55 protein-coding genes and 1 tRNA gene (1 of these 56 running past the window's edge) are annotated in these 57,671 nt (G+C 49.4%); 26 read left to right on the forward strand and 30 right to left on the reverse strand.

Translation table 11 applies throughout. From position 1 onward, the window contains the following. Positions 1–192 precede the first annotated feature (192 nt). Positions 193–681, forward strand: coding sequence for an RNA recognition motif domain-containing protein (locus tag LHL18_RS18935; RefSeq protein WP_226768258.1), 489 nt, complete (start codon positions 193–195; stop codon positions 679–681). A gap of 136 nt (positions 682–817) precedes the next feature. Beyond that, a complete protein-coding gene (trmA, locus tag LHL18_RS18940) occupies positions 818–1,906 on the forward strand; it encodes a tRNA (uridine(54)-C5)-methyltransferase TrmA (RefSeq protein WP_226768259.1) in 1,089 nt (362 codons plus the stop codon). Here trmA and fabR read toward each other — a convergent pair. Continuing rightward, positions 1,903–2,511, reverse strand: a complete 609-nt coding sequence (fabR, locus tag LHL18_RS18945; protein ID WP_134058430.1) for an HTH-type transcriptional repressor FabR — start codon at positions 2,509–2,511, stop codon at positions 1,903–1,905. The genes trmA and fabR overlap by 4 nt on opposite strands. Positions 2,512–2,610: 99 nt before the next feature. Between fabR and LHL18_RS18950 the strand changes: the two genes are divergently transcribed. The 3 genes from LHL18_RS18950 to LHL18_RS18960 all read left to right on the forward strand — a co-directional run bounded on the left by LHL18_RS18950 (position 2,611) and on the right by LHL18_RS18960 (position 6,730). Beyond that, complete coding sequence (locus LHL18_RS18950) at positions 2,611–3,729, forward strand: acyl-CoA desaturase (protein WP_134058432.1); 1,119 nt, start codon at positions 2,611–2,613, stop codon at positions 3,727–3,729. Positions 3,730–3,815: 86 nt separating this feature from the next. Continuing rightward, a complete protein-coding gene (gene sthA / locus LHL18_RS18955) occupies positions 3,816–5,240 on the forward strand; it encodes a Si-specific NAD(P)(+) transhydrogenase (RefSeq protein ID WP_226768260.1) in 1,425 nt (474 codons plus the stop codon). 128 nt (positions 5,241–5,368) lie between these two features. Beyond that, positions 5,369–6,730 carry a TonB family protein gene (locus LHL18_RS18960; RefSeq protein WP_134058438.1) on the forward strand — a complete coding sequence of 454 codons (1,362 nt, stop codon included), beginning with the start codon at positions 5,369–5,371 and terminating at the stop codon, positions 6,728–6,730. Between the two features lie 34 nt (positions 6,731–6,764). Here the strand turns inward: LHL18_RS18960 and hemE are convergent, their stop codons facing one another. Continuing rightward, the gene (hemE, locus tag LHL18_RS18965; protein WP_226768261.1) at positions 6,765–7,844 is read right to left on the reverse strand and encodes a uroporphyrinogen decarboxylase; all 1,080 of its coding nucleotides are present in this window, start codon (positions 7,842–7,844) and stop codon (positions 6,765–6,767) included. A 285-nt stretch (positions 7,845–8,129) separates the two neighbouring features. Next, complete coding sequence (gene nudC / locus LHL18_RS18970) at positions 8,130–8,924, reverse strand: NAD(+) diphosphatase (RefSeq protein WP_226768262.1); 795 nt, start codon at positions 8,922–8,924, stop codon at positions 8,130–8,132. 147 nt (positions 8,925–9,071) lie between these two features. Between nudC and rsd the strand changes: the two genes are divergently transcribed. Next, positions 9,072–9,557 carry a sigma D regulator gene (gene rsd, locus LHL18_RS18975; RefSeq protein WP_226768263.1) on the forward strand — a complete coding sequence of 162 codons (486 nt, stop codon included), beginning with the start codon at positions 9,072–9,074 and terminating at the stop codon, positions 9,555–9,557. A gap of 54 nt (positions 9,558–9,611) precedes the next feature. On the opposite strand, the gene fkpA is transcribed toward rsd, so the two are convergent. Next, positions 9,612–10,352 (reverse strand): FKBP-type peptidyl-prolyl cis-trans isomerase, encoded by a 741-nt coding sequence (gene fkpA / locus LHL18_RS18980; protein ID WP_134058450.1) that lies wholly within the window; start codon positions 10,350–10,352, stop codon positions 9,612–9,614. A gap of 105 nt (positions 10,353–10,457) precedes the next feature. Here fkpA and LHL18_RS18985 point away from each other — a divergent pair, with 105 nt between their 5' ends. Together LHL18_RS18985 and LHL18_RS18990 are read left to right on the forward strand one after the other, a co-directional pair. After that, positions 10,458–11,438 (forward strand): WD40 repeat domain-containing protein, encoded by a 981-nt coding sequence (locus tag LHL18_RS18985; RefSeq protein WP_226768264.1) that lies wholly within the window; start codon positions 10,458–10,460, stop codon positions 11,436–11,438. Next, positions 11,425–11,652: a SlyX family protein gene (locus LHL18_RS18990; RefSeq protein ID WP_134058456.1), complete on the forward strand. Its 228-nt coding sequence runs from the start codon at positions 11,425–11,427 to the stop codon at positions 11,650–11,652. Before LHL18_RS18985 ends, LHL18_RS18990 begins: the two co-directional genes overlap by 14 nt. Here the strand turns inward: LHL18_RS18990 and LHL18_RS18995 are convergent. Next, positions 11,649–11,855 carry a YheV family putative zinc ribbon protein gene (locus tag LHL18_RS18995; protein WP_226768265.1) on the reverse strand — a complete coding sequence of 69 codons (207 nt, stop codon included), beginning with the start codon at positions 11,853–11,855 and terminating at the stop codon, positions 11,649–11,651. The two genes, LHL18_RS18990 and LHL18_RS18995, sit on opposite strands and share 4 nt — an antisense overlap. Before the next feature lie 104 nt (positions 11,856–11,959). Here LHL18_RS18995 and LHL18_RS19000 point away from each other — a divergent pair, with 104 nt between their 5' ends. From LHL18_RS19000 to LHL18_RS19010, 3 genes are all read left to right on the forward strand, one after another. Further along, complete coding sequence (locus tag LHL18_RS19000) at positions 11,960–13,867, forward strand: ABC transporter ATP-binding protein (protein ID WP_226768266.1); 1,908 nt, start codon at positions 11,960–11,962, stop codon at positions 13,865–13,867. Beyond that, positions 13,860–14,336 (forward strand): TIGR02444 family protein, encoded by a 477-nt coding sequence (locus LHL18_RS19005; protein ID WP_226768267.1) that lies wholly within the window; start codon positions 13,860–13,862, stop codon positions 14,334–14,336. The genes LHL18_RS19000 and LHL18_RS19005 overlap by 8 nt, the downstream gene beginning before the upstream one ends. A gap of 88 nt (positions 14,337–14,424) precedes the next feature. Beyond that, a complete protein-coding gene (locus tag LHL18_RS19010; RefSeq protein ID WP_134058468.1) occupies positions 14,425–14,565 on the forward strand; it encodes a DUF3149 domain-containing protein in 141 nt (46 codons plus the stop codon). A gap of 9 nt (positions 14,566–14,574) precedes the next feature. Here the strand turns inward: LHL18_RS19010 and fdxA are convergent, their stop codons facing one another. Beyond that, the gene (gene fdxA, locus LHL18_RS19015) at positions 14,575–14,901 is read right to left on the reverse strand and encodes a ferredoxin FdxA (RefSeq protein ID WP_226768303.1); all 327 of its coding nucleotides are present in this window, start codon (positions 14,899–14,901) and stop codon (positions 14,575–14,577) included. 147 nt (positions 14,902–15,048) lie between these two features. On the opposite strand from fdxA, the gene LHL18_RS19020 reads away from it, so the two are divergent. After that, positions 15,049–16,662, forward strand: coding sequence for an NAD(P)/FAD-dependent oxidoreductase (locus LHL18_RS19020; RefSeq protein WP_226768268.1), 1,614 nt, complete (start codon positions 15,049–15,051; stop codon positions 16,660–16,662). Positions 16,663–16,678: 16 nt separating this feature from the next. On the opposite strand, the gene LHL18_RS19025 is transcribed toward LHL18_RS19020, so the two are convergent. The 4 genes from LHL18_RS19025 to LHL18_RS19040 all read right to left on the reverse strand — a co-directional run bounded on the left by LHL18_RS19025 (position 16,679) and on the right by LHL18_RS19040 (position 22,282). After that, positions 16,679–18,691 carry an amidohydrolase family protein gene (locus LHL18_RS19025; RefSeq protein ID WP_226768269.1) on the reverse strand — a complete coding sequence of 671 codons (2,013 nt, stop codon included), beginning with the start codon at positions 18,689–18,691 and terminating at the stop codon, positions 16,679–16,681. A 72-nt stretch (positions 18,692–18,763) separates the two neighbouring features. Further along, positions 18,764–20,146 (reverse strand): sensor domain-containing protein, encoded by a 1,383-nt coding sequence (locus tag LHL18_RS19030; protein WP_226768270.1) that lies wholly within the window; start codon positions 20,144–20,146, stop codon positions 18,764–18,766. Positions 20,147–20,240: 94 nt separating this feature from the next. After that, on the reverse strand, positions 20,241–21,791 hold the full coding sequence (locus LHL18_RS19035) for a GMC family oxidoreductase (RefSeq protein ID WP_226768271.1): 1,551 nt from the start codon (positions 21,789–21,791) through the stop codon (positions 20,241–20,243). Continuing rightward, positions 21,791–22,282, reverse strand: coding sequence for a hypothetical protein (locus LHL18_RS19040; RefSeq protein WP_226768272.1), 492 nt, complete (start codon positions 22,280–22,282; stop codon positions 21,791–21,793). The genes LHL18_RS19035 and LHL18_RS19040 overlap by 1 nt, the downstream gene beginning before the upstream one ends. Before the next feature lie 53 nt (positions 22,283–22,335). Between LHL18_RS19040 and LHL18_RS19045 the strand changes: the two genes are divergently transcribed. From LHL18_RS19045 to LHL18_RS19055, 3 genes are all read left to right on the forward strand, one after another. After that, entirely contained in the window at positions 22,336–23,337 is a 1,002-nt protein-coding gene (locus tag LHL18_RS19045) for a hydrolase (RefSeq protein WP_226768273.1), read from the forward strand. Continuing rightward, entirely contained in the window at positions 23,334–23,576 is a 243-nt protein-coding gene (locus tag LHL18_RS19050) for a YheU family protein (protein ID WP_134058489.1), read from the forward strand. Before LHL18_RS19045 ends, LHL18_RS19050 begins: the two co-directional genes overlap by 4 nt. Positions 23,577–23,689: 113 nt before the next feature. Further along, positions 23,690–25,531, forward strand: coding sequence for a choice-of-anchor I family protein (locus LHL18_RS19055; protein ID WP_226768274.1), 1,842 nt, complete (start codon positions 23,690–23,692; stop codon positions 25,529–25,531). A 45-nt stretch (positions 25,532–25,576) separates the two neighbouring features. Here LHL18_RS19055 and LHL18_RS19060 read toward each other — a convergent pair whose 3' ends face one another. From LHL18_RS19060 to nudE, 4 genes are all read right to left on the reverse strand, one after another. Next, the gene (locus LHL18_RS19060; RefSeq protein ID WP_226768275.1) at positions 25,577–27,196 is read right to left on the reverse strand and encodes a methyl-accepting chemotaxis protein; all 1,620 of its coding nucleotides are present in this window, start codon (positions 27,194–27,196) and stop codon (positions 25,577–25,579) included. Positions 27,197–27,419: 223 nt separating this feature from the next. Beyond that, positions 27,420–29,021: a phosphoenolpyruvate carboxykinase (ATP) gene (pckA, locus tag LHL18_RS19065; protein WP_226768276.1), complete on the reverse strand. Its 1,602-nt coding sequence runs from the start codon at positions 29,019–29,021 to the stop codon at positions 27,420–27,422. 251 nt (positions 29,022–29,272) lie between these two features. Then, the gene (cysQ, locus tag LHL18_RS19070) at positions 29,273–30,103 is read right to left on the reverse strand and encodes a 3'(2'),5'-bisphosphate nucleotidase CysQ (protein WP_226768277.1); all 831 of its coding nucleotides are present in this window, start codon (positions 30,101–30,103) and stop codon (positions 29,273–29,275) included. After that, a complete protein-coding gene (gene nudE, locus LHL18_RS19075) occupies positions 30,081–30,680 on the reverse strand; it encodes an ADP compounds hydrolase NudE (protein ID WP_226768278.1) in 600 nt (199 codons plus the stop codon). Before nudE ends, cysQ begins: the two co-directional genes overlap by 23 nt. Before the next feature lie 58 nt (positions 30,681–30,738). Here nudE and yrfG point away from each other — a divergent pair, with 58 nt between their 5' ends. Beyond that, positions 30,739–31,419 carry a GMP/IMP nucleotidase gene (gene yrfG, locus LHL18_RS19080; RefSeq protein ID WP_226768279.1) on the forward strand — a complete coding sequence of 227 codons (681 nt, stop codon included), beginning with the start codon at positions 30,739–30,741 and terminating at the stop codon, positions 31,417–31,419. Between the two features lie 8 nt (positions 31,420–31,427). Here the strand turns inward: yrfG and LHL18_RS19085 are convergent, their stop codons facing one another. Genes LHL18_RS19085 through gspC form a run of 12 tightly spaced genes read right to left on the reverse strand, consistent with a single transcriptional unit; the run spans position 31,428 to position 42,684 of the window. After that, positions 31,428–32,171 carry a type II secretion system protein N gene (locus LHL18_RS19085; RefSeq protein ID WP_226768280.1) on the reverse strand — a complete coding sequence of 248 codons (744 nt, stop codon included), beginning with the start codon at positions 32,169–32,171 and terminating at the stop codon, positions 31,428–31,430. A gap of 9 nt (positions 32,172–32,180) precedes the next feature. Further along, positions 32,181–32,651, reverse strand: a complete 471-nt coding sequence (gene gspM, locus LHL18_RS19090; protein ID WP_226768281.1) for a type II secretion system protein GspM — start codon at positions 32,649–32,651, stop codon at positions 32,181–32,183. Then, positions 32,648–33,835, reverse strand: coding sequence for a type II secretion system protein GspL (gspL, locus tag LHL18_RS19095; protein ID WP_226768282.1), 1,188 nt, complete (start codon positions 33,833–33,835; stop codon positions 32,648–32,650). The genes gspM and gspL overlap by 4 nt, the downstream gene beginning before the upstream one ends. Next, the gene (gene gspK, locus LHL18_RS19100) at positions 33,832–34,824 is read right to left on the reverse strand and encodes a type II secretion system minor pseudopilin GspK (RefSeq protein ID WP_226768283.1); all 993 of its coding nucleotides are present in this window, start codon (positions 34,822–34,824) and stop codon (positions 33,832–33,834) included. Before gspK ends, gspL begins: the two co-directional genes overlap by 4 nt. Continuing rightward, positions 34,821–35,444, reverse strand: a complete 624-nt coding sequence (gene gspJ / locus LHL18_RS19105) for a type II secretion system minor pseudopilin GspJ (protein ID WP_226768284.1) — start codon at positions 35,442–35,444, stop codon at positions 34,821–34,823. The genes gspK and gspJ overlap by 4 nt, the downstream gene beginning before the upstream one ends. Next, positions 35,437–35,805: a type II secretion system minor pseudopilin GspI gene (gene gspI, locus LHL18_RS19110; RefSeq protein WP_226768285.1), complete on the reverse strand. Its 369-nt coding sequence runs from the start codon at positions 35,803–35,805 to the stop codon at positions 35,437–35,439. Before gspI ends, gspJ begins: the two co-directional genes overlap by 8 nt. Beyond that, positions 35,802–36,380, reverse strand: a complete 579-nt coding sequence (gspH, locus tag LHL18_RS19115; protein ID WP_226768286.1) for a type II secretion system minor pseudopilin GspH — start codon at positions 36,378–36,380, stop codon at positions 35,802–35,804. Before gspH ends, gspI begins: the two co-directional genes overlap by 4 nt. 17 nt (positions 36,381–36,397) lie before the next feature. After that, positions 36,398–36,850 carry a type II secretion system major pseudopilin GspG gene (gene gspG / locus LHL18_RS19120; RefSeq protein ID WP_134058528.1) on the reverse strand — a complete coding sequence of 151 codons (453 nt, stop codon included), beginning with the start codon at positions 36,848–36,850 and terminating at the stop codon, positions 36,398–36,400. Between the two features lies 1 nt (position 36,851). Continuing rightward, the gene (gene gspF, locus LHL18_RS19125; RefSeq protein WP_134058531.1) at positions 36,852–38,075 is read right to left on the reverse strand and encodes a type II secretion system inner membrane protein GspF; all 1,224 of its coding nucleotides are present in this window, start codon (positions 38,073–38,075) and stop codon (positions 36,852–36,854) included. After that, on the reverse strand, positions 38,075–39,583 hold the full coding sequence (gene gspE / locus LHL18_RS19130; RefSeq protein WP_134058533.1) for a type II secretion system ATPase GspE: 1,509 nt from the start codon (positions 39,581–39,583) through the stop codon (positions 38,075–38,077). The genes gspF and gspE overlap by 1 nt, the downstream gene beginning before the upstream one ends. After that, complete coding sequence (gene gspD / locus LHL18_RS19135) at positions 39,583–41,709, reverse strand: type II secretion system secretin GspD (RefSeq protein WP_226768287.1); 2,127 nt, start codon at positions 41,707–41,709, stop codon at positions 39,583–39,585. The genes gspE and gspD overlap by 1 nt, the downstream gene beginning before the upstream one ends. Before the next feature lie 27 nt (positions 41,710–41,736). Then, positions 41,737–42,684 carry a type II secretion system protein GspC gene (gspC, locus tag LHL18_RS19140; RefSeq protein ID WP_226768288.1) on the reverse strand — a complete coding sequence of 316 codons (948 nt, stop codon included), beginning with the start codon at positions 42,682–42,684 and terminating at the stop codon, positions 41,737–41,739. Positions 42,685–42,858: 174 nt separating this feature from the next. On the opposite strand from gspC, the gene hslR reads away from it, so the two are divergent. The 5 genes from hslR (at position 42,859) to LHL18_RS19165 (ending at position 46,479) form a co-directional block, all read left to right on the forward strand. Next, entirely contained in the window at positions 42,859–43,272 is a 414-nt protein-coding gene (hslR, locus tag LHL18_RS19145; protein WP_226768289.1) for a ribosome-associated heat shock protein Hsp15, read from the forward strand. Positions 43,273–43,281: 9 nt separating this feature from the next. Continuing rightward, positions 43,282–44,130, forward strand: a complete 849-nt coding sequence (hslO, locus tag LHL18_RS19150) for an Hsp33 family molecular chaperone HslO (protein ID WP_226768290.1) — start codon at positions 43,282–43,284, stop codon at positions 44,128–44,130. A gap of 214 nt (positions 44,131–44,344) precedes the next feature. Then, on the forward strand, positions 44,345–44,521 hold the full coding sequence (locus LHL18_RS19155; protein WP_134058548.1) for a DUF1328 domain-containing protein: 177 nt from the start codon (positions 44,345–44,347) through the stop codon (positions 44,519–44,521). A 29-nt stretch (positions 44,522–44,550) separates the two neighbouring features. Next, positions 44,551–44,745, forward strand: a complete 195-nt coding sequence (locus LHL18_RS19160; RefSeq protein WP_134058551.1) for a hypothetical protein — start codon at positions 44,551–44,553, stop codon at positions 44,743–44,745. Between the two features lie 87 nt (positions 44,746–44,832). Beyond that, the gene (locus tag LHL18_RS19165) at positions 44,833–46,479 is read left to right on the forward strand and encodes a diacylglycerol kinase family protein (RefSeq protein ID WP_226768291.1); all 1,647 of its coding nucleotides are present in this window, start codon (positions 44,833–44,835) and stop codon (positions 46,477–46,479) included. A 6-nt stretch (positions 46,480–46,485) separates the two neighbouring features. On the opposite strand, the gene LHL18_RS19170 is transcribed toward LHL18_RS19165, so the two are convergent. After that, complete coding sequence (locus LHL18_RS19170) at positions 46,486–47,832, reverse strand: sigma-54 interaction domain-containing protein (RefSeq protein WP_226768292.1); 1,347 nt, start codon at positions 47,830–47,832, stop codon at positions 46,486–46,488. Positions 47,833–48,024: 192 nt separating this feature from the next. Here LHL18_RS19170 and LHL18_RS19175 point away from each other — a divergent pair, with 192 nt between their 5' ends. The 4 genes from LHL18_RS19175 to sbcC all read left to right on the forward strand — a co-directional run bounded on the left by LHL18_RS19175 (position 48,025) and on the right by sbcC (position 53,476). Then, a complete protein-coding gene (locus LHL18_RS19175; protein WP_226768293.1) occupies positions 48,025–48,543 on the forward strand; it encodes a hypothetical protein in 519 nt (172 codons plus the stop codon). 78 nt (positions 48,544–48,621) lie between these two features. Next, positions 48,622–49,167, forward strand: a complete 546-nt coding sequence (locus LHL18_RS19180) for a BON domain-containing protein (protein WP_134058563.1) — start codon at positions 48,622–48,624, stop codon at positions 49,165–49,167. 113 nt (positions 49,168–49,280) lie between these two features. Beyond that, positions 49,281–50,495, forward strand: coding sequence for an exonuclease subunit SbcD (gene sbcD / locus LHL18_RS19185; RefSeq protein WP_226768294.1), 1,215 nt, complete (start codon positions 49,281–49,283; stop codon positions 50,493–50,495). Next, positions 50,492–53,476, forward strand: coding sequence for an exonuclease subunit SbcC (gene sbcC, locus LHL18_RS19190; protein WP_226768295.1), 2,985 nt, complete (start codon positions 50,492–50,494; stop codon positions 53,474–53,476). Before sbcD ends, sbcC begins: the two co-directional genes overlap by 4 nt. Here sbcC and LHL18_RS19195 read toward each other — a convergent pair whose 3' ends face one another. The 3 genes from LHL18_RS19195 to LHL18_RS19205 form a co-directional block, all read right to left on the reverse strand. Continuing rightward, complete coding sequence (locus LHL18_RS19195) at positions 53,477–55,768, reverse strand: sensor domain-containing protein (RefSeq protein WP_226768296.1); 2,292 nt, start codon at positions 55,766–55,768, stop codon at positions 53,477–53,479. 130 nt (positions 55,769–55,898) lie between these two features. Then, positions 55,899–56,645: a DUF481 domain-containing protein gene (locus LHL18_RS19200; protein ID WP_134058575.1), complete on the reverse strand. Its 747-nt coding sequence runs from the start codon at positions 56,643–56,645 to the stop codon at positions 55,899–55,901. 2 nt (positions 56,646–56,647) lie between these two features. Next, positions 56,648–57,472, reverse strand: coding sequence for a mechanosensitive ion channel family protein (locus tag LHL18_RS19205; protein WP_134058578.1), 825 nt, complete (start codon positions 57,470–57,472; stop codon positions 56,648–56,650). Between the two features lie 158 nt (positions 57,473–57,630). On the opposite strand from LHL18_RS19205, the gene LHL18_RS19210 reads away from it, so the two are divergent. After that, a tRNA-His gene (locus LHL18_RS19210) sits at positions 57,631–57,671 on the forward strand (it continues 35 nt past the right edge of the window).

Below are 57,671 nucleotides of genomic sequence, written 5' to 3' on the forward strand. Positions count from 1 at the left end.
ACCTAAAGTGCGATTAATTCAGTTTTTAGGTTCGTTTGCTTACTAAACCAGCTTTCTGTGCACTTTTAGCTCAAAGCTCTATGAAGAGGACTACTGTTAGTGGTTGCGGTTTATCTGCTAACCGCTAAGATAAGGCTGCTTTATCTGATTAAAGCATTCCGATAAATATAATTAAGTGCTTAGGATATTATTATGTTACCCACTTTTCGTGCTTCTTTGCCATATACACTAGCTTTAGCTGTGTTGGTTTATTTAAGCTTTGCTTTTCTTCCTGTGCTGGGGCTTGGTCAGGAAATCTTCGTTGTTATTGGTGTACTTCTCGCAGGCATTCTGATTCCGGTCTTATTAGATGTTAAAGGTGGCACCACAGACCCGGTGCTACAGACCAGTAAGGCTGTAGACTATCAAGGTGAGACCACAACGTTGTATGTTGGCAATTTGCCCTATCGTGCAAATGAAGACGCAGTAAAAGAGTTATTCCAGCGTTTTGGTATTGTTATTAATGTTCGATTGATGAAAGACAGACAAACAGGCCGCCGCCGCGGCTTCGGCTTCGTTGAAGTAGCAGCAAAAGACGGTAGCAAAATGATTCAAAAGCTTAACGACTTTAATTTCCAGGAGCGCACATTAAAAGTTCGCGAAGCGAAAGAGCGGCAGGATAACGACGATAGCGAAGAATAGTATCGCCGTAACGTCAAGTTGATAAAGAGAGGCCATGCCTCTCTTTTTTGTTTGAGACTCATCATTAAGACGATTGGCTGTTGGCTCGGGTGTTACTCTGGCATAAAATAGCCGTTTTAGTTTAGTCGAGTGTCCGATGAGCGTAGGTCAGGTTTTCCCAGAGCAGTATTCCCAACAACTGTCTGATAAAAGTAATACAGTGCAGCAATTGCTGAGTGAATTCAAAGCACCACCCATCGAGATATTTGCATCTGAGCCCCAACATTACAGATTAAGAGCTGAATTTCGTATCTGGCACAACGGCGATGACATTTATCACGCCATGTTTGATCCGCAAACACGGGACAAGGTCAGGATTGATTACTTTCCGGTAGCTTGCCGCACTATAGCTGACTTTATGCCGGTACTATTAAACAATATCCAATTTAATCATGAGCTGCGTTACAAGTTATATCAGGTAGATTATTTAGCGACACTTTCCGGTGAGCTACTGGTCTCCCTTATATATAAGCGGCCTTTGACAAATAGCTGGCTGGATCAGGCTAAAGCGCTGACCGAAGCTTTAGCTCCCCACTATAAAGTAAAGTTCATCGGCCGCTCGCGTAAACAGAAGCTGATGGTAACTAATGATTATGTCACTGAGCAGTTTGAGCTGGACGGCCAACAACTAAAATACCAGCAAGTTGAGGGGAGCTTTACCCAGCCCAATGGTGAAGTTAACCGAAAAATGCTCGGCTGGGCAAAGGCTGTATCACAACAGCTATCCGGTGATTTGCTTGAATTGTATTGTGGAAATGGTAACTTTTCTATTGCTTTAGCGCCTTGCTTCGGCCAAGTCGTTGCCACGGAGATCTCACGAACCTCAATTAAATCTGCCCAGTACAATATTACACTGAACAATGTCACCAACCTTCAGGTGCTGCAGATGCCAGCCGAAGATGTATCGGCAGCATTACAAGATGGCAGCAAATTAAAGCAGCTTGATTTGAAGGATATGCAGCTTGATACCGTGTTAGTTGACCCACCACGCGCAGGGCTGGATGATGGCACGGTTGAGCTGGTCAGCCGGTTTAACGATATTCTTTATATTTCCTGTAATCCCGACACCCTGGCTCAAAATCTACAGGCACTCATGCAAAGTCATTACATTGTGAAGCTTGCGGTTTTTGATCAGTTTCCTTACACCCACCATATTGAAACCGGTGTGTGGCTGCGAAAACGTTAATCTTTATGTTTGCGGCCATAACTGGCCGCCCCATGGGCTAACCACCTTAACTGCGTAATAGTTCGGCTGGTCAGATAAGCATATTGATCTGAAGGCGCGTCTAGTGCATCTGCCCCGGTGTGAAATACCAAGGTCACCATAGCTTCTGCCTGTGCTCTGGCCAGCTCATCCGGACAGGTAGTTTCTTTGCGTAGATACTCTGCCAGCTCAGCAACAAAATGCTGTATTTCACGAGCCACTGCACTTCGAAATGCAGCTGAAGTACCCGAACGCTCCCGCAGCAATAACCGGAACACATTGCTATGGCCAGTAACAAACTCCATAAAGGTTTCTATTGACGTGCGGATGACGCTACCATTTTTCTCAATGCGTTGTCTGGCTTGGCGCATCAACTGCCGTAACATTAAGCCCGCTTCGTCGACAAGGGTCAGGCCCAACTCGTCCATATCGGCAAAATGGCGATAAAATGATGTTGGGGCGATACCGGCCTCACGCGCTACCTCACGTAAGCTCAGGCTGGCAAAACTCTTGTCGGCGCTAAGTTGAGAAAAAGCGGCATTAATAATGGCCCTTCTGGTACGCTCTTTTTGCTCTGCTCTTGACACAGAAATCCTTTTATTCACCGAAAAGCTCTATCATATACCTTGACCGGCGGTTTGTGACCAGTAAAATGAGCGAACAGTTGTAAGCTAAAGCGACCATTTATGAAACAAGCTCCGATCATCTGGACCAATGTCCTGCTGTTTTCAATCACTACTCTGGTCGCACTCATTGGCGTCCCCTGGTATGCCCTGACGGTAGGTTTTGGCTGGTCAGAACTTATTGCCACTATTGTTTGCCTGGGATACTGCGGCATGTCGATTACTGCAGGTTATCACCGGCTATGGGCTCACAAAACTTACGAAGCACATCCTTTGCTGCAGTGGATTTATGCCATTGGCGGCGCATTTGCACTGCAAAATAGTGCGCTGCACTGGTCGGCAGACCACCGTGTGCATCATCGTCATGTCGATAACAACGACAAAGATCCGTACTCTGCAGGCCGCGGTTTCTGGTACAGCCACATAGGCTGGATGTTGCGCGACTACCCGGGTGTTGAAAAACCGGACTACAACAATGCGCGCGACCTGCAGAAGAACCCTATTGTAATGTGGCAACATCGCAATTATCTGTGGCTTACTGTCTTAACTAACTTCGGCATTCCTTTACTGTTGGGGTTATTCACCGGGAACGTGTTGGGTATGCTGCTCTCTGCCGGCGTATTACGCTTGGTTCTTAGCCATCACTTTACGTTTTTTATCAATTCTCTTGCGCATATATGGGGAAAGCAGCCTTACACCGACCAGAACTCTGCCCGTGACAATGGCTTACTGGCGTTACTGACGTATGGCGAGGGATATCACAACTTTCATCATATTTTTGAGTCTGATTATCGCAATGGTATTAAGTGGTACCAGTTTGATCCGACCAAATGGTTTATCAAAGCAGCGTCATGGTTAGGCCTCACCAGTAATCTTCGTACTGTGCCGGAAGAGCGAATTGAACAAGCTAAGGCGAAGATGCAATTACTGCGCGCCAGAGAGCAAGTGAAACTGCGCCCCAACGCTGAACAGTTGCTGCAGTTACTTGAGCACGAATATGAAATCTTGTCTGCCAGAATGCAGGACTATTATCAGTTGAAAAAGCAGATACTGTTACAGCGTAAAGAACAGCTGATGGCGCAGTATCAGGCGGTTGATTTTAAGCATCGTTATCTCGAGTTTAAGCAGCATTTGCAGCAACAACAACAGCACTGGCAACGCTTAGTCACCGCTTTTAGCTAACAGAAAAAGAGACTCCGGTCTCTTTTTTTGTGCCCGATACCTGATATGCTCAGATATAAATCAATGAAAACAGCGAGATTGATAGCGTGAGTGGAAAAAATACGTCGCCAAAGAAAGCCCACTTTGATTTTGATGCCATTGTTATCGGCACCGGCCCTGGAGGCGAAGGTGCAGCCATGTATCTGGCTAAAAGCGGCCTTAAAGTTGCCGCCATAGAACGCTATCAGTCTGTGGGAGGCGGCTGCACTCACTGGGGCACAATTCCATCCAAAGCTTTACGTCATTCCGTCAGCCGACTGATTGAATTTAATGAGAACCCGCTGTTTCAGTTGGATGAGCAACATACCAAGCTGACATTTTCACAAATTTTAAAGCACGCTGCCGGTGTGATCCGCAAACAAGTCAGGCTAAGGAGCGGCTTTTATGACCGCAACCAGGTCAGAATGTACCAGGGAGAAGCGCGTTTTATCGACAAGCATCACTTAAGTATCCGCAGTGATGACGGCAGTTGCTTTGAATTAAGTGCAAAGACGATCGTTATCGCTACAGGTTCACGGCCATATCGTCCTGCTGAAGTCGACTTTAACCATAACCGGATCTATGACTCAGATACTATCCTGTCACTACAGCATGACCCCAAACATATTATTATTTATGGCGCTGGTGTTATCGGATGCGAATATGCGTCTATCTTCCGCGGCCTGGGTGTGCGCGTTGATTTAGTCAACACCAGGGACCGACTGTTATCTTTTATGGATACCGAAATATCCGATTCTTTAAGTTACCATTTTTGGAACTCTGGCATGACAATCCGTCATGGTGAAGAGTTTGATCGGATTGAAGGCAAAGAAGATGGCGTAGTGCTGCATTTAAAATCAGGCAAAAAAATGAAAGCTGATTGCTTTTTATTTGCCAATGGCCGAACTGGCAATACCGACATGTTGAACCTGTCCGTGATAGGGCTGGAAGCAGACAGCCGCGGCCTGGTAAAAGTGAACAGCCATTATCAGACCAGCGTGAACAACATCTACGCAGTAGGCGATGTTATTGGTTACCCGAGTCTTGCCAGCGCAGCATACGACCAGGGCAGATTAGCTGGTGAAGCTATTGTCAAAGGTAACCTCGACGGCCACCTGATAGCGGATATTCCAGCCGGCATCTATACCATTCCGGAGATGAGTTCTGTTGGCAAAACAGAGCAGGAGTTGACTGCGGCAAAAATTCCATACGAAGTTGGCAGGGCTCAGTTTAAGCATCTGGCACGGGCGCAAATTGCCAATACCAATGTCGGTAGCCTCAAATTGCTATTTCATCGGGATACGTTAGAGATCCTCGGTATTCACTGTTTTGGAGAACGGGCTGCCGAGATTGTTCATATAGGACAGGCCATTATGATGCAGAAGAACGGTGGTAATACGCTTGAGTACTTTGTTCATACAACTTTTAATTATCCAACGATGGCAGAAGCCTACCGGGTAGCGGCTCTGAATGGACTAAATAGATTATTCTAAGCTAATTTATTGAATTTGAATAAAATAATGACGACTGTAGAGCTGTAACATTTATTTTTGTTTTGCCTGATATTTCGTTGTAAACTCAATTACATAATAATTAAATAATTAGTTTTGGTGGGGTTTATATGGTACAGCTTAAGTACGCATTAGCACTGCTGTGTTTACTATCTTGGCAGGCACATGCAGACTTTCCGACAGCAAAAGCATTATTTGAAAAGCAGGAATATGCGCTGGCAAAACCTCAACTCGAAACACTGGCTGAATTAGGGCATCTTGAAGCACAATTTCTGTTGTCCCGGATGTACGCTGAAGGCTTAGGTGTTGACCCGGATATGAACCTTGCTTACGCCTGGACACTGATCGCCAAGGAACGTAATCACCCAAAAGCAGAAGAACAGTACCGGGAACTGCGCACTAAATTACAGTCAAGGCGCGAAGGTAAAGAAGTGTTTACCAGCCTTAATGATCAGTTTGGCAAAGCTGCGTTGGAAGGCAATCTGTACCCGACCGCTAACCGCTATGTCCAGGCCAACTCACGTGTAAAACCTATTAGTCAGTCAGAACCTGAATACCCCGGATACTTTGAACGGGCAGGTGTTGCTGCATGGGCCGTGGTGCATTATGACATCACAGAAGATGGCAAAACAGATAACGTCAACGTCGTTGCATCTTTCCCGGTTGACTCGATCAACGAATATGTCATTAAAGCCGTGCAGAACTGGCGTTTTGAGCCACCCAAAGATTTGTACGGCACGCCGGTTAGAATGGAAATGCAGGCGCATACCTTCCGCATTAAGGCCTATGGCACAACGAAGACACGGAAATTTGAGCGCGAAAATCAGGAGTACCTGGATGCCATTCTGGCCGCGGCAAAAGCAGAATCAGCAAAGTATCAGTACCTTTATGCATTATTGGCAGAAAACCGCATCATTTCAGGTGCAGATGCATTGCCTTGGTACCTGCAGTCAGCTATTAACGGTTATGCACCGGCACAATACAGGTTAGCGCAGTGTCTTGTTACCGGTAATGGTTGCAACCGCGATCAAAATAAAGCTGTAAACTGGTTAGCGATATCAGCAGACAGTGGTGACCCTAAGGCAGCTTATCTGCTTGCACAGGAGTTACTAGACAGCAACAACGTAAACTATAATCCTCACAAAGCCGCTGGTTATCTCGAAGTTGCGGCATTGCAAGAGTATATGCCTGCGATAGCGGAATATGCCGCTTTACTAGCGATGTCAGATGACCCAACGTTGCGAGACCCGAACAAAGCCATCCGTCTGGCTGAGCAAGGAAGAGCAATTGATGCGAATAACCCGAATTTGTTGTCTACTCTGGGTGTTGCTTTTATTGAGCTGGGACAGCAAGGAAGAGGAGAATCTATGCTGCGCCAGGCATTAGAAGAGGCACGCAGCCGTAACTGGACAATACAGAACTTTGAAGATTTGCTGGCAGACTATCAGACTGCCTCAGCTGGCAATAACTGAGATGAAAACCCCGGCATTGCCGGGGTTTTTCTTTTTACTCAGCGATGTCTGCGCTCATATGATAAGTACGGCTAAAAGAATGCACTGCATCAATAAATACGCTTACCCGCTCAGGATCTACATCAGGGGTAATGCCATGGCCAAGATTAAACACATGACCACTGCCTTGACCAAAGCCATCCAGAATCATCTGAACTTCCTGACGGATACGCTCAGGAGAGCCAAGCAGAATTGCCGGGTCCATATTACCTTGTAGGGCAACCTTATCACCTACCCTCGCTTTGGCATCAGCGATATTAATAGTCCAGTCCAGCCCTAACGCATCACAGCCAGTGTTTGCAATCGCTTCCAGCCACAAGCCACCATTCTTGGTAAACAAGGTTACCGGCACCTTACGCCCGTCAGCTTCACGTGTTAAACCATTGACGATTTGCTGCATATACCCAAGCGAAAACTCCTGATAATCCCGCGGCGTTAGTACCCCACCCCAGGTATCAAAAATCATTACAGATTGTGCACCTGCCGCAATCTGTGCATTTAAATACAGCACCACGCTCTGGGCGAGTTTATCCAGCAACAGATGCAGTGCTTCTGGCTCACTGAACATCATTTTTTTAATGGTACCGAACGTTTTACTACTTCCACCTTCAACCATATAGGTTGCCAGTGTCCACGGGCTGCCTGAAAATCCAATCAATGGCACGCTGCCATCCAGTTCACGGCGGATGGTACGAACTGCATCCATCACATAACGCAGTTCTTGTTCAGGATCTGGGATCGGTAGGTTTGCAATCTCCAGAAAGTCACGCACCGGGCGCTGAAACTTAGGACCTTCGCCTTCACCAAAATACAGCCCTAACCCCATTGCATCAGGGACCGTCAGAATATCACTGAACAAAATGGCAGCATCCAGCGCATAGCGACGCAGAGGCTGCAGCGTCACCTCACATGCTAATTCAGGGTTCTTGCATAACGACATAAAATCGCCGGCCTGGGCTCTGGTTGCACGATACTCTGGCAAATAACGGCCAGCCTGACGCATCATCCATACCGGTGTTCTGTCTACCGGTTGTTTTAATAAAGCTCTGAGGTATCGATCATTTTTTAATTGCATATCTAGCCCGCCATTCACAGAATTGCGGCTATTTTATCACTGCGCAGGCGTGACGCCTATTTTTTCCCTGTAAATGCTTGGTTCATGTTTTTTGTGATAGGTGCTTGTCATCCGCAAATTGTTTTGCTATAACAGTTCTGCGCTAGTGAAGAATAACAAGTAAGAAGCCCGTTCCAACGGGACCTCGCAAAAATTTAGTTAAGCCACTTTATGTGGCTTTTTTATTTTCTGCTGTTCATGCCACAATTTCCTGCTGGCAAAAATCCCCGCTATGCAGAAGATGCTCTATTTTCCTGTCATTTGCTGTATTTGCGCAATGATTTGGCCAGACAATGTCTCTATCGGAGGTACTTGCGGTAGCTCTTTTAATGAATACCACCCTGCTTCCTCAATTTCCTGTGGCTGGCAGACGATGTCACCACCGGCATAATCTGCAATAAAGCCGGTCATAAGCGAATGCGGGAAAGGCCAGGGCTGGCTACCGACATAGCGCAAATTAGTAATATCAATACCCACTTCCTCTTTGACTTCACGCACAGCAGCCTGCTCTAATGTCTCTGCTGACTCTACAAAACCAGCCAGAATAGAGTAAAAACCGGGTCGATGGCGGCTGGAGCGGGCAAGCAAAATCTTATCATTGTGAAAAATGCCCACCAGTACGCACGGCGCTATGCGCGGATAACAGCGATGCCCGCATTTATTGCACAGCATTGCCAGCTCCCAGTTCACCAGATTCATAGCGCTGCCGCACTGCCCACAAAAGCGGTGAGTCTGCAAAAATAAGGCAACCTGCACTGCGCGTGCTGCCAGCTCAAAAATACTTTCGCCTGCACTGAGTAACTCACGCGGTGACACCCAGTGCTCATCGTCTGTTATCTGGTCGTGGTTAATCAGTAGATAAGCATTGACGTCGTTGTCCTGTCCCAGGAGGCAGACCTGCTCTGGTTCAGCAGACAATGTTAGCTCCCGGTATTCGCCAACCGGCACCTGCCCGGCTTTATTCAGCCAAATCCGCCCCCGGTTGACAACAAACCAGCAACCATAAGATTGCGCTTCTACATTGAGACTATGTTTGATCATCTGTTGCCCTCTGCGGTACTCTGTAATCCGATGCTATGATAATGCTGTTCACTGGGCTGACCAATAAAAAAACGGTTGATCTTTACCGCAAAATTCATTTAATTAGACACTATTCGCAGCGTAGTTGCTGTACTTAAGGAGAAGGCAATGTACACCCGTTTGCAAAAAGCGCGTCAAAAATGGGGTGGTTCATTAACTGCCATCGATAACTGGCTGGATGAACGGCAGCAGCTTATCGTCAGTTATTGTAAACTGGCATCTCTGCCGCCCTTTGATGATAAGCGCACAACATTGCCAGCCCAGTCTGCGGTTCAGGAGTTTTGCCAGTTACTGGTCGACTATTTATCAGCAGGCCACTTCGAAGTTTATGAACGTATTGTCTCTGAATGTGCAGTAAATGGCACTGACAGCCGTAAACTTGCCGATAGCCTTTATCCAAAAATTGCAATCTCAACCGACTTAGCACTGAATTTTAATGACCTGTATGCCGATCATCTGAGCACCCGTCATAGCGGTGCCTTTGACCGGGAATTGTCCGAGTTGGGACAAGCCCTGGAAGAGCGCTTTGCGTATGAAGATGAGCTTATCCATACCTTGTACGAGAAACACACTGACAATAGCCTGTCTGCGTAAACAGCACAGATAAAAAAAGCGGCATCCAGCCGCTTTTTTTATTGCTGTCGCTAATTATTTTTCTTCAGCTTCTGCAGGGATAATATCCAGTAACTCTACTTCAAATACCAATACGCTGTTTGGCTTGATAACGCCCATGTCGCGCTCGCCGTAAGCCAGTTCAGACGGAATAGTAAACTTGTACTTTGAACCCACGTTCATCAGTTGTACACCTTCGGTCCAGCCCGGAATCACGCGGTTCAGAGGGAATTGCGCTGGCTCACCACGGTCAACAGAGCTGTCGAACTTGGTGCCATCAACTAAAGTGCCGGTATAGTGTACTTTTACAGTATCAGTAGCTTTAGGTTTGGCACCCTCTGCAGCTTGTAACACTTCATACTGTAAGCCAGATTCTGTCACTTTTACGCCCTCTTTCTTGGCGTTTTCTTCCAGATAGGCTTTACCGGCCGCAACAGCCTGAGCAGCTTCTGCTTCAGCAATAGCGGTTTGCTTTTCGCGGAACTGCTCTTCCAGTGCCGTCATCATGGTTTGTACTTCTTCTTCGGTTAGCGCAGTTTTGTCTGCCACCGCATCCTGCACGCCACGTAAAATTAATGCGCTATCTAACGACAAGCCCATTTTGCTGTATTCATCAAGCGTGCTGTCCAGATACCGGCCAACTGATACGCCTAAGCTGTAAGATTGCTTTGCTTCATCGGTATCCAGTGCGGCAGGCTTCTGCTCAGCTTCTTTTTGGCAGGCGGTAAGGGTAATAACAGCCACTGCGACCAGTGACATTTTGGTGACTAAGCGCATTCGGTTCTCCAAGATTTACGCAGCCAGGCTGCAAAAGTATGTTTTAATAGTGTCCAATGAACTGACCTATACTAACGGTTTGTGCGGATGAGGTTAACACCCGACATGAAATATCCTGTGTTTTTTCTGCTTTTACTGCTCAGTGGCTGCGAAAAACTAACAACTTCACCACCGGTAGAACAATTGCCGCATGTTGCGCAAGGCAGTTATGCTGCAGCCTTATCAGACGATGCCAGCTATAGTGCGGTGTCGTCTATTCAGGATGGTGTTGCATTATGGGACTTGCAAAATAATGCCCTGAAGTATCAATGGAAGCATCTCGACAACGCGGAAAACCTGGTATTTAGCCTGGCGATTAGCCATAACAACAGTCATGTGTTAACTGCAGATCAGAACACTTATGCGCTATGGGATATAGCAAGTGGCAAAAACGTCGGTTTTTGGCAGATTGACGCCGCCACGGTGCGGGATGTTGCAGTGTCAGATAATGGCGCCCATTTACTGATTGGCAAAAGTGATGGCGGCGTGCAGCATATTACATTGGCCAGTGGCCGCCGGCTGGAGTTTTTAGGCCATACAGAGCGTATTAACAGTGTTGCGATGTCCCCTAATGGTCGTTATGCACTGACCGGAGGTAACGATTACAAAGCACACTTATGGGACACGCAAAGCGCCCAGATTATATACAGCTTTAGCCACCCTAGCCGGGTAACCAAAGTAGCGCTTGATCCGCAAGGCCGGTACGCCTTTACTGCCGACAGTCAGGACTTAGCCCAAATCTGGGATATCCAAACCGGTCAGTTAGTCAGCAAGTTGCAATTTACCGCCCGTCAGCAAGTGTTTAGTGCTGTGCGTTTCAGTAGCGATGGCAAGTATCTGGCGACCGGTGCCCCGACCCGCAAGCTGGCTCTATGGGATATACAAACTGGTCGAGAGCTGCAAAGCTGGCAGGTGTCTGTTCGTGCAGATAGCAGACCACCCAGCGCCGTGGTGCATGCCGTGGCTTTTTTAGACAACAATCAACTTATCAGCGAAAGCTCCAGTGGCATTGCCGAAGTATGGGAGATAAAACATGACAGTAAATGAGCAAGAGCTGCAGTTGCACATTGTTGAATTGGAAAGCAAGCTGGCTTTTCAGGAAGACACCGTTAACAGTCTGAGCAATGAACTGCTGGAACACCAAAAGAAAATAGACCGTCTGCAACAGCAAGTTATGTTACTGGCGGAAAAGCTGCGTAACTTACCGGATGAGCAAGGTATTTTGCGGCCGGAAGAAGAGCCGCCACCACCGCACTATTAATCGGGCTTAAAAACCCCTATTACCTGCTCAGCAGCGCGGCTGGCTTTAGCTATCTGCGCTTCCGGTTGTACCATTTGATGGCCGCATGCTACGCACTCTACTTTTTCAACGTTATTTTCCAGAAACAGCATCATCGTATCCGTCGCCTTACATTTAGGGCAACTGGCACCGGCAATAAAACGTTTCTTTTTACGTGTTGTCATTTGGTTTCCCGTCTGTTTGCTGCGGCAATTTTACACGCCAAGCCTTGGTTTGTTGGCTTTATACGGGTAAATTAGCAGCCCAATTCAGTTACACAGGTAAAAACATGATCCAGCTGCAACAGGTCGAACTGCGCCGTGGTATTCAGTGTTTATTTCAGGGTGCCGATCTTACCGTATTTCCGGGGCAAAAGGTGGGAATTGTCGGTGCCAACGGTTGTGGTAAATCCAGCCTGTTTGCCCTGCTGCAAAATAAACTGCACGCCGATGCCGGTAATGTCAGTATTCCGGCCAGCTGGCAAATTGCTACCGTAGCACAGGAAACTCCAGCACTGGACTGCAGTGCTATGGACTATGTACTGCAGGGCGATGAGCAGCTTTATCCATTACTGCTAAAAGTTCGTACTGGCTGCAGCGAATCAGACTTAGCCGCAGTACATTTACAAATAGAGGCTCTGGACGGTTACCGGGCAGAAGCCAAAGCCGGTGTACTACTGGATGGTCTGGGTTTCAGCGGTGAAGCCCAGCAGCAAGCGGTAAAGTCATTCTCCGGTGGCTGGCGGATGCGGCTGAACCTGGCACGCGCACTGATGCAACGCGCTGAACTGTTGCTACTGGACGAGCCCACCAACCACCTGGATCTGGACGCCGTTTTGTGGCTGGAAAAGTATCTGAGTAATTACCAGGGTACGTTGCTGCTTATCAGCCATGACCGCGATTTTCTGGATGCGGTAACAGACAATATTGTGCATATCGAACGCCAGACCCTGACATTGTACAAAGGTAACTACAGCCAGTTCGAGCGTCAGCGTGCAGAGCAATTAGCACAGCAACAATCTAATTTTGAAAAGCAACAGCGTCAGGTTGCGCACTTGCAGAAGTTTATCGACCGCTTTAAGGCACAAGCCACTAAAGCCCGGCAGGCGCAAAGCCGGATCAAAGCGCTGGAGCGCATGACTATATTGGCACCAGCACATGTCGATTCGCCGTTTAGCTTTAGTTTTCGCGAACCCAAGGCGCTGCCAAACCCGCTGCTTAAAATGGACAATGTGCAAGCCGGTTATGCCGATAAAGTCATTTTAAGCCAGATAAAGTTTCAGCTGTTACCCGGCAGCCGTATTGGTCTGCTGGGCCGCAATGGCGCCGGTAAATCAACGCTGATTAAGCTGCTTTCCGGCAGCATGGCACCGCAAAGTGGTGATGTCTGGTTCGCCAATGGTGTCAGTCTGGGCTACTTCGCCCAGCACCAGTTGGAAACGTTGCGACCACAGGATTCACCACTACAACATCTGGTGCGGCTAGACCCGCAGGTTCCAGAGCAAAAGTTACGCGACTTTTTGGGCGGCTTTGGTTTTCACGGCGATAAAGCACTGGAAGCCTGCGCACCATTTTCCGGCGGAGAAAAAGCCCGTCTGGTGCTGGCGTTAATTGTGTATCAGCGCCCTAACCTGCTGCTGCTGGATGAACCGACTAACCATCTTGATTTAGATATGCGCGAGGCCATCGTGATGGCGCTGCAAGAGTTTGAGGGTGCTATCGTTATTGTGTCGCACGACCGCCATCTGTTAAGCAGCTGTACTGATGAGTTTTATCTGGTAGCCCATGGCCGCGTTGCCCCCTTTGATGGTGACCTTACCGATTACTACCAGTGGTTGCAGCAAGACGCCCGCAAAGCTGCTAGTGCTGCAGCCGTACAAGCGCCAGCAAGCAGCAATGCGCCGCGAAAAGATCAGAAACGCCTCGAAGCGGACCTGCGCAATTTGCTGCGCCCGGTGAAGCAAAAAATTGACAAGCTGGAGCAACAGCAGGAAAAGCTCACCAAAGAATTGGCTGTCATTGAAGAAAAAATGGCCGATCCGGAGATATATGACGCCAAACGCAAAGCTGAACTGACGGAATTGCTGGCCAAACAAGCCAGTGCCAGCAGCAGTCTTGCCGGTATTGAAGAAGACTGGTTTATGGCTCAGGAAGAGCTGGAGCAAAAAACCGAACAATTCTGGCAGCAAAATGGCTGACAGAATTAGCGCTGACGAACTGTGGCAATTCAGCTTGGTGCTATACCCAAAGGTGAAACCAGCCTGTCTTAGATTGCAGGATGAACATGGCGCTAATGTTAACCTGCTGCTGTTACTGTGCTTGCTGGAGCAGCGCCAGCTTAGCCTGACGCGGGCCCAACTCTACCAACTGAGCACTATGTTGCAGCGTTTTAGTGTGCAGTTTACTCAGCCGCTGCGCGCACTGCGTAAACAAAGCAACACCGCTATGCTGACAACAGAGCAGCAACACCAGTTAAAACAAAGTTTGCTGCAAACCGAGCTGCAACTGGAGAAATTAGAACAGCAGCTTTTAGTGCAGCATTGCCCGCCGTTAACAGACTCGGCTGCCCCGCTGATGGAGCTTTATCTGGCACAACTAACCAATGACATCACGGCCTATCAACAGCCATTATTTGATCTGCGTCAAGCCTTTGCCAGTTTGCGCTAAGGCCCCGCGCGAAGTTTGATCTGGGTCAGATAAATACTGCTTTACCCTCTCTACACTTAGCCCATCAGCTTAGTACGAGGGCAACATTATGAACCTGTGGCATGAATTTACCCGCGACCCGGTGATTTTTATCTCGTTTACCGGCCTGGCAATAGTGATTGGCTTATGCGCGTTTTACGCTTGGTACTTTCTATATAAAGTAAGTCACGCCGAATCAGACGAAAAATAAGCAGGCCGCTTAATCAACCTGCAAATACTGCAGTTTATCCGGTATTCCATTCCAGGCATCTGCGTCGGCGGGTGCCGGTTTAACTTCGCGGATATTCGGCCACAGCTCAGCCAACTCTGCATTTAGCGCAATAAAGGCTTGTTGTTCTGCTGGTACTTTATCTTCCTGCACTATAGCATTGGCCGGACATTCTGGCTCACACAGACCACAATCTATGCAAATGGTTGGGCTGATTGCCAGAAAATTCGGCCCTTCAAAAAATGCGTCGACCGGGCATACCGCCACACAATCGGTGTATTTGCATTTAATACAGTTATCCAGTACCACAAAGGCCATAATAAAAAGTGTTCCCTGTTGCTCAGGCTGGCGATCATACTGTAGCAGACTGAAAAAACAAGTTGGCCGTTGTAGCATTAATTGACGTAAAATAGCAGCCATCTTGTGAGCTGCCGCCGGCGGCTATGACACCGATACGGAACCCTTATGCTGCGCCTTACCGAAATTAAACTGCCGTTAAACCATGATGAAAGCGCCATCAATGCCGCCATTATTGCAAAGTTAAACATTAAACCCGAGCAACTGCTTAGCGTGCATGTTTTTAAACGCGGTTTTGACGCCCGTAAAAAGTCTGATATCCAGCTCATTTATACGCTGGATATTGAAACAGACAACGAAGCTGCGCTGCTGAGTAAATTTGCTAAAGATCCACACGTGAAACCGGCCCCCGACACAAGTTATAAGTTTGTCGCAACAGCGCCAGCAAACCTGAGCGAGCGTCCCATTGTCATTGGTCTTGGCCCCTGCGGTTTATTTGCCGGTTTACTGCTGGCGCAAATGGGATTTAAGCCAATTATTCTTGAGCGTGGTAAAGAGGTGCGCGAACGCACCAAAGATACATTTGGCTTTTGGCGCGGCAAAGAGCTGAATACCGAATCCAATGTGCAGTACGGCGAAGGTGGTGCCGGCACGTTTTCTGACGGCAAGCTTTACAGTCAGGTAAAAGATCCAAAGCATTATGGCCGTAAGGTGATGAGTGAGTTTGTTGCCGCCGGTGCACCGGACGAAATCATGTATGTCAGCAAACCACATATCGGTACCTTCAAACTGGTAGCGATGGTAGAGAAAATGCGGGCCAACATTATTGAGCTGGGCGGAGAGATACGCTTTAGCAGCCGCGTTGACGATTTGCATATCACCGATGGCCAGCTCACAGGCCTGACATTATCCAGCGGCGAGCAACTTCACAGCCGCCACATCGTGCTGGCGGTTGGCCACAGTGCCCGTGATACCTTCCAGATGCTGTACGACAAAGGTGTATACGTTGAAGCCAAGCCGTTCTCGATTGGTTTTCGCATTGAGCATGAGCAATCGATGATTGACGAGTGCCGCTTTGGCCCAAATGCCGGTAACCCTATTCTGGGCGCTGCCGATTATAAGCTGGTGCATCATTGCACTAATGGCCGCAGTGTATACAGCTTTTGTATGTGCCCGGGCGGCACTGTGGTAGCCGCCGCATCTGAAAGCGGCCGCGTCGTAACAAATGGTATGAGTCAGTACTCACGCCATGAACGTAATGCCAACAGCGCCATAGTAGTAGGTATTGACCCAGAGCGCGATTACCCCGGCCATCCGCTGGCTGGTATTGCACTACAGCGCCAGCTGGAAGAGCAAGCCTTTAAACTCGGTGGCGAAAACTACCACGCGCCAGCGCAGCTGATTGGTGATTTCCTCACTGGCAAAGCGTCCAGCGAACTGGGTGACGTGAAACCATCTTATACACCGGGTATTACCTTAACCGATTTAGCGCAGGCGCTGCCGGATTTTGCAGTTGCCGCACTACGCGAAGCGATACCGGCCTTTGATAAGCAAATTAAAGGCTTCGCCAAAGCAGACGGTTTACTGACAGGCGTTGAAACCCGCACATCATCGCCCATCAGTATTAAACGCGGCGCAGATTATCAAAGCATCAACACCAAAGGTTTATACCCTGCTGGTGAGGGCGCGGGTTACGCCGGAGGTATTTTATCGGCTGGCATAGACGGCATTAAAGTGGCAGAAGCTGTCGCATTGGCAATGCTGTCGGAAGTGGGCGCTTAAGCGCCCACTTATATTGTCAATTTAGCGTCAGTGAGGCGGTAAACGGCTTAACTCCCACCACCGGATATAACTCGTCCGGTTTGTAATAATGAGAACCTTTAAACACCAGTGCCACCTTACGTATATCACTGATATTTTTTGTCGGGTCGCCATCAATCACCAGTAAATCGGCGTTTTTACCGGCGGTGATGGAACCACTGTAATGAGCAGCGCCTACCAGCCGGGCAGGTTCCAGACTGGCAATCCGCAACACATCAAGCGGCGGTATACCCGCTTTGGCATAGAGTTCAAGCTCACGATGCAGCGTAAAACCGGCGATATTGTCAGTGCCCGGGACTATAGGTACGCCAGCATCAAACAGTACCTTAACCATTGTTACCAGCGCATCGGCCGATTGCTGATATACCGGTTGCATCTCGGCAGAAACGTTCATCACAGCACCTTTTAACTGGCGTACCACACCGGGTGGCAGATGGTCAGCAACCATGGCAAACTCCGGGTCTACCTGCTTGTTTTTCCCTAGCAACAAACTACGAAAAGTCGCGACAGTCGGGTCTATGGTAATTTGGTTATCTGCCAACAGTTTAATAAAGTCTTTTACCGGTTTGCTGGTTAAATCCAGACTAGCGGCTTTTTCACCGACCAGAGAAAAACGCAGCTGGGTGCGGGTGTCAACTTCAGTACCGGCGAGGAAGTTCAAAAACAACATATTTACATGCTGAATTTCATCAAAACCGGCATCTACCGCCTGCTGTGCTGTCATAAAGGCCGGTACATGACCACTTAAGCGCATACCGCGGTGATGCGCATGCTCAGCTATCGGCGCTACCCACTTAGGATCAATAGAGCTGTAGATCTTAATCTGCAGATAACCGTTATCTGCAAACCAGTCAATTTTCTCATGCGCTTCAGCCAAAGAATTTACCGACAGACCGGCTGAGTACTCGCTTTGCTTATCAAAAAAGCCGGCACGGTATACATGATTGCCTATCAGCTCATCACTGTTAAACAGCCGGTCAATTTCCATGATGTTGTCATGATTGTTACCAATATCACGCACACTGGTTACCCCTGCTGCGATATTCAGTAAACCATCGTTCTTTGATAAATGTCCGTGCATATCCCACAAACCCGGCACCAAAGTTTTACCCTTTACATCAACCACTTTGGCAGCGGTGGGTGCGCTAAGCTTGCTACCTACTGCGACAATTTTGCCTTGTTTAAGCAAAACATCGGTATTTCTCAACAGCGTCTTATCCAGCACATTAACGACGTTACCGCCCTTTAGCAGCACAGTGTCGTAACTATGACTCAGGTGTTTGGCGATATCAGCCAGATAATCATTTTCGGCTTTTTTCTGGATAGCGGTGAGTTCAGCGAAGTTTTCCAGACTGTAGCCATCGCGGATCACCCGCATAAAGCCACTGAAGTCCTGCGCAAAGTAATGGCCATCCTTATCAAACCAGCCAAAAGAGGGATTAAACGCCAGGCCGCTAATAGCATATAAGCTGACCTCTTCACTCTTATCGCCATTTTTAATGGTAACCGTTTTGAGCTTATCCAGTTTTGCTGTGCCGCTGGGAAATAAATCAACAGAACCGGTCGGCGAGGCTAATAGCGCTTTCATCAGCGCATGGCTGGCGGCACCCGCTTCATCGGCCGGTACGTAAAACCGCGGCTGCGATGTTTGCAGCATGCCTTCATCTTTATTGCCCGCCCAACGTGCCACGCCGTCGACCAGGCTGAATTCCTCTGCAATAGGCGCCCCAAACGCCGAGGTTCCGGTGGCACTGAAGGCAACGGGTATACCTTTGTCATTCAGTTTCAGGCTTTCTTTAATCGTAACAACCCTGTTATTCCAGCTTAAATTCAACGAGGCATCAAAACTGCCATCACTTTTTTCTGTGACGACCTGCTGCCCGGCTTCACCTTTTTCGGAATAGAGTTTGTTGGTAACAGTTTTGTCTGCCGCTACAACCGTGGTTACGGTGAACAACAGACTGACCAAAATCGCGGAGTGGATTTTCATTGAGCGTCCTTTCTGAATTAATAAACCCAGAAACTATAGCAGCTCAAACTTACTGTGCCATGTTAGTGCACCTTAGCCGGCACAAGGTTGTTGTCTCGCAGCGGCCGACAGCACCACCTGATTACCGCCGGCTTTTTTGGCCAGATACATCGCCTGATCAGCTGCCTGAAGTAAAGCACTGCCGGACTGCCCATGCAGCGGAAACATAGCAACACCGATGCTGGGCAATACCTGTAGCAGCTGGCCGGTTAATGCAAAAGGTGCGTTCAATGCCAGGCGGATTTTCTCTGCCAGTTGCAGTGCAGCGTCACTGTGCTCAACGACAGGTAATAACACCACAAATTCATCGCCGCCCATTCTTGCTACCGTATCGCTATGACGTAAACACTGCACAACACGCTGCGCGGTTTGCTGTAGCAGCTCGTCACCTGCCTGATGGCCAAAATGATCATTAATGTGTTTAAACTTATCCAGATCCAGATAACACAACGCAAACTGCTCACCATCACGTTGCGCTCTGGCCAGAGCTGATTGCAACCTGTCCTGAAACAATTCGCGGTTCGGTAACTGGGTTAACTGGTCGTATAACGCATTGCGCTGCAGCCGCTGCAGCATTTGCTTGCGTTCAATCGCAACCGCTACCTGAACCGAAACAAATTCCAGCAGCTCTACCTCACTGGCGCTGTAGCCAGCAGCGTCTGGCTGGTTCTGCACCATCAGGCTGCCAATAACCGCACTTTGTGATTTCAGTGGCACACCAAGCCAGTTTATAGCTGTGCTACCGACAAGCTTACGCAGCTTCGCCGATAATTCACCCTGGTTACCCGTGGTTAGCAAAATAGTCTCAGAGCGGTGCATCACCTCAGCACACAGCGCCAGCACATCACAGCCGCTATGCTCATCGTCACCACTGTTCAAGGCAGCGTTATGAGCAAAATATAACGACGCGCCAGACGCAGCCGGCAGCACTATGGCAAAACGGCACATCGGCATTAACTCCGCGACAATCTGCTGAATACATTGGTAAAGTGCTTCAAGATCATCACAAGCAAAAGCCGCTTCAGAAATGGCGTACAACGCTGCCTGACGCGCTTCAATTTTTTTACTGCGGCTGATATCCCTCGCCACAGCAACACGGCGTTTATCGATGGCAGACCAGCGTGCCGACCATAATAAGTGAACAATCTGGCCATCTTTGCGGATATAACGGTTTTCAAAATCGACTTTCACCGCTCCGGCATTAATCTCTGCAGCTGTTTTTAATGTGCGCTCGCGGTCATCCGGGTGTACCAGCTCAATCATCAGCCGGCCCAACATTTCTTCCGGCGTGTAGCCAAAAATGCGCTCAGCACCTTTACTGACAAATTCAAAGCGGCCAAACTTATCTACCACACAGATGGCATCCAGCAGTAAATCGATATAATTACTTAGCGCTTTATAACTATCAGTATTCATCAGTGGGCATTGGATACAGCAGGAAACTATTTAAACCTTAGCACGCCCGGCGAACTATAACAGGCGGTATCAGCTGATTTTTAAAGCAAAGTTGCTAAGGCGACAACTCAGCAATCAGTTGTTCACAGTTACGCCACACCAAAGCGTATATCGTCAGCTGTGGATTGACGCCTAGGCTGGTGGGTAACACTGAACCATCAAACACTGAAAGATTGCCCAGCTGGTTGTGCCGGCCGTAAGGATCAACCACGCCGCGTTGAGCACTACTGCTCATATTGCAGCCACCCATCACATGCGCGGACACTATGGTCTGTCGCAGTATCTGCATTGGCAACTGAGTTATAGCCGCTTTTGCTTCTGCCCAACTGCTATATAAGCTGGCATCATGATGAATTGGCAATACCTGGCGCGCGCCAGCGGCAAACTGCAGCTCTGCCATCGACAGCAAAGCCCGGCGTATGCCGTGCCATAAATAATCTGTGATCGGGTAATCAAGCACTGGCTGTTGGTGCTGATCCAGCATTACGCTACCGCCCTGGCTTTGTGGATGAAAGCCATCACGCAATAATGCTATCGTCGCCTGCAGATGATTAAATTGCTGCATCAACGCAGCGTGCTGCGCTCCGCTGCCGATAAGTTTAGTGGCCATTAATACCGGGTGCAGCGGCGGCACTTCAAGCTTGTAGCCGGCCAACTCGTTATCCGCTGGCCAGACAAACTGATCCGAATACACCGATTGGGGGGCGCCACTATGCCCATTTACGGCTTCATCAAACAAGGCGCCGGAAATAACCGAAGGGTGCAAATAGGTATGTTTGCCGAGCCGGCCTGACGGATCGGGTACTTCTGAGCGCAGCAACAGTGCGGGCGAGCCAATAGCACCGGCGGCAACAATATAGTGCTTAGCGGTTATCGTAATACGTACATCGCTGCGCGGCTGAAAATACTGATCTACCGGCACAGCTTCCACCGCTGTAACCTGCTCGCCCTGCCAACGCAGCTTGCGTACAGAAATTCGCGAAATCAGTCTGGCCCCGTTTGCCATTGCAGCTGGAATAGTACTGACCAACATCGATTGCTTGGCATTAATCGGGCACCCCATACCGCAATAGCCCAGGTTTGCGCAGCCGTTAACATTGCGGCTAATCACACTGCTATGCCAGCCGAGGGTTTCACACCCCTGCTGCAGCCTGGCATTATTCATATTCGGCGGTACGGGCCACGGCTGGATATTCAGCCGCTGCTCTGCCTTAGCAAAAAATGGCTTCAGGTCGTTCTGTGCCTGAAAATTAACGCCAAACTCACTTTGCCAGTAAGCCAGTGTGGGTTGAGGTGTTCGGATAGAGGTGGTCCAGTTAACGGTTGTTGAACCCCCTACGGTACGGCCCTGCAAAATGCCTATGGCTTGATCGCGCGTTTTACGCGCCGCGCCTTCCTGATATAGGTTGGGGTAAGCCCAGCGCTCCTGCATCACGAAATCATCACGCGTATACCAGGCGCCCTCTTCCAGAAGTAGCACGTTAAAGCCAGCCAGGGTCAGTTGCTCCGCAGCAATGCCACCACCAGCGCCTGAACCGATAATGACGATATCCGCATCAAAATGCTGATCCGAACTGAACAAAGCGGCGTTAATATGGTCAACCATTAGCGAAATTCCGGGGCGGTGTAATTCAGCTGTTGCCAGTGCTGTGGCTGGCCGTAGAAGGCGCCATACAGCAACTCGCGCAAACTATGATAAGCCTGTTGCAGTATCAACAGGTAACTGTCGCGCCAACTGTTAAGCAGGCCAAGCCGTGTGGTAACACTCAACGCCGGTAAAGCTGTAATATGGCCAGTTAGCGCCAGCTGGCTTAGCCGGTTAGCAAGCAGATTAAACAGCTGATCTAACTGCTGTTGCTGGCTTAACGGTAAAAAAGCCGTGAAATCAATTACAGCGGCTTTGCTGCGTTGCAGTGCGGCCTGTGCTAAGGTCGCATCCTCAGGCAAAGCGCCGTACAACAATGCTGGCAGAATGGCAGACAACACCCAGTCCCGGTTATCTTCGTCTGGGTTTAGGCTAAACTGCCAACCAGCCAGCAACAGGCTGCCACTGGCGCCTAACGCCAGACCGCTGAAAAGAAATTGGCGTCTGTTCATTACTACAACCCCGTTAGCTAACGTTAACGCATTGTTTATCAGGGAACCCTAATTTGCAAGCTCAAGTCAGACCAGTTGTCTCATCTTCGTTTAAACCTGCCTGGTGGCTTAAACATGCGCATCTGCAGACTATTTTTGCCAAATACCTGAGCCCGCGGAAGAAGCAAAAAACCGTCGCAGAGATCTTTACGCTGCCAGATGGTGACGAGCTGGAACTAAATTGGATGCAGCCCTCAAAGGAAGCAGCTAATGCCCCCATGGTTGTGATATTGCATGGTCTGGCAGGTAACATTCACAGCCATTATATTCAGGGAATACTGGCGCAATGCCGGGCGCTGCATTGGCCAGCTGTACTAATGCACTTTCGTGGCTGCAATGGCAAACCCAATAAGCTGCCCCGGGCTTATCACAGTGGCGATACGGCTGATGTTGCAACCGTGCTGCACGAGATAACGCAACGGTTTCCCGGCCGCAAGTTAGTCGCGGTAGGTTACTCACTTGGCGCAAATGTGTTGCTGAAATACTGTGGTGAGAACAACGGCCAGAATATGCTGTCAGCGGCTGTTGCAGTGTGCCCGCCACTGGATTTATCCGCCTGTGCCAGCCGTATCAATCAGGGCAGCAGCCGGATCTACCAACGCTATCTGCTAAGCAGGCTAAAGCGCAGTACTTTATTAAAATTAAAGCAGTTTCCGGACTTTCCTATTCCGCTTACGCCACGAAAAGTACGGCGCCTGAGCAGCATAGAGCAGTTTGATGAACTTTACACCGCGCCGATACATGGCTTTTTAAACGCGCAGGATTACTATCAGAAAGCCAGCGCCAAGGCATTTTTGCAACATATTGATATTCCAACACTGATTATTCACTCCAGTGATGATCCGTTTTTATCTGATGCAGTGATCCCTAGCGCTGATGAAATCCCTCCCAGTGTCCATTACGAGTTAACCAGTGGCGGTGGCCATGTCGGCTTTGTCAGTGGCAGTGTGTTTAAACCAACCTTCTGGCTGAATCAGCGCATTCCCGAATTTATCCGGAGCCAGTTAGCACTATGATTATTCCCTACACCGATATTAGCGACGACACGCTGAACAACCTTATCGAGTATTTTGTGCTGCGTGAAGGCACAGATTACGGCGAACAGGAAGTCGAACTGCCGCAGAAGGTAGCAATGGTAAAGCGCCAGTTGAAAAGTGGTGAGGTATTGATTGTTTACTCCGAACTGCACGAAAGTATAAATCTGATTTCAAAACAGCAATTTATGCAGCAGCAGTACGAAGAGCAGGCGCTCTGACAATGCCTCATACGTCATAAATCTATCACGCTAACATCACGTTATTGTCATACAGCTTACTGAAACTGATTGTTTAACACGGTTTTTCAATCAGATATAAGGATGCAATAACAATGATGAAGCAATCTCTGCTGGCGTTGACGGTACTGGCAGCTTTGAGCGGCTGTTCTCTGGATGGCGATGACGGTGCCCAAGGGCCTGTAGGTGAAGTTGGCGCGCCCGGTACGCCGGGTGAGGACGGGAAAAATCTGCCACGCGAGCTTGATATAGCTGTTGTTGGCCGTTTCAACACCGGCATATATGGCCAGTCTGCGGCAGAGATTGTACAGTTTCACAAAGCATCCAAGTCCGCTTTTGCCATCAATGCTGCGCAAAACCGGATTGAGGTCATTCCTCTGTCGGCATTACCGGTAACGTCTGTCGGCAGCCCGGTATCAGATGACAGCCTGGCATCCACTGCCTTTACTTTTCCAAACAGTGTAACAGTGAAAAATGCTGCCGGTAGCGATATTACCATCGACCTTGGCGAAGCCAATTCTATTGCCATTTACGCGGATATGCTGGCGATTGCTGTTGCCGCGCCGGTTAAAACCGACAATGGTGCGGTGTTGTTTTACAGCTTAAGTGCGACCGGTACAGGGACTTTTGTTAAAGCCGTTGCTGTAGGTGCCTTGCCAGATATGCTAACGTTCACGCCTGATGGCAGCAAAGTATTGGTGGCAAACGAAGGTGAACCGGATACTGACTATCTGGCAGATCCTGAAGGCTCTGTTTCGGTCATCAGCCTGAGCGACGGCGTACCGGCAGACTTGGCCGCAACCATTAACCTGACCAGCAACATGGTATTTAGCAGCGACTTACTCGACGAAGCAGATTATGACACTGATGCCAAGCGCCGGGCCTTGTTGCAGACGGCAGGGGTAAAATTTGCAGGCCCTGCCGGCACAACCGTGGCGCAGGATCTGGAACCGGAATACATTACGGTATCATCCGACAGCAAAAAAGCCTGGGTGTCACTGCAGGAGGCCAACGCCATCGGTATTCTGGATCTGACCGATATGACCATTGAAGTAAAAGCGCTGGGACTGAAAGACTGGTCGCAATACAGCATGGATTACACCAATGAAGATGAAGTGCCGTCTTTTCGTAAGCTGCCAGGTGTCTACGGCCTGTATCAGCCGGATACCATCGCATCGTATCAGTGGAACGGCGCCACTTTTATTGTATCGGCTAATGAAGGCGACTCACGCGATTGGGATGCCTATTCCGAAGATATCCGCGCAGCCGATATTATTGACCCGGACGAACTGAATAAAACCTTTAGTACAGAGCTACAGGCACTGTACGATGCAACAGGCGGCGATGACGGCCTCGGCCGACTGAAAGTCACTGCAGCATTGGTAGACCCGGACAACGACGGTGTCGTTGAATCACTGTATGCCTACGGTGGCCGCTCATTCTCAATCTGGGATCAGAACATCAACCAGGTATATGACTCAGGTGATGATTTTGGCCGTATCTCTGCCGCTATTTTAGGTAATAACTTCAACAGCGCCCATACCGAAAACAAAGGTGACAACCGCTCTGACGACAAAGGCGGTGAACCAGAGGCTGTAGACGTAGGTACAATTGCAGGACGCACTTATGCCTTTATCGCGCAGGAGCGCTCAGGCGACCTGTTTGTCTACGATGTTACCAACCCGTTCCAGGCTGCGTTTGTCAGCCACTACAATAACCGTAACTTCGACGTTGAGTTTGAACTGGACGACGAACTGGCCGACCCGTGCGATACCAGTGAAGGCATGGACTGCACCGAAGTGCCATTGGCAGGCGATTTGGGACCGGAAAGCGTGAAGTTTGTAGCTGCCAGTGACAGCCCCAACGGCAACCCACTGCTGATTGTTGGCAATGAAGTCAGCGGCAGCGTAACGGTGTATCAGGTAACTGAAAAGTAGTATCTAAAAAGGCCGCAGCAGCGGCCTTTTATTTTAGGGTGTGTTTTATAGTTTAAACCTGCCGACCAGTTCATTCAGCTGTATCGCTAAGCGCGATAACTCGGTTGCACTGGCTGTCGTCTGGTTAGAGCCCGCTGCAGTCTGGGCTGCCAGATCGCTGATGGTGACAATATTACGGTCGATTTCACGCGCAACTTTAGACTGCTCTTCCGCTGCACCGGCAATTACATGGTTCTGATCGCTGATTGCGGTGATATTTTCTGCAATCAATTCCAGTGCATCTGCAGCTGCGGCGACAACATTCTGTGCATTATCTGCATTACCACTGATAAGTTGCATTGCATTTACTGCTTCACTGGCAGAACCCTGTACCTGTTGGATCATCTGTTCAATTTCGCCGGTAGAGGTTTGTGTGCGATGTGCCAGACTGCGCACTTCGTCTGCTACCACCGCAAAACCGCGGCCTGCTTCACCGGCACGGGCAGCTTCAATGGCAGCATTCAGTGCCAGCAGGTTTGTTTGCTCTGCTACGCTGCGGATAACTTCCAGCACCTGGTTAATAGACGTCACTTTCTCAGCCAGGGTGTTAATAACTTTAGTACTCTGACGCACTTCGCCGTTCATTTTTTCAATTACGCTGCGGGTCTGCAGCACTTTTTGTGTACCGTCTTTTGCCAGGCTGGCAGATTGTACAGAAGCTTCTGACGTTTTAAGTGCAGTACCCGCGACTTCATCGACGGCGGAACTCATCTCAGTAATGGCTGTTGCTGCTTGCTGCACTTCATCATTTTGTAACTGCAGCGCTTTGGCAGACTCGTCTGTTACTACATTAAGCTCTTCTGCAGCGGAGGCCAACTGACTGGATGAGCTGGAAATGTGGCTTATCGCATCACGCAGTTTTTGTTGCATCTGCGACAGGGCGTTAGCCAGTGAAGTTAATTCATCGTTACCTTCTACCGTTAAAGACCTGGTTAAGTCGCCATCCGCAATATACTGAGCTGAAACAACAGCTTGCGATAATGGCTGACTAATACTACGGGAAATTAACAAAGCAATGGCTATAGCGATAATAACAGCGACAATAATCAATGCCACGACAGCCCATTTTGCCGATTCATACGTTGCAATAGAGATTTTACGGGCCTCAGCTGCCGCTTTCTGGTTTAACTCAGATAACTGCCCGAGGACTGAAACCATCTGATCAGATAACGGGTTCATCTGATCTAACAAATCTTGCGCTGCACCGAGTTCTTCCTGGCGTAGAAAGTCGAGCGCTTTTTGTTGCAATTCTGTGTATTGTTTATCAACATCAGAAAACTGTTGATATAGAGTTCGCTCTTCAGGCATATAAACAGTCGCTTCGTACTTGTTGCTGATCTCTGACTTTTCACTGTTTAACTGCTTAATGCGCTCAAAAGTCGCACCTTCCTGGGTAATATCAATCGCCAGCAATAACCTGAGCGTCATCGCCCGGGTTTCTGCCGTCAGCGATTCGACCTGCCCCAGATAACTTATTGAAGGCAGTAAGTTGGATTCAACCAGATCAGCCTGTTCCCGAACCTTAGACAAACTCTGAACACTAAATATGCCCGTTATCGCCAGCAACAGTGCCAAAGCACCAAAAGCCGCCAGTAAACGTTTTTGTATCGTTATGGACCGTAACATTTATCACCTCTTTCTGCCTGCAGGTTCTTCACCAAGCTACATTCACACTACATTATGTTGCAGGAAATGTCTTACTAAACAATATTTAGCGGCTATGCCAGCACTTACTTTAGCCATAGAGACCAACGCTTGCCAGCAATAATGCTAAATTCTGTCATGAATTAGCATCAGAAACTACCAATAAAAAAGGCCGCTTACGCGACCTCTTTATCAGAATTGCTGATTACAGTTGCGGACCTGCAGCAACCAGTGCTTTACCTTCAGCATTGTCGGTGAACTTAACAAAGTTGTCGACAAAACGCTTGGCTAAATCTTTGGCTTTTTCGTCCCACTGCCCGACATTGCTATAGGTATTGCGCGGGTCCAGAATAGACGCATCATCTACACCAGGTAACGCCTTTGGCATTGCCAGATTAAAATACGGCAACTGAACAAATTCGGTGTTCTCAATGCTGCCGTCTAAAATAGCATCGATAATGGCCCGCGTCGCTTTAATAGAAATACGTTTACCACTGCCGTTCCAGCCAGTATTCACTAAATAAGCTTCAGCGCCTGAAGCTTCCATGCGCTTACCCAGCACTTCGGCATACTTGGTTGGGTGCAGGCTTAAAAATGCTGCACCAAAACAGCTGGAGAAAGTCGGTGTTGGTTCTGTAATACCCCGCTCAGTACCGGCCAGTTTAGCAGTAAAACCCGACAGGAAGTGATATTTAGCCTGATCTTTTGTCAGTTTCGATACCGGTGGTAATACACCAAACGCATCAGCTGTTAAAAAAATCACTTTTTTGGCATGACCGGCTTTAGACACTGGCGTTACGATATTATCAATATGATAAATCGGGTATGACACGCGGGTGTTTTCAGTTTTAGAACCATCATTAAAGTCAATTTCGCCGTCAGCCAGCACTGTCACGTTTTCCAGCAGTGCATCGCGACGGATAGCATTGTAGATATCAGGCTCGTTTTCTTGCGACAGGTTGATGGTTTTTGCGTAACAACCGCCTTCAAAATTAAATACGCCGTCGTCATCCCAGCCGTGCTCATCATCACCAATCAGCTGCCGCTTAGGATCGGTTGATAACGTGGTTTTACCGGTACCGGATAAACCGAAGAACACGGCGACATCACCATCTTTGCCGACATTAGCTGAACAGTGCATAGACGCGACGCCTTGCAGTGGTAAAAAGTAGTTCATCATCGAGAACATACCTTTTTTCATCTCACCGCCGTACCAGGTACCGCCGATCAGCTGAATACGCTCAGTCAGGTTAAAGGCGACAAAGTTTTCGGAATTCAGGCCATGGCGTTGCCAATCCGGATTAGTGCACTTGGCACCATTCATTACAATGAAATCCGGCTGGTAAGTTTTCAGCTCTGCATCCGTCGGACGGATAAACATGTTTTTAACGAAATGCGCCTGCCAGGCAACCTCTGTAATAAACCTTACCGCCAGGCGGGTGTCAGCGTTGGCGCCGCAGTAAGTGTCGACAACAAATAAACGCTTACCCGATAACTGCTTAGTGACCAGCGACTTCAGATCTGCCCATACGTCAGGTGTTATAGCTTTATTGTCGTTTTTGCCCTGATCAGACCACCACACAGTATCGCGGGTCGTGTCATCACGCACAATGTATTTGTCTTTTGGTGAGCGGCCGGTAAAGATACCAGTATCGACTGAAACCGCGCCCAGTTTGGTCAGTTTGCCTTGTTCATAACCTTGTAAACCAGCACGGGTTTCTTCCGTAAATAACTGATCATACGAAGGGTTATAAATAATTTCCGTGACATCTGTGATGCCGTATTGGCTCAGATCCAGATCGGACATGATGTAACTCCTAAGGGTACTGTAGGTAAGGGTGCAGTCTCTGGCGGACTTAATTTTCAGGAATTTTTGTCACTTAGTTTGTTGCTCTGTGCAAAAACCCAGCCGCATAATAACGTTTTTCCGTTTTAAAAGATAGGCAAAAAAATACGAGACAGGCCTAAAAGGCCCGCCACAACTGACTTTTAAAGAGTTGAAAGAATTTAAAACCCAGGTGAAAGTGGTACTGAAAGTTCAATAAATCACTTTCAGGATCAGGCAGTCAGGTTACGCTGTGTTGGACGTGATTTAACGAGTTGCTGCCAGGGTATGCTGGCTTGCCCCATCACCATAAAATCAGGATTAGCCAGTGTATCGCGTTGATTGTAGCTGAGCGCAGTAAACTCACTATCAAGAATTTTACCACCGGCCTCTTCAACAATTACATGCACGGCGCCGGTATCCCACTCGCCGGTTGGCCCCAAACGCATATAACAATCGGCTTTACCCTCTGCTACCAGGCAGCTTTTTAGTGAACAGCTACCGAGCGCGATATATTCAACATGCTCAGTGCTGTGTAATAAATCGACGATCGGCTGTAACGGCTGGCGTCGGCTGATGGCAATTTTCAGGGTATCGCCCGCCTGATGATGGTTTACTTTCATCCGGTTAATCAGGTTGCGCTGCTGTTTAAACGCCCCATTACCACGGCTGGCATAGTACATAATGTCTTCTTTGGGCCAGTAGATCACACCAAGTGCTGGCCAGCCATACTCAACCAAAGCAACGCTGACCGCAAAATCACCGCTTCTGGCGACAAACTCCTGCGTACCGTCCATCGGGTCTATCAGCCAGTAACGCGGCCAGTCCTGACGCTGGGCTAACGGCACTAAATGTGATTCTTCTGAGATAATCGGAATGTTAGGGGTCAATTCAGACAGGTGGTTGATAATAATCCGGTTTGCGGCCAGATCGGCGCTGGTTACCGGGCTTAAGTCAGCTTTTTGCTGCTGCTGAAAATCACCACTTTGATATAACCGCCATAACTCTGCCCCAGCCTCGCGGGCCGCGGTTTTAACAGGGTCAAGCAGTCTGCTTAAAAACATCCGGATTCACTTCCAAATATTGCTGTGCTAATAACAGGGCGGCAACACTTCTGGCTTCGGTAAAGTCAGCCTGCTGCAGCAAGGCGTCACTTTGCTGGCGGGGCCAGCTGACCAGTTCTAACGGCTCAGGTTCGTCGCCTTCTAAGCTTTCTGCATATAAATCAAAGGCCAGAACTATATGCATTGTAGCATTAAAATAGCCTGGAGCTAACGCCAGTGACTTTAACTGTACAAAACGGCGCGCGCCAAAACCGATCTCTTCTTTCAGTTCCCGGTTCGCAGCCGTAAGAATGTCTTCACCCGGGTCGATTAAGCCCTTAGGAAAGCCCAACTGGTAATCATGCGTACCAGCACAATATTCGCGCACCAAGTAGAAGTGAGCATCATCCGGGCAGGCAATAATCATGACGGCTCCGCGCCCGCTACCGCGCATGCGCTCATAAGTGCGCTGCACGCCGTTGCTAAACTGCAGCTCCAGTTGTTCAATCTTAAACAGACGGCTTTGGGCAACGATATCGGCGCTTAATATTTCCGGCTTTTGTTTGCTGTTATGTTTGTCGTGCTGCCGCTGCGTCATGCTGCCACCTCTGATACAATCCAGGCTGTTACTATAAAACGATTAACAGGAAAAACCTATGCTGAACTGGGCTGAAATTGATACCGTATTGCTGGACATGGACGGAACCCTGCTGGATCTGCACTACGATAACTATTTCTGGCTGCAGCACCTGCCCAAACGCTGGGCAGAGATAAGCGGTATAAGCCTGGCTGACGCGCAAGCGCAGCTTAAGGCAGAGTATGCTGAGCTGACCGGTAAGCTGGAATGGTATTGCCTGGATTACTGGGGCAAACGCCTGCAACTACCGATCACCGAGCTAAAGCGTGAAGTGATGCATAAAATAGCCATGCGCGCTGATGTGCCAGAGTTTCTGACCACATTAAAACAAAGCGGCCGTGACATAGTACTGGTGACCAACGCCCATCCGGGCAGCCTGTCATTAAAGATTGAACGTACTGAACTGGCCAATTACATTGATACACTCATTTCTACTCATGAGTTTGGTGTTACTAAAGAAAACTGGGCGTTGTGGCAAAAACTGCAGCAGCGGCTCGGGTTTGATCCTGCCCGCACCTTATTCGTTGATGACAGCCTGCCAATTTTAAAAGCCGCTCAGGATTTTGGCATTAAACATCTGCTGGCCGTGGCTAACCCGGACAGCCAGCAATTAAGCCGGCAAATTACCGAGTTTCCGGCCATTACAGATTACAGCGTGCTGCTCGATGATATCAGAGGTAGCGCACGCGCTACGCTCTGACTATCGCATCAGAATCTGATAGGGAAGCGGCCCTGCGCATCAGGTTTACCAAGAAATTGCATTGCCTGATGCACTTCTTTGGGCATACTGGCGTCTGGTTTTAATGTGCCGTTAACCAGTAACTGTTCAGCATTAAGCACCGCTTTGATATCCAGGCCAAGCAAATTGGCGCCGTCAGTCGTCAGCACTATAGTGCCGTTGTCACAATCTAACTCACCAAACAGGTTTTGCAGTTCAAGCCAGGTGCCGGTTGGCGTTTGTAGCCTGGCCTCCTGCCAGCTGGCATTGCCGCTTAACAGCTTACAGCGTGGTTGCCCTTGCTGAAAAGACGGAATATCAAGCACCAGCTCACCACTAGCGTGCACCGGCAGCGGTAAGGATAACATCGGTATCAACTGTGCGACCGGCAGCTTAACCAGACCGTCAGTCAGAGCTGCGCCATTAAAGCCGTAGCTGGCATTGCCTTTAAAATAGGGTTGCTGTGGGTTCTTTGCGCTGCCACTTTGCAACGCAAACTGTAGCTTGCCGGTGAATAGCTGCCAGCCATTCATTCGCCACTGTACGTCTGTCAGTTGTAAATTCTGATATTGCACGCCAGCAATATTGCCCTGCCATAAAGTGCCGCTGATCCCCCCTAACTGCACCTGAGCAGGCAACGGCACCAGCTTAAACCACCAGCTGGCCGGCGTCAGAAACACGGTAAACAACAGATAGCTGATGACACCAATAATGATCAGTTTCGCTTTTGTCATGCCGTTTGCTTACTCCACTACAATACGTCGCACCCGCACTATGCCGGGCTTATCTGCCGTTGCAATATCCAGGTTAACTAACTTAACACCGTGCTGATATTGCAATGTATGCAGCCAGCCCAGCAGTTGTTCAAAACTGATATCTTCAAGTACTAACGTCAGTTGCTCATTCTGCGGCTGCATCCGGCTGACATTCACTCCGGCACTGCGCGCGCTGTTGCTGATAATTTGCTGAATACTACCACCGCTGCGGGCAGTCTTATTACCGGCCGCTTTTAGCTGTGGCAGCAGTTGTTGTAACTGGCTTAGTTGTTTTTGGGCTGCCAGTACTTTTTGTTGCTGCGCTGCATTTGCCTGATGCAGTGGCTGCCACAACAACCAATAAAACAGGCCGATAGCAACCACTATAGCGGCCCATGTCAACAACCGCTGCTCACGCTGCTGCAAACCGGCCCACCAGCTTAGGAATTGTTGCTTCATACTCTGCTCCGCATCGCGATACTGCCCTGAACCTTGCCGCCATCGTTACTCAGCGCGCCCTGCTCGACAATAAATCCAGCTTGTTCCAGCGCGGATTTCAGCTTTTCAAAGCTCTGAAAACCATTACCTTTTGCCTGAAAACGTAACTCTGATCTTTTACCATCGAAGCGCAAATTTTCCAGGCTAATATCCGGCACGCCAGCCAACTGTTGCTGTAGTTTATCCAGCAACACCAGAAAGCTCTGATCGGTATTGCCGCCAACTGCGGAAAGCTTTTGCTGTAGCTGCATATTAAGGTTAACAATGCGCTCTTGCGGGAAAGCCTGCAGGTAAACCGCCTGACTTTGCTGCTGCAAAGCCGTATTCTGTCTCGCCAGTTGCCAGTTGTTAACACCCAGCTGCAGCAGATACACCGCCAGACAAGCGCCAACTAACACAGCGCTGCTGCGCCACAACTGCAGCTGCGGGTTTACTTTACGTTTGGGTTTATAGTCACCTTGTAATAACGTGAAGTCACTGTGCTGCAGTTGACTGGCCAGTAATGCCAGCGGCAGCTCTGGTTCAGCCAACTGATGGCTTTGCATCAGCTCCTGTGGCCACGGGCTGTAACTGGTCAGCATAGATAACGCAGCCAGTTGCAGGTAATCCCCCCACCAGGCAGCATCAATAGCCGATACCTGCCAACGGCTTTGCTTCAACAGCCATTGTTCGTGCAACTGAATACATGCAGGTAACTGTTGTTCTGGCAATAGCAAAGCATCAGGTAACATGCGGCTGACGCTAAAACCGGCTTCCTGCAGCCAGCTTAGCCACTGCTGCATGCGCTGATGCTGGCAAACCGCTACCTGCTGGCTGTACTGGCCATCGTGCTGCTCTGTCGCCCCCAGCGCCAGAAACAACTTCTCAATATCCTCAGCTTGTTCTTCTTCAAGCATATAAGGCAGCGCCTGCAGCAACTGCCGGTTCGGCTTTGCCGGTAAGCTGACCTGTTTTAGCACCACATCTGAAGCCGGCACTAATGCCACTACCGGCCTGCCTCCCAGGCGCACAGCCAGCTCAGGTAACTGATCTGCACCGGCAACTTCACCGCTGGCAATCACTTCCTGACTATGGCTGGCCCACACCAGCCAGCTGATGTTGTGCTCTGCCCGGCTACCTAGCCGGATCACCAACTGTTCACTCACCCCTGGCCTCCAAATCGCCGGGCCAATACTTTGACCTGATTATTTTCATCTAATTTTAGTACCGACGTTAATATGAACCCGCTCTCCAGATAGGCGGCTGTTGCCGTCAGCTGGAAACTGTCAGACTTAACGCTGAGCATGGTTTTTACCTCATCAGGCACAGTAATGCCTGCCAGTGCTTCGCTGCCAAACACCTCTTCAATATTGGCAAACCCTTCCTCGGGCCTGCCGGCAATCACATCTGCCGCGCCTTGTTCTGTCAGCTCCGGAATAAGCGCCGCCAACAACACCGCTGTATCCTCAGTCAGCGTGTTAACATTCAGTACCAGACCACTGTTTTCTGGTATCACGCACACATAGGGCGCCAGCAGCTGATAATCTGCCGGTGTCATATCCAGAATAACCCTCAGCTCCGACACACTGGCCATCAGACCATTTGCGGTATAGTAGGGAAACTGCAGCGCGGCATAGTCGTCATCTTCGGCGCTGCCCGCTGTACTTAGCAGGCTGTCTTCGTCTAACCAGTCACCTAAACGGGCCACCAGATACTCTGCAGGCATCGACAGCTCGCTGCCTTTTAACTCCAGCAGCCGCAAAAAGGCTTTTTGTGCCGGGCTTTGCTCGTTGCGATTGCCATTCTGTGCACTGACATTTTGCAGCGCATTAATATTAAAACAGCTGTGCAGGTCTTTAATATCACCGGCTATGGTACCGTTCTCAACCGGAAAAGTTGCCCCCTGCAGCGCCCAGTCCTGTGCTAAGTTGACACTTTCCTCGCCGGCTAAAGTGCGGCTGAGCAGCACTTTTGCAAACTGTTCGGCCCCCATCGCATACCAGAATGCCTGCTGCTGCTGTTGCACATTTTGCTGGCGCTGCAGCTGAAGCTGCAGCCGGCCGGTCATATTCACTGCGATTACCACCACAATGGCAATTATCATCAGCACTGCAACCAGTGCCACGCCCTGCTGACGGCAACGATATGCGTTCATTCGCGAGCGCTCTGTGCCACGACTGCATCTGGCAATGTAAAAATCCGTTCCAGATTACCAAGGTTCTCATCGACTAGTGTCACACGCACTGCCTGCGGGAAATTTGCATCCTGCCAGCGCTCCAGCCATTCCTCGCCCTGTAAATAGTGAACCTCGAACCCGCTTAAGCCCGTTTGTAACTGTTGTACTTTAGGCTCGGTACCGGTAACCGCATCCGGATACAGCGTAAACAAGCGTTGTAAAGTGCCGTCCTGTAAACGGTAAGCCACCGCCTGGATTTCGCTGCGTGGCAATACCATACCCGGGTTGCGCCAGCCCTGGCGCACAAAGCTGATACCGTGATCTTCGCTTTCCAGTAAGAATTTCTCGCCAAACAGGCGATATTTCGCCGGCGCCTCACCGTCAAGCCGCACATGCCGCACGCTGATCTGCATAAAATCACGTTCCAGCATCAGCATAGTTCGCTGCAGCTGCACTAAACGTTCGCTTTCTTGCTGCGATAACTCATCGCTTTGCGTCACACTGCTTAAAATCGCGACTGACGCCAGGCCAACCAGGGCAAAAATAGCCGCGGCCAGCAGCATTTCAATAAAAGTAAAGCCTGCGCTGCGCTTAACCACCGGGCTTCCCCCGGTAGCTTTGCAACTGGTACAGCACCTGCTCTGGTGACTCGGCCAAACTGACGCTGATTTGCACCAGACGCAGATCTTCATCGGCCAGTTTGCTCACCTGCTGCTGCCACAACCAGTCACGGTTTGCCATTTTTACTTCGCCCTGGCTTTTTTCTTTACCGGGCCATTCTTTATCGAGCATCGCCAGTTGCATCTGATTGTCAGCAATATAACTGGCAATGGTTAAATCATCCAATTGGCTGAGATTACCGATATGCGCCGAACTGGACTGCATAATCGCCAGACCAGCGGTAGCGAAAATCGCCATTGCCACCAGCAATTCCAGCAACGTAAAGCCACTGTGCTTCATGGCCGCTCCGTCGATACCGCACTGCGGGTTAGCGGAATGGCAAAATCGGTAGAGACGGCGCTGTATAGCGGCGTCAGATCGGAATTTTCAGTCAGCAACAGCTGAAACGGGCTGATTTCGCCCGATGACAAAATAAACACCTGTGGCAATGCCGGTATTTTACTGTCCTGTTCTGTCTGCTCGTCTTCATCTAACTGCCACTCGAGCTTGCTCAGCAGGTTAGTTTCCTCACCCGGCAGCCCTTCCAGCTCCAGTTGCAGTGTAATATTTTCCGGTAAACGGTGCTGCGCGACGCCGGCAGGTTCTTCTGCCGCCGCCCACTTGCCATCATCATTGTTGTAGTACAGAAAGCCATAGCGGTCGGGCAAAATGTACAAGCCCCATTCCTGCTGCTTTAGCATGGCGGTTTCTGCGACAAACTGAAATATCTGCTGAAACCGCTCGGCTTCTTTTTCCAGCCTGTCTTCCCGCGATTCACCACTGAAATTCATCACTACCATCGTTGCCAGCAAGCCAATCAGCAACATTACCAGCATTACCTCTACCAGGGTAAAGCCGTTGCGTCGATAAGACATAGCCGGCAGCGTCGGCATTAGTTGCTCTGCGCCTCGTTAGCATCCAGATTCCAGTTACCAATATCGTCTTCTGTACCTGCGGTGCGATCTGGCCCCTTGGTCAGAATGTCAATACGGCCTACCTGGCCCGGGCTAATCAGAATATAATCTTCATCCCACGGGTCTTTAGGTAAACGACGGATAAAGCCCCCGTCCGGAAAAGCGCGTGGTACAGGCTGTGATGTTGGCGCGGTAACCAGTGCCTGCATGCCTTGCTCTGTTGTCGGATAAAAGCCGTTGCGTAAGCGGTACATATCCAGTGCGCTCTCCAGCTGTTGAATATCCACCACCGCTTTCTGGCGGTCTGCCTGCTCTTTGTTACCCATCAGGTTGGGAACGACCATACTGGCAATAATGCCCAAAATAACGATAACCACCATCACTTCCAGCAAGGTAAAACCGCGCTGTTTGTTGTTTTGTTGCCTTTTCATACTAACCACCACCTACCATATTGTTTAACGCTAAGATGGGCTGCAAAATCGCCATCACAATAAATAACACCATACCGGCCATCACAGCGACCAGCACCGGTTCAAAAACCTTTAATGACACTGTAACCAGGGTTTCAAATTCACGGTCCTGCGTATTCGCGGCACGCTCCAGCATAGAATCTAACTGACCACTTTTTTCACCGCTGGCAATCATATGCAGCATCATCGGCGGAAACAGTTTGGTTTGCTCCAGCGCATTGCGTAGCGACGTGCCCTCGCGCACCCTGGCGGTGGCATCGGTTACCGCCTGCTTCATGTAGCTGTTGCTTAACACGTCAGCACTGATACGCATCGCTTCCAAAAGCGGCACCGCCGACGCATTTAAAATACTTAACGTACGGGCAAAACGGGCGGTATTTAGCCCCTTAGTTACTTTACCAAGCAGCCTGTTACGCAGTACCAGCGCATCCCAGCGAAAACGAAATGCCGGTTTTAGCAGTGCCCGTTTAAACAGCACCAGCGCCAGCATAATGCCCAGCAACACGAATATGCCGTAAGCACGCAAAAAATCACTGGCGGCAATTAAAAATAACGTCGTGCCCGGCAAACTCTGGCCCATATGCTCAAACTGGCCGACAATTTTTGGCACCACAGCAGCCAGCAAAATGGAAATAACCAGGATGGCAAAACAGGTAAGAATGATTGGGTACAGCAGCGCCTGCAAGATCTGGCTACGCATATGCTGACGCTGTTCAGTGTAATCAGCCAGCCGGTTTAGCACCTGATCCAAATGGCCGGATTTTTCCCCTGCTGCCACCATTGAACGGAATAAATGATCAAACACATGTGGAAACTCAGCCAGCCCTTCAGCCAGGCTGTAGCCCTCGACCACTTTTGAGCGCACTGTCATCATCATATTTTTCAGCCGCGGCTTGTCGCATTGCTCTGCCACTGCCAGCAGCGCGCTTTCAATTGGCAGCGCTGCTTCAACCAGTGTAGCTATTTGCCGGGTGATCAGTGCCAGCTCCGATGCCGAAATACTGCGTTTGAACCATTGCTTGCCCGACGCCAGCAGTTTTTCCTGTTGCGACGCCAGCACCACGTTAACCGGCGTCAGTTTTTGCTCACGCAGTAACGAGCGGGCATGGCGGGCATTATCGGCTTCCAGCACGCCTTTGCTGGTTTTGCCGCGCGCATCCAGCGCCTGATATTCAAACGCCGCCATTACACGTCCTCACGGGTGACGCGCAACACTTCTTCCAGTGTGGTTTCACCGTTTAATACCTTGCTAAAGCCGTCAGCACGGATACTGGGGCTGTGCTGACGCACATATTTTTCAATCGCCTGCTCGCCCTTACCATTGTGAATAAGCTCGCGGATATGCTCATCGACCAGCAGCAGCTCATGAATACCGGTACGGCCGCGATAACCGCTAAAGTTACAGTGCTCGCAACCGGTTGCACGGTAAATCAGCACGCCATCTTTTTTAGCAACGCCAAGCAGATTACGCTCTTCTTTATCGGGTTCATGTGCAGCTTTGCAGTGCGGACACAGTGTCCGTACCAGCCTTTGTGCCAGCACACCGAGTAAGCTGGAGGACAGCAAAAATGCTTCGACGCCCATGTCTTCCAATCGAGTAATAGCACCGGCTGCAGTATTGGTGTGTAGCGTGGATAATACCAGGTGGCCGGTTAAACTGGCCTGGACGGCAATTTGGGCGGTTTCAAGGTCACGTATCTCGCCCACCATCACCACATCCGGGTCCTGGCGCAGTATCGCTCTTAAACCGCGGGCAAAAGTCATATTCACCTTGGTATTTACCTGGGTTTGGCCTATACCTTCCAGCTCATATTCAATAGGGTCTTCGACGGTGAGAATATTACGATCTTTAGTATTAATTTCAGTTAAGCCGGCATACAAGGTGGTACTTTTACCGGAACCTGTCGGGCCTGTTACCAGAATGATGCCGTGCGGCTTTAGTATCAGCTGCGAAAACGCCTGCTGCACTGACGGCGTCATACCCAGGTCGGCCAGGTTCAGGTGTGAGTTATTTTTATCCAGCAGACGCAGCACTACGCGCTCGCCATGGCTGGATGGCATCGTCGACACCCGCACATCTACTGCACGGCCGGCTATACGCAGGCTGATGCGGCCATCCTGCGGCACGCGTTTCTCGGCAATATCCAGCTTTGCCATAACCTTAATCCGCGATACTAGTAAGCTCGACAGACGGCGGTTCGGCCGCAATACCTCTCGTAAAATACCATCCACCCGAAACCGCACTATCAGTGCTTTTTCAAAGGTTTCAACATGGATATCCGAGGCGCCAAGTTTAATTGCCTCACCCAGCATGGCATTAATCAGCTTGATGATAGGCGCGTCGTCTTCGTTTTCCAGTAAGTCTTCGCTTTCCTGAATATCATCCGCTAACGAGGCTAAATTCACCTCATTGCCAATGTCTTCCATCAACTGCTGCGCTTCGGAAGAGTCACGCTGATAACTGGCTTCCAGCAAGGCTTCAAATTCAACGGCAGATAAGCGCTTTATCTGAAATGGCTCGGCCAGCATACGGCGCACTTCTAACACGGCAGCAGGTGCTGTCGCGGTGTGAATATACAACTGCCAACCATGATCCTGCTGCTGCAGCAACACGCCGTGGCGTTTGGCAAAGCCAAACGGCAGCCGGATGCGGTTGCTGGCAGGTATAACCTGCTCTGCGTCCAGCGCGTCCATTAGTCTTGCTTCCGTGGTTCTGCCGCGCCTGCAGCCGGCTGTTGTTGCTTATCCATATACTCATCAAAGGTTGGTGGCAGTGCCAGGCTATCATCCCACTCTGGCAGCACCACCTGATCAGTCATCGGCATCAGCCTGATGCCTTCTTCCTGGCGTTTTAACTGCTCAGCGCGGATATAGTTATATTTGGTTTTCGAAATGCCGGAGATAGCCGAGCCTTCACGTACGATAGTGGCTTTGATAAACACCATCAGATTGCGCTTTTGCTTGGTGACACTGGTCGATTTAAACAGATGCCCCAGTATTGGAATATCGCCCAGCAACGGCACTTTAGACTCACTTTCCTGCACGTCTTCGTCAATTAAACCGCCCAGCACGACAGTGGCGCCATCATCGGCCATCACAGTCGTTTTGATCTCGCGTTTATTAATCGTAATATCTACAGCAGTGGCGCCACCAATGCTGGACACTTCCTGCTCGATGGTTAATTGCACCGCATCACCTTCGTTAATCTGCGGTGTCACTTTAAGCTTAATACCCACTTCCTGTCGGTCTACCTGCTGGAATGGGTTAGTGTTATTGGAGCCGGTGGTAGAGCCGGTAATAACCGGTACTTCCTGCCCTACCAGGAAAAAGGCTTCCTGATTATCCATAGTGGTAATATGCGGTGTTGCCAATACATTAGAGTTGGTGCTGGTGCGTACTGCCTGCAGAACTGCAGCCCAATCGCCTTTGTAAAATCCGACCATAGCACCATTTAAGCCGCTTAATACATCAGCCAGAAGAGAGTAGTCGCGGTTAGAATCAGGTACAGTAGTTGTAACTTCACGACCATCGACAATAGTTGTGGTGGTAGAACCTTTGGTAACCTGCGACGCTACCGCTGCACCACCTGCCACACTGATAATAGGAATGGTATTGCCGTTATTAAAGTTAGTACCACCACCATTAGCGTTTAGCCACTGCACACCAAAATCGGTACCGTCGCCTTCAAACACTTCAACAATTATCGCCTCTACCAGCACCTGAGCGCGACGGATATCCAGCTGGCGCAGCACTTCTTCCAGCGAGCGCATCATATCGGGCTGTGCCGTGATCACCAGCGAGTTACTGTCAGCGTGGGCTTCTATACTGATAGCGCGGCCCTGATTGGCTGACGCACTGCGCCCACCCTGTGCACCGGCTGCACCTGTTGCGCCCTGCACTTCAGCAACGATAGAATCGCTTACACCTTTAAGCACCGGCACCAGCTCTTCGGCTTTGGCATATTTTAAATAGAATACCCGGGTGTTACCGCTGGTTTGCAGTTCGCTGTCCAAACGCTTAGCCAGCTCGATTACCCGCTGGCGCGCCTGTAATTCGCCACTGACAATCACACTGTTGGTACGCTCGTCTGCGACGATACGCGGCACCAGAAAATCAGGCTGTTCAGCCCGGCCCTGGCTTTTATAAATACTTTCCAGAATACGGACAATTTCCGGCGCCGACGCATACTGCAGCTTAACAATTTCCAGCTCCTGATCGCCGGCTTTGTCTACGCGCTGAATAATATCCACCAGACGGTTTACCACCGCAGCCGGGCCAGTCATCATAATGACGTTAGACGGGTCGTAGTTGACAACATGGCCACCACCGGCCTGGTTACTGAATTGTCGCAGCAACGGTGCCAGCTCGCGCACTGACACATTACGCACCTGCACCACCCGGGTGACCATTTCATCGCCCTGCCCAGGGGAATCATCTGTCACTACCGGTATATTGCTGGTTTTGGCATCTTTGTTGCGCACCACTTTCAGCACGCCGTTGTCCATTTCCACCACGGCAAAGCTGTATACTTCCAACACGTTAAGGAAAAACTGGTAATACTGCTGTTCGTTCAGCATTTCGTAGCTGCGCACATTAATACGGCCACGTACCTGAGGGTCGACAATAATGGTTTTTTTCAGGTTCATGCCAACAATATTAATAAACTCATTAATATCGGTGCCTTTAAAGTTTGGCGAGTACATCACCTCTTCCTGGGCGACAACTGAAGCTGCCGGAACCAGCACAGCACTAAGCGCAGCGGCAACCAGCATACTGGCCAGTGACCGGCGGGAGAAAAGAGAAAATTGCCCTGATTTCATTAATTTATAACCAATTAGTTTTAATAATTATTGTGATAGACTTACCAGAATATCTCTGATCTCACCATCGCGTTCTACTTTGATTGCCGCTTCTTTGGCTTCGCGTAACTCATTTATTACGCTCATCGCCTGCTGCATATCATTTAATGCAATACCATTTATCTCTACCGCCAGATCATTTGGCTGTAAGCCAAGCTGGGTAAACAAACTGGGGTCTTTACCCGGCATTAAGCGATACCCGGCCAGCTGGCCATTGACCCTGTGTGGCGACACCCTGATGTAGTCAAAAAACTTCATTGGCTCGGCTATCAGCTCTTCGCGGCGCAGTTCAAGTTGTTCATTGACCTGCAGCGGCTGCATTTCCATCGGCTCGGCAACCGGTGCCATATCAACAGCCGGCTCATCATTAGAAGGCTCGTCAGCCCGGCCAAGGCCGGCATTGGCCTGAGCAATTTTGGTATATTCAAAGCCATCCAGCATCAGCGTTTCATAGCGCCCGGCTTGCTGCAGCAATACCCTGTCAGACAACACTTGCTTTAAAACCGCATTGGTACCTTCTATCTTATCGTCAACTGCATAGGTGGCTTCAACGCCGCGGCTTTCGATAATAGCGCTACCTTGGTTCGGCTCAGAACCAACAGCCACCAGGCCTGTCAGCTTCACATTCAGCTGGGTTTTGGGCGCTTCTGTCACCACCGGTGCCGCCGTCTTTATCGGTTCTACCGAGGCTTTACCAAATAACGAAAACCCGGTTAACGCTGCCAGGCTAATGCCGCCACTTTGTTTTACCACTACGCTGGTATTTGGCCTTGGAGAAAATACCGGTGTATCAGCTGGCAGCAGTTGCCAGGTTAATCTGGCCAGCAACCACGCCAGTGCGAGCACTAAAAGCAGGTTCAGCCCTTGCTGTACCTGCTTTAGCGGCACCTTTTGTAATTGCTTCATTAGCTGTTGCGTGTCTAATAACGGCTTCATTGCACACTTCTACATTAAAAGAGAAAATTATCTTACCCAGTTGTCTGGCAGCCAACAAGGTCAGCACCAAGATTTACAAGGTATTAACCACGTTTTTTTGCTTTCTGCCGCCTATTTCCCCCGCTTTGGCACTATAATGGCGGTCTTAGTTCGGCAACAGCAGTGATAAATTTTATGTCGTCAGCAAAAACGCCGGCACAGTCTGACAGCCCAATATTACGATTAGATAAATGGCTGTGGGCTTGCCGCTTTTATAAAACCCGTGCTTTGGCGAAAGAGATGATCGAAGGCGGTAAAGTACATTATAATGGCCAGCGCTGCAAAGCCAGTAAAACGGTAGAGCCGGGCGCTACGGTAAAACTGGCCCAGGGCACCGATGAAAAAACCGTTGTTGTGCTGGGTTTATCAGAGAAACGTTTGTCGGCACCACTGGCGCAGGCTTTGTATGAAGAAACCGCCGACAGTATTGAACAGCGGTTAAAGCGGGCTGAGCTTAGAAAAACCAACAGCTTGTTTGCCCCGCACCCGGAAACCAAACCTGACAAAAAAGAGCGGCGTAAACTGCTCTTATTAAAATCGCAGCAGTAAGAGAACAGCATGAACTCAGATAATTTATTCCGCTTTTTATTTCAGCAACGCAACGTACGCGGCGAGATAGTGCTGTTGTCGTCTAGCCTTGACCAAATGCTCTTGCACCACAGCTATCCGCAGCCAGTGAAGCAGCTACTGGCAGAATTGGTTGCTGCGACTAGCCTGCTGACTGCCACATTAAAGTTTGAAGGTGATATCGCTGTGCAGGTGCAGGGCGACGGCCCGGTGCGTTTTGCGGCCGTGAACGGTACAGACCAACAACAGTTCCGTGGTGTCGTGCGGATGCAAGCGGAAATTACCGGTAGCAGTTTCCGCGACCTTATCGGTGAAGGTTACCTGCTGGTTACCATTACACCTAAGCAAGGTGAGCGTTATCAGGGCATTATTCCCCTCAGCGGTGATAGCCTGACGACTACGCTGGAAGCTTATTTTGCCCAATCAGAGCAGTTACCCACGCGCTTGTACCTGTATACCGACTTACAACCTGAGCATTGTCGCGCTGCCGGCTTTATGCTGCAGGTACTGCCGGTTGAGCAGCAAAAAGCCAAAGCCGATTTTGATGATCTGGTTATGCTAAGCGATACGCTGACACAGACCGAAATTTTTGACCTGCCAGCTGAGCAGTTGCTGTACCGACTGTTCCACCAGGAACAGGTTGAGCTTTTCCCGGCGCAGCAAGTCAGTTTTGTTTGCGGCTGTTCCCGTGAAAAATGCAGTTCTGCTATTGTCAGTCTCGGCCGTGATGTCATCAACGAGCATATTGCTGAAGGCAAACTGGATATTAGCTGCGAATATTGCAATAAAACCTACCATTTTAGCCGCGAAGATTTAACCCAACTGCTGCAACAGCTGTAAACTCAGATCTTATCTACTGCTATGAAAACGTTACCGGCTTGCCGGTAACTTTTTCGTGATTTATACCGCCAGCCGCCAATCTCCCATCCAATACCAAATATAAATAACATTAAAATTCAATTACTTAACCATAAAAAATAATCTGGCATGACTTTGGCTATAGCTAATACATCGTTTTCTTACGATCTGTGCATCAAGCACTAAGGAGCAAAGTATGTTGGGTTGGGCATTAACATTTTTAGTTATCGCACTGATAGCAGCAGTGCTGGGTTTTGGTGGTATTGCCGGTGCAGCAGCCGGTATAGCCAAGGTAATTTTCTTTATCTTCATCGTGTTGCTGGTGATCTCTTTGCTGGTGAATGCGTTGCGGGGAAAATCGCCAAGGCTTTAATTTAATTAATTTACAGAAGGATAAAAATTATGACGTTAGCAAATCTTATGAGCCGTTTCGCACTGGTTGCCATGCTTGCACTGTCTGTCGTGGCTTGTGAAGACAACAACGCAGAGGAAGTCGGTGAGACAATAGATGAAGTTGTGACTGACGCCGGCAACAAAGTCGAAGATGTCTGTGAAGATGTGAAAGATAAAGCAGATGCCGAAGATAAAGACTGCTAATTTATAAGCGGCAACAGTTAATACTGTTGCCGTTTTCCTGTTTCGCCCTTCAGCCAGACGGTACTTTCTGAAAAGGTACTCTGTATTATGACCGTAGCCGCACTTTACATCTGCCTCGCACTTTTATTCACTGTTGCCAGTTGGCTCGCGCCCTATTTGTTGTTAAAACTATTGCTGGCCTGGGTGGCGCTTTCATTGTTTGTCGTCAGCTCAGCCTACTGGCTGAACAGCGCCAGTGTGTTTCGTAAACGCAGTGATGGCAGTATCCCCTGGTATAGCTACTGGTTGTTTATTCCATTTCTGTTAGGTGCAGGCGCTTATAACCTTTTTACCAGGCGCCGGGATACAGTGCCGGCCATGCAACGGGTAGCGAAAGGATTATTTCTGGGTGCACGCCTGACTACTGCAGACTTACCCGAATTGCAAAAAAACCGCATTACTGCGGTATTGGATGTCACTGCCGAGTTTGCTGCACTTGATGGCCTTAGCCAGATGGAAGGCATGCAGTATCTGAATGTGCCGGTTTTGGATCACGCCAGCCCGACCACGGCACAACTGAAGCAAAGCGTGCTATGGCTACAACAGCAACGCGCCGCCGGTAGAAGAATCTTAGTGCATTGTGCTTTGGGTCGAGGTCGCTCGGTATTGGTGTTGGCTGCATTTTTATTAAGCCGCCACAACAGCAAAAAAGCTGAGCAAGCGCTGGCGCTGATTAAGCAAGTCCGACACACCGCCCGGCTAAACCGGCACCAGCTTGCCGCTTTACATCGCTTTGTCGACGGCTTTGATAGCCCGGATCCAAGCCCTGTCTGGCTGATTGCGAATCCGGTATCCGGCGGTGGTAAGTGGCATGAAGCCGAGGCGGAAATAGTTAGTCTGTTGTCGCCTTTTATGACCCTCGAAATCAAACTGAGCAACGCAGGTTGCTCTGCCCGCCAACTAGCACAGCAAGCCAGACAAGCCGGTTGCAAACTGGTTATTGCCTGCGGCGGCGATGGCACTGTTACCGAAGTGGCCTCGGCTTTGGTTGGCAGCGATACCTGCCTCGGCATTATTCCGCTGGGTACGACTAACGCCTTGAGCCATGCCTTGTGGGGCATCAGTGCCAAACTGATGCCGGTACGCTCAGCTTGTCTGAATATTCTCGATGGCCAGAGCCACGCGATAGACACTGCGCACTGCAATGATAAATTAATGCTGCTGCTCGCCGGCGTGGGTTTTGAACAGCAGATGGTTGCAGCTGCAGATAGAGACAAAAAAAACCAGCTCGGGCAGTTGGCTTACCTTAACGGGCTATGGCAGGCAGTGCAGAGCAATCATATTCAGTCACTGTGGGTAAAATTTGATGAGCAACCGGAGCAGCCACTCGACACCGCCAGCCTGGTTGTTGCCAATGCCGCCCCGCTGACAACACTTCTTGCGCAGGGCCGTGGCGCACCAGATTTAACCGACGGCAAACTGGATATCACCTGGCTGCTGGCTGATAACGAGGATAGCCAATTCCTTGGTCTGGCAGAGCTGGCGTTAGCCGGGCTAACCAACATCAACCCCAGCGTTGCCAGCCAGAGCTGCCAGGCCAGCAAAATTGCAGTGCGCCGCCAGGATGACCAACCACTGCATTATGTAATTGACGGCGAGCTATTTGAAGCCAAAACTCTGGAGATTAGCATCAACCCGACGTCATTATGTGTAATGCTGGCTGACGATGACACAGAAGATACTCCTGTCAGCTGAGCAGTATTATTGGTCAGTCTGCTGATACTTTTCCAACTTGTTGTACAAGGTTTTCACACTGATCCCCAGTTGTTGAGCGGTATCCGTTTTATTGCCAGCGTTTTGCTCCAGAGTATTCAGAATCGCAGCCTTTTCCAGATCGTCCAGTGGTACCCCACAAGGCACTTCTGCCAGGCACTGTGCATCAGCCTCGGTATCTTCTGTGTTCAGCAATAAGTGCTCAGGCAGGATCTGCTTGTCAGACAAAATGTACGCACGTTCAATAGCATGTTTAAGCTCTCTGACATTACCTGGCCAATTGTGGCTGGCGATAAGCTGCATAGCCTCTTCTGTCAGTAACTTCTCTTGCTGCTCCTGCGCATTGCGATAAGCTAAAAAATGTTGTGCCAGGCCGCTGATGTCGCTACCTCTGTCACGAAGTGGGGGTACATGCACCGGAAACTGCGCCAGACGAAAATATAAATCTTCGCGCAATAAGCCCTCTGCAATTGCCTGCTGCGGATCACGGTTAGTCGCTGCGATGACTCTAACGTCGGCCTGGTGTGTCTTATCAGTACCTACCGGCCGGAACTCACCACTTTCCAGCACACGCAGTAGCTTAACCTGCTGCTCCGTTGGCATCTCTGTAATTTCATCCAGAAACAAGGTTCCGCCCTGGGCCTGGGTAAATACCCCCTGATGGTCGCGTAATGCCCCGGTAAAGGCGCCTTTACGATGGCCAAACAGTTCACTGTCTACCAGCTCTGGGCTAAGTGCCCCACAATTAATGGCAACAAAGCGCTGTTCTGCCCGGTAGCTGGCCAGATGCAACGTATTCGCCACCAACTCCTTACCGGAACCGCTTTCACCGATCACCAGTACATTAGCATCCGTTACCGCGACCTTACGCAACGTGCGGTACAGCTTCAGCATTACTCTGGACGAGCCAACCAACAGGCCAAACTGGTCAAGCATACTGGCTTTAGTGTCAGCAGGCTGACGTATATTGCTCAGCTGTTGATAAAAATCTTGCAGCGTCTCTAAAATGCATGACATATCAAGTGGTTGGCGAAAATGGTAACCTGCGCCAGAACGCATCAGCTCATCCAGCATCGGCTCTGCACTACCGTCGCTGACAAAAATAAAATCCATTTCCGCCAGCAAATGGCTGCTAATTAGCGGCTGATAGTCGGCTTCGCTTTCATGATCAACCTGAATAAAAGCCAGGTCACAGGGTTGTTGCAGTAGCTGTTCTGACCAGGGCGTGGTGTTACTGCTTCTGACAACCACAAAACGCCGTACGATTTCGGACTGCATTAACTGGGCGCTCAGTTCAGGATCCTGCACATGTAAGAATAAGCGTGGCTGTGTCATATTTAAGTACTCAGTTATCAGCTCTAACCCTATGTCAGCACTGTAATTATAACAATGCCCATTGGTAAAACTTACCTGTCCCGTCGGCCTGTTGCACCTTACTGCCAAAAATAATTATGCAAATCATGAATTTGCACTTTGGTATATGAATTGAATATGAATCGGTACCGGCATAGAAAAAGAGGTGTAACTATGGGCTATGCAGAACCGGCTTCACAAAATAATAACACTGAATCAAGAATGCTGCATGGCGTTCATATGCTGTGTATGTCGGCGCAACAGTTCTTTCAGCAAGCTGCTTATCAGGTAGATGACAGTAACCTGCGCTATAAGTTTCTGGAGCTGTCCAAACTGCATGCCAATGCTGCCAGGAAGTTGCCAGTGGCAACGTCAGCCCCGTCGCCACACATACAAGATAGCGAGCTTGCCGCTGTGCAATTCTGGTATTTGCATCAGCAAGCAAGTCTAAACAAAAAACGACCGCAGCCACTGATGCTGACCGAATTAGCAGACTTACTGCAACAACAGTTGTATGCCCTGAAACACCTCACCAAGCATGTTGGCAGTAACTCGGGCCGGGTGCCGCTGGCGCATTTATCAGCCGCACTGCAAATGGCCTATGATCAGTTATTACCTCTGCTGAAAGTTTTACCGACAGGCGGGCAAAAACTACAACAAAAGTTTTACCAACATTACAAAATAATAAATTAAAACCATTAAAAACAATAAGTTAATAATTGGCATTGAAATGGCATTAGTCTAATCGTCTCAATACAAAGGAGCGAAGACATGAAACGTACAACTTTAGCAATGATGATGACCTTGGCACTGTCTACTACAACAGCGGTAGCCGCCAACGATTGGAAAGAAGGTGCCAAAGATGCGTGGATTGATGGTAAAGCCGAAACAACTCTGTTGTTAAACGGCAACTTAAATTCATTTGATATTAATACCGATGTAAAAAACGGTGTTATTACCCTGACCGGTAAAGTAGAAAGTGACGTAGATAAGGCTCTGGCTGAAGAGCTGTTGGAAAATCTGGACGGTGTTAGCCGTGTTGATAACCAACTGACGGTAATGGCCGATAAAAACGCTAACCGTAGCGACGACGACAACAGTGCGCTGAAAGACGCAAAAATCGCCACTGTGGTGAAAACCCGTCTGTTGTTCGAGTCAGAAGTCAGTGGCACGTCAATTGATGTAGACGCCGAAAACGGTGTAGTCACTTTGCAGGGAGAAGTTGATTCTGACGCTGAGAAAGATTTGGCCGTTGCTATTGCCAAAAATACCGATGATGTCACTAAAGTCGTCGATAAACTGCAAGTAGCACAATAACTTGAGCTGTTATCCTAAACGCCGGCCTGGGCCTTATACCCGAGCCGGCGTTTTGCTGTTAGTAGCCCATTCCGGTATGCTGGCGCCACTGACGATATTAGTAGCATGCTGTTATGCGCATTTTGCACACTTCAGACTGGCACCTTGGCCAGCATTTTATTGGCCGCAGCCGCGCAGCCGAGCATCAGGCCTTTTTACTCTGGCTGGTTTCCCAGGTTAAAGCCCTCAACATTGATGCGATTATTGTAGCCGGCGATATTTTTGATACTGCCACTCCGCCCAGCTATGCCCGCGAACTGTATAACCAATTTATCGTTGAGTTGCAAAGCTGCCAATGTCAGCTGGTTATGCTGGCTGGCAACCACGACGCACCAGCGGTATTAAACGAAAGCAAAGCGTTACTGCAGCATTTAAACACCAGCGTTATCGCCAATATCAGCGAAGACCTAAACCAGCAATTATTGGTATTACAACATCAGGGCCAGCCAGCCACACTTCTCTGCGCTATACCTTTTCTACGTGCCCGTGATCTGCTGCAAAGCCAGGCCGGACAAAGTGCCAGCGACAAGCAGCAAAGCTTACAACAGGCGATAGCGCAGCATTATCAGCAGTTGTATCAGCTGGCACAGCAGTATAATACTGAGCATAAACTGAACCTGCCGGTTGTAATGACCGGCCACCTGACGACAGTCGGTGTCAGCCGGTCTGAATCTGTACGGGATATTTATATCGGCACACTTGACGCTTTTGCGGCAAATGCCTTTCCGCCGGCAGATTACATTGCGCTTGGCCACATTCATCAAAGCCAGCAGATAAAAGCCGACACCGATATCCGTTACAGCGGCTCGCCGATAGCGCTGAGTTTTGACGAAGCAACGCAGCAAAAGCAGCTGTGGCTGATAGAGTTTAAAGACGGCGATAAAACGGTATCGACGCTACCGGTTCCATGCTTTCAGCCACTTTTGAGTATAAAAACTGATTTAGCGGCGTTGAAGCAAAAGGTACAACAAGCTGTTGCAGCTATAGCAGCAACCGATACTCTATGGCTGGAGCTGGTTATTACTGAAACCGATGCTTATCTGACAGATTTGCAACAAAGAGTCGAAACCGAGCTGCAAGACTTGCCCGTTGCCCTGCTGCGCTTGCGTCGCCAGCGCACTGCCGTAACTAACCCGTTAGCCAGCGATCATGACACCCAATTGTCTGAATTAACACCGCAGCAGGTGTGGCAAGCACGGCTTGCCGGCGAGGAACTGACCGCAGAGCAGCAACAGCAACTGAGCAAACTGCACGGAAAGGTATTAGCTACCGTACTGGAGGCCAAGTGAAGATTCTGTCAGTGCGGCTGCAAAACCTGAACTCACTGCGTGGCGAGTGGTTAATTGATTTTCGCCAGCCACCTTTTAGCCAAACCAATATTTTTGCCATTACCGGTGCGACCGGTGCTGGCAAAACCACCATTTTGGATGCTATCTGTCTGGCGCTATACCACCAGACACCAAGGTTAAAAACATCACCGACCAGCAATGAGCTGATGACGCGCAATTGCAGCGAATGTCTGGCAGAGGTTGAATTTGAAGTTGCCGGCATTGGATACCGTGCATTCTGGAGCCAGCGCCGAGCCAGAGGCGCGCCCGACGGCAACCTGCAGGCCGCAAAAACCGAACTGGCCAGACTCGATGGCACTATTCTGGCCGAAAAAACCAGCGACAAACTGCGGCTGGTTACCGAAATAACCGGGTTGGACTTTGGCCGTTTTACCAAATCAATGCTGCTGGCTCAGGGCGGCTTTGCCGCTTTTTTAAATGCAGATGCTAACGAACGCGCCGAGTTACTGGAAGAACTAACCGGTACCGATATTTACGGCCGTATTTCTGAGCAAGTATTTACCGATTGCCGTGAACAGAAAAGCCAGCTGGACTTGTTGCAGGCGCGCGCTGGCGCAGTAGAGCTGCTAAGCGAAGATCAGAAACTACAGCTGCAAACCGAACTGAGTGAAGTGCAATCGACATTTGCCACCATACAACTGTCGCTGTCAGAACAGCGTAAGCAACAAAGCTGGCGTGAGCAGCTGGACAAAGCGCAATACGAGCTACAACAGGCAGAACTGGAAGTCAGTGCTGCGCATAGCGCCATCGAAGCTCACCGCCCGCAACTGGCCCGTTTAACAGCATGGCAACCGGCCAGTCAGCTGTTACCGTTATATAGTGCCTGTCAAAGTGCGCTCGTTGAGCAAAGACAATGTCAGCAGGAGCGGCAGACACTGCAACAGCAGCAACAGCAGGCCGAGCAGCAACAAGCCAGTTTACTGTGGCATGGCGTACAGCAGCTTGCACAGCAAAAACAACAAATTCAGCTGCAGCTGCAACAACAGCAACAGCAACTGCAGCAACTGACACAACAGCAACCGGTGATCAGCGCGAAGCAGCATGCACTACAACTTCAGTTAAAACAGCTGACCGATGCGTTGCAAGACACCGATATTCAGCAATTGCGTCAGCAACAGCAGCAACTTCAGGCCAGGCAGCACTTGTTGCAGTATGTGCAACATCAGCAACTACAACGGCAGAAGTGGCAGCAACATTGCGCTGCTACAGAGTCGCAGCTACAACAAAACAAACGCCAACTAGAGCCGTTGGCTGGGCAACTGCAGGCGTTGCGCCAGCAATATAAAACACTGCAGGAACAGATTGCTGACAAAAAGCAATTGTTACAGCAACAGCAGTTGATTATGCAGTTGTCTGAACACCGCTCACGGTTACAACCTGAACAACCCTGCCCGCTGTGTGGTGCAACTGAGCATCCTGCTATAGAGCATTATCAGCAATTAAGCAGCTCAGATACCGAGCAGCAGTTGACGCAGAAAGAACAACAGCTGGCTACAGTACAAAAACAGGGAGAAGTGCTTAATCAAAACCAGTCTGCTCTGCAGGCAGAACAGAAGCAGTTGCAGCAGCAACTTAACCGGCAACGGCAAGAGCTTGCAGAGCTTGAAGCTGATATAACAAGCCGGCTGAAAGGTGAGCAGCCACCCGAGTTAGATGCCGCTTTGGCTGACACAACGGCAACACTGGAACACACCGCTAAAGCTTTGCAGCAAGCAGAACATCAGCAACAGCAGCTGCAGCAGCAAAAAGAACAATTACAAACAGCAGAGCGGCAACTGGAACACAATCAACATCAGCAACAGCTACAGCTACAACACATACAACGCCTGGAAGAACAGAATGATGCAGTGACAGTGCAGCATCAGGAGTGGCAGCAACAATGGCAGGCAACGCAACAGCACCCGCCGCAACAGCCGACAAAGGTGGCAAACTTTGCTGAGTTAAACACGGCATTACAACAAGTGCAGCAACAGCTACAGCAGGCGCAGGGACAGCAACAGGCTTTGGCGCGTAGACAACAAGCACTGGACGCTCAGGTGAAGCAGCACGACGAGCAGTGGCAACACGCTCTGACAGCAAGCAGTTTCAGCGACGAAGCCGCATTCAGAAAGGCGGTATTGGAGCAAGTGGAAGTCGAGGCCTTACAGCAATTGCAGCAGCAGCTGCAGCAAGCCGACATTGCGGCAAAACGGTTACACAGTGAATGGCAACAGCGTTATCTGCAACTGCAGCAGCAACAACTAACCACGGAGTCGCTGGCCGGGATTACAGCAAAACTGCAACAGCATGAGCAGCAGCTGCAACAATTAAGCGCGAGACAAGGTCAGCTGCAGCAGCAAATCAGCAGTGACGAACAGCGGCATATCAATCAGTTGCAGTTACTACAAGATATTGCACAGAAACAACAACAGTATGAACACTGGCAGCGTTTAAACAGCCTGATTGGTTCTGCTGACGGCGCCAAATACCGTCGCTTCGCACAAAGCATGACATTGCAGCAACTGGTTGTGCTGGCTAACCGCCAACTTGAGACACTGCATAACCGCTACCAGCTGTCACGGCATGCTACGGCAGAGCTGGAGCTGGTTGTGCTGGATACCTGGCAGGCCGACAGTATGCGTGATACCAAAACACTGTCCGGTGGCGAAAGCTTTCTGGTGAGCCTGGCGCTGGCCCTGGCGCTGTCCGATCTGGTCAGTCATAAAACCCGTATTGATTCTCTGTTTTTGGACGAAGGCTTCGGTACACTGGATGCGGATACGCTGGACAGTGCGCTCAGTGCGCTGGACGGCCTCAATGCCAGCGGTAAAATGATCGGCATTATCAGCCATGTTGAAGCGTTAAAGCAGCGTATTAGTGTGCAGATCAAAGTTGAGAAGCAGCAAGGGTTGGGTTACAGCCAGATCAGGATAGGCGGTTAATTAGCGCTGTATCAGCGCAGCAAACTCGCTGGCAGGTATAGCTTTACTGAAGTAGTAACCCTGATAGAAATCACAGCCTTGCTGGCGCAAGAAGGCCAGTTGTTCAGCTGTCTCAACACCTTCGGCCAGCACTTTAAAATTCATCGTGTGAGCCAGCGCAATAATTGCCGTAGCGATCTGCTTGTCATCCTTTGCCTGGGGAATATGTTCAATAAAGCGCCTGTCTATTTTCAGTACGTCCAACGGCAAGCGTGTCAGATAAGATAAAGACGAATAGCCAGTACCAAAATCATCAATCGCCAGCCTGACTCCTAACGCTTTGATCTGATGCATAGTAGCAATAACCCGCTCTTCATCTGTCATCAGCACGCTCTCGGTGACCTCCAGCTCAAGCAGTTCAGGCGGTACCGCTGTTTCAGCCAATGCCAGCTTCAATTCTTCAAGCAGCTGATCTTTGCTAAATTGCTGTGCCGACACATTAACGGCCAGACTAAACGGAGTCATGCCCTGATCAAGCCAGTGCTTAAGCTGCCTGAGGCTCTGCCGCAATACCCAGGCGCCGAGATCGTGGATCAGGCCACACCCTTCCGCTAACGGGATAAACACCGACGGCGTGATAACACCTAACTCGTCATCATGCCAACGCAGTAATACCTCAGCGCCAACTACTTTGTCGCTGACAATGTCTATTTGCGGCTGATAATAACATTGCAAAATATTATTTTTTATTGCCTGGCGCAAACGTGCCTCAAGCACAACACGTTGCTTTGCCTGAGCAGTTAACGCATCGGTATACAACGCGATATGGTTGCGCCCTTCGCCTTTGACCTTATACATTGCTGCATCGGCAGCTCTGAGCAAATCTTCGCTATTGGTTGCATGGTCAGGATAGAGGCTTATTCCGACGGAAACCGCGGTATTAACTTCCGCGCCATTATTTAACATACAAGGTTGCTGCAACTGTTTCATAAGCAACCTTGCTAACGTAGCGGCTTCAGCGTCAGATTGCACGACTGGCAACAATACACCAAACTCATCGCCACCCAGCCGGGCCAGCACATGTTGCGAATCACAGCCTTGCTGCAACCTTTGGCTCACCTGCATCAGCAGTTGATCGCCGGCGCTGTGGCCAAAGCTGTCGTTTATGTCTTTAAAATTATCCAAATCCATCAGCAGCACCGCACATTGCTGTTCCTGCTGTTGGGCTCGGGCAATGGCTTTATCCACGCAACGGGCAAAATGCTGGCGGTTGGGTAACTGCGTTACGGCATCAAAATCAGATAGAAACGCCAGGGCTGCGGCCTGTTTCTTATGTTCAGTTAAATCGACGTCAATACAGAAAATCTGCGGTTCCATCTCTGGGAGCTTCACCACTGCATGGCCTGAAAATACTGATACCATTGAGCCGTCTTTACGTTGTAACACCAGCTCTTCTGACGGAATAGAAGTACCTGTCTGAGCCATCTGTGTCATCGCTTCCGCGACCAATGGCTTCATCGGGGCAGGAATAATCAGTTCCAGCAGGTTTTTGCCTATCGCTTCTTCCCTGCTATAGCCGTAAATCAGTTCACTGGCTTTATTCCAGTAAAACGTCGAACCGTCAGCATAGTAGCCCTGGACAGCAATTTGCGGCGTGTTGTCCAGTAAAGTACGGAAGCGCAACTCGCTTTGCGCCAGTTGCTGCTGAACCTGCTTCTGTTCATTAATATTATGTATCACTGAAATAAAGTAACTAAACGCCGGGGTGCGGATCATGGCGACGGACAAGTGCGCCCACAGCACTTTACCATCCTTACAGATATAACGTTTTTCTAATTCGTAATTGTCTATCTGGCCATTTTTCAGCTGTCTGACCATGGCAATATCAGTATCCAGATCGGCAGGGAAAGTAAGTTGCTGAAAGTTCATTCTTATCAGCTCAGCTTCGGTGTAACCCAGCATCCGGCATAACACCTGATTCACCCGTAAGAAACGGCCATCCATCGACACATGCGCTATGCCAGCTGCTGCATGCGAAAAAGTATCAATAAAAGCCTGCTCAGACTGGTTAAGCGACCGGGCTATGTGCTGTTTTTGCTTTAACAGAAACCATGCGAGTAGTGCCGTCAGGCTAACGTAGAAATATCCCTTATAACTTTGGTATTGCGTCAGCAGACTGCTGTCGGTAACGAGCCAGGCTAGTATTTTATCGCTGCAGGTAATCCACAGCAGACCAAACAAAAAATACACCAGAGCACCAAACCAGGGATGCTGTAACAGGAATTGTAAACGGGGCTTCCATACCGGTGTCATTAGGTTAATGTAGAAATATTATTAATGAAGTGGTAATGACAGCATAGCCTAAATTTATAACAGGCCAAGCTAAATGATTAAATAACAAGGTATTTAATAACAGGCCTGCCTGATGCAGGCCTGGAAATAATTAGAAAGAATACACCAGCGTCAGTGACGTTTGCGTATCTGTACTCTTTTTTCCTTCCGGAACAGAAGAGTCATTTTGTACTAAAAATGCTGCTTTCATCTGCAACGAACCATTAATCTTTGCCCGCAACGATGTTTCGCTGATAGTACGGGTATTATCGTCACCATACTCTACGCTGAGCGTCTGAGCAAAGCTGGCTGATTCGCTGATTGTCCAGTTAAAAGCAGCTGCTCCACGCACAATCAGGCCATTCTCTGTTTCGCCTGTTGAACGCTTACCGGTGAAATAACCCGGACCGATTTCCACATCCAGATATTTATCTTCGGTATTGTACACCCGGGTACCATAACCTAAAGCAACAGTGGTGTATTCAGTATAAGCGCCAAACTCATCATCAGTATACGAGCCAAAAGCGAATAACTTATCAAATTCATTATCCAGCTTATACGCCGCTTTTGCCGAAATCAGATACTTTTCTGCCGACTTTTCAGTGTATTTATCACCGTTGTCATCAGTCTTTTCATCCTCTTTAAAAAAGGCGCTGAAGATATACTGATTACTCCACTGCTGCAGTTCTTGCTTAGCATCGATCTTACCAGTAATGGAGGTACCGACTGTGTTACCGGAGGTGGTTATCGCCCCCAGCTCTGCCGATGTTGTCCACACCTTGTCAGTAGCAGCAGTATCGTTAGCCTGTGCCTGCATGCTGGCAATCACGGCCAATGCTAAAACTGAATAAACCTTCATACTTACTCCTGCTTATCTTTCTTAATATGTACATCCATTTGCGGAAATGGAATACCAATACCGTGCTCATCAAATGTCAGCTTCACTTTTTCCAGCGTATCCCAATACACGCCCCAGTAATCAGCCGATTTTACCCAAGGCCGTACCAGGATGTTGACCGAGGAATCTGCCAGAGCGCCAACCTTTATTGCTGCCGCTGGCTCCGCCAGTACGCGCTCATCGCTCTTTATAATATCTTCCAGTATTTGTTTGGCTTTACGCAGATCAGAGTCATAACTGATACCGATGGTCAAATCGACGCGGCGCGTGGCTTCTGCTGAGTAATTGGTTATAGCGCTACCGGTGATTTGTGCATTTGGCACTATCACCAGTTTATTGTCCGGGGTTTTCATGATGGTCTGAAAAATCTCAATTTTATCTACCGTGCCGGTGATACCGCCAGCGTCGATAAAATCGCCTGATTTAAATGGTCTGAACAGGATAATCAATATACCAGAGGCAAAATTGGCCAGAGACCCTTGTAACGCTAACCCGATCGCCAAACCGGCTGCACCTAAAATAGCAATAAATGATGTGGTCTGAACACCAACCTGTGACAGCGCCATCAAAACCGTCGCGATCATAATAACGGCGTAGACAATGCCACAGACAAAAGACACGACAGCCTTATCTACTGAGCGTTTTAATAACGACTTCTCCAGAAAACGACGTAAGGCTTTAGCCACCATACGGCCGACATAAAAGATAACTATCGCGGCGACAAGCTGCAGCAGGTAGGCTAACAGCAACTCGTGATTCTCCTCGAATAACTGAGTAATTTTCTCCATAACACGCTCCTGTGAATTATCCGGTTTAGCAAGCAGCGCAGATAATAACACAGCAGCACTGGCCTGGTCAGGCAAAACCTACAAGTTGTTAACCTAACCTGGTAGCGGAAAATGCTTGGTACCGACATAAAACTTAGGTAAAATGCGCCTTCCAAGTGGTGACTGTAGCTCAGTTGGTAGAGCCCCGGATTGTGATTCC

It is taken from the genome of Rheinheimera aquimaris (genome assembly GCF_020531985.1).
Lineage (GTDB): Bacteria > Pseudomonadota > Gammaproteobacteria > Enterobacterales > Alteromonadaceae > Alishewanella > Alishewanella aquimaris.

Coding starts and splice junctions, on each gene's coding strand:
- LHL18_RS18935 (WP_226768258.1), top strand. CDS start 193: ATGTTACCCACTTTTCGTGCTTCTTTGCCATATACACTAGCTTTAGCT.
- trmA (WP_226768259.1), top strand. CDS start 818: ATGAGCGTAGGTCAGGTTTTCCCAGAGCAGTATTCCCAACAACTGTCT.
- LHL18_RS18950 (WP_134058432.1), top strand. CDS start 2,611: ATGAAACAAGCTCCGATCATCTGGACCAATGTCCTGCTGTTTTCAATC.
- LHL18_RS18960 (WP_134058438.1), top strand. CDS start 5,369: ATGGTACAGCTTAAGTACGCATTAGCACTGCTGTGTTTACTATCTTGG.
- hemE (WP_226768261.1), bottom strand. CDS start 7,844: ATGCAATTAAAAAATGATCGATACCTCAGAGCTTTATTAAAACAACCG.
- nudC (WP_226768262.1), bottom strand. CDS start 8,924: ATGATCAAACATAGTCTCAATGTAGAAGCGCAATCTTATGGTTGCTGG.
- rsd (WP_226768263.1), top strand. CDS start 9,072: ATGTACACCCGTTTGCAAAAAGCGCGTCAAAAATGGGGTGGTTCATTA.
- fkpA (WP_134058450.1), bottom strand. CDS start 10,352: ATGCGCTTAGTCACCAAAATGTCACTGGTCGCAGTGGCTGTTATTACC.
- LHL18_RS18985 (WP_226768264.1), top strand. CDS start 10,458: ATGAAATATCCTGTGTTTTTTCTGCTTTTACTGCTCAGTGGCTGCGAA.
- LHL18_RS18990 (WP_134058456.1), top strand. CDS start 11,425: ATGACAGTAAATGAGCAAGAGCTGCAGTTGCACATTGTTGAATTGGAA.
- LHL18_RS18995 (WP_226768265.1), bottom strand. CDS start 11,855: ATGACAACACGTAAAAAGAAACGTTTTATTGCCGGTGCCAGTTGCCCT.
- LHL18_RS19000 (WP_226768266.1), top strand. CDS start 11,960: ATGATCCAGCTGCAACAGGTCGAACTGCGCCGTGGTATTCAGTGTTTA.
- LHL18_RS19005 (WP_226768267.1), top strand. CDS start 13,860: ATGGCTGACAGAATTAGCGCTGACGAACTGTGGCAATTCAGCTTGGTG.
- LHL18_RS19010 (WP_134058468.1), top strand. CDS start 14,425: ATGAACCTGTGGCATGAATTTACCCGCGACCCGGTGATTTTTATCTCG.
- fdxA (WP_226768303.1), bottom strand. CDS start 14,901: ATGGCCTTTGTGGTACTGGATAACTGTATTAAATGCAAATACACCGAT.
- LHL18_RS19020 (WP_226768268.1), top strand. CDS start 15,049: ATGCTGCGCCTTACCGAAATTAAACTGCCGTTAAACCATGATGAAAGC.
- LHL18_RS19025 (WP_226768269.1), bottom strand. CDS start 18,691: ATGAAAATCCACTCCGCGATTTTGGTCAGTCTGTTGTTCACCGTAACC.
- LHL18_RS19030 (WP_226768270.1), bottom strand. CDS start 20,146: ATGAATACTGATAGTTATAAAGCGCTAAGTAATTATATCGATTTACTG.
- LHL18_RS19035 (WP_226768271.1), bottom strand. CDS start 21,791: ATGGTTGACCATATTAACGCCGCTTTGTTCAGTTCGGATCAGCATTTT.
- LHL18_RS19040 (WP_226768272.1), bottom strand. CDS start 22,282: ATGAACAGACGCCAATTTCTTTTCAGCGGTCTGGCGTTAGGCGCCAGT.
- LHL18_RS19050 (WP_134058489.1), top strand. CDS start 23,334: ATGATTATTCCCTACACCGATATTAGCGACGACACGCTGAACAACCTT.
- LHL18_RS19055 (WP_226768274.1), top strand. CDS start 23,690: ATGATGAAGCAATCTCTGCTGGCGTTGACGGTACTGGCAGCTTTGAGC.
- LHL18_RS19060 (WP_226768275.1), bottom strand. CDS start 27,196: ATGTTACGGTCCATAACGATACAAAAACGTTTACTGGCGGCTTTTGGT.
- pckA (WP_226768276.1), bottom strand. CDS start 29,021: ATGTCCGATCTGGATCTGAGCCAATACGGCATCACAGATGTCACGGAA.
- cysQ (WP_226768277.1), bottom strand. CDS start 30,103: ATGTTTTTAAGCAGACTGCTTGACCCTGTTAAAACCGCGGCCCGCGAG.
- nudE (WP_226768278.1), bottom strand. CDS start 30,680: ATGACGCAGCGGCAGCACGACAAACATAACAGCAAACAAAAGCCGGAA.
- yrfG (WP_226768279.1), top strand. CDS start 30,739: ATGCTGAACTGGGCTGAAATTGATACCGTATTGCTGGACATGGACGGA.
- LHL18_RS19085 (WP_226768280.1), bottom strand. CDS start 32,171: ATGACAAAAGCGAAACTGATCATTATTGGTGTCATCAGCTATCTGTTG.
- gspM (WP_226768281.1), bottom strand. CDS start 32,651: ATGAAGCAACAATTCCTAAGCTGGTGGGCCGGTTTGCAGCAGCGTGAG.
- gspK (WP_226768283.1), bottom strand. CDS start 34,824: ATGAACGCATATCGTTGCCGTCAGCAGGGCGTGGCACTGGTTGCAGTG.
- gspI (WP_226768285.1), bottom strand. CDS start 35,805: ATGAAGCACAGTGGCTTTACGTTGCTGGAATTGCTGGTGGCAATGGCG.
- gspH (WP_226768286.1), bottom strand. CDS start 36,380: ATGTCTTATCGACGCAACGGCTTTACCCTGGTAGAGGTAATGCTGGTA.
- gspG (WP_134058528.1), bottom strand. CDS start 36,850: ATGAAAAGGCAACAAAACAACAAACAGCGCGGTTTTACCTTGCTGGAA.
- gspF (WP_134058531.1), bottom strand. CDS start 38,075: ATGGCGGCGTTTGAATATCAGGCGCTGGATGCGCGCGGCAAAACCAGC.
- gspE (WP_134058533.1), bottom strand. CDS start 39,583: ATGGACGCGCTGGACGCAGAGCAGGTTATACCTGCCAGCAACCGCATC.
- gspD (WP_226768287.1), bottom strand. CDS start 41,709: ATGAAATCAGGGCAATTTTCTCTTTTCTCCCGCCGGTCACTGGCCAGT.
- gspC (WP_226768288.1), bottom strand. CDS start 42,684: ATGAAGCCGTTATTAGACACGCAACAGCTAATGAAGCAATTACAAAAG.
- hslR (WP_226768289.1), top strand. CDS start 42,859: ATGTCGTCAGCAAAAACGCCGGCACAGTCTGACAGCCCAATATTACGA.
- hslO (WP_226768290.1), top strand. CDS start 43,282: ATGAACTCAGATAATTTATTCCGCTTTTTATTTCAGCAACGCAACGTA.
- LHL18_RS19155 (WP_134058548.1), top strand. CDS start 44,345: ATGTTGGGTTGGGCATTAACATTTTTAGTTATCGCACTGATAGCAGCA.
- LHL18_RS19160 (WP_134058551.1), top strand. CDS start 44,551: ATGACGTTAGCAAATCTTATGAGCCGTTTCGCACTGGTTGCCATGCTT.
- LHL18_RS19165 (WP_226768291.1), top strand. CDS start 44,833: ATGACCGTAGCCGCACTTTACATCTGCCTCGCACTTTTATTCACTGTT.
- LHL18_RS19170 (WP_226768292.1), bottom strand. CDS start 47,832: ATGACACAGCCACGCTTATTCTTACATGTGCAGGATCCTGAACTGAGC.
- LHL18_RS19175 (WP_226768293.1), top strand. CDS start 48,025: ATGGGCTATGCAGAACCGGCTTCACAAAATAATAACACTGAATCAAGA.
- LHL18_RS19180 (WP_134058563.1), top strand. CDS start 48,622: ATGAAACGTACAACTTTAGCAATGATGATGACCTTGGCACTGTCTACT.
- sbcD (WP_226768294.1), top strand. CDS start 49,281: ATGCGCATTTTGCACACTTCAGACTGGCACCTTGGCCAGCATTTTATT.
- LHL18_RS19195 (WP_226768296.1), bottom strand. CDS start 55,768: ATGACACCGGTATGGAAGCCCCGTTTACAATTCCTGTTACAGCATCCC.
- LHL18_RS19200 (WP_134058575.1), bottom strand. CDS start 56,645: ATGAAGGTTTATTCAGTTTTAGCATTGGCCGTGATTGCCAGCATGCAG.
- LHL18_RS19205 (WP_134058578.1), bottom strand. CDS start 57,472: ATGGAGAAAATTACTCAGTTATTCGAGGAGAATCACGAGTTGCTGTTA.